A 57671-nucleotide genomic window follows, 5' to 3' on the forward strand; every position below is an offset into this window, starting at 1 on the left:
ATAGCGGACTGTATCAGACCTACAGCGGCGCAAATTCTATCAGTTATAAGTCAATTGTAAATAATTACCTGAACAAGCCAGGATATATCAAATACTTTCATTCTCAGTCACTGGTTCCATGGCTATTTAACGGTTCCACTTTCATCAGCTATGAAGACCCTCAATCCATTACATATAAAACAACTTATATTAACACAAAAAAATTGGGTGGCGCCATGATTTGGGAACTTAGCCAGGACCCAAATGGAGTACTTCTTAATACACTATATAATGGAATAAAATAAATATTGAGAGGAGATTTATCCATGGCACATTCACGCTCTGTAAATCCTGACCCAGGTTACACCATGACTTTAACCGGTCAAGGTCTGATTACAGCACCCCCTGATTTGGCTGTTATTCGTTTAGGAGTTCAGACAACAGGAACCAATGTATCCCAGATACAGTCAGAAAATGCGCAGATTATCCAGAATATTGTTCAGGCACTCAGCCAGTTTGAATCTGCAGAAATGAAAACCATAGAATATTCAATTGATAGACTATATGAATACCAGAATGGTAACCCTATCGATAAAGGTTATCAGGTAAAGCATATACTGGAAATCAAAACCGGTAATATTGATGAAGCAGGAAAAATTATTGATACGGCAGTAGAAATGGGGGCTAATATAGTTGACTCTATATTCTTTGTATTGGCCGACTCTGAACTATTTTACCAGCAGGCATTAAACCTGGCAGTGGATAACGCTATCCAAAAATCCAGGTCAGTTTCTGCAAATATACATATAAAGCTAAACCCTGTACCTATACGTATTATAGAGAACAGCATTTCTCCGGCTGCGATTCCTTTACTTCCCCGTCAAATAGTTTCTACTCCGGTTATCTCCGGTGAATTAACTATTCAGGCATTTATTACAGCGGATTTTGTCTATTCAGAATAACTAATGAAAAAGTGCACTGTCAAAGAGTAGTCTTTCCTCCAGATTTGACAGTGCACTTCATTTATCTATTCTAATTATTTATAATGGTCTATAATTTTTTGCAGCATTCCGTTCTTCTGCATTTCTCTTATTTTGTCATTAAATACCCTGCAGGCCACATCGAGATTTTTAACTGTACCAAACCCTAAATAGGTCTTTTCCGGATTTTTTAAAACAAAGGTATACGGCTCTTTACGAATTAATTGTTCCATATTTAGCTTTTTAATCTGATAATCACCAGGTTCCATTTCCAGAATAACAATATCCAGAATACCCTTCTGTAACTTTTTAAATAAAATCTCCTCTTTATTTCCTTCCTCAAGCTGGACATTTAACTGATAAAGTTCTGGAAAATATGTATATCCGGATATAACCCCAATTCTTTTGCCCTCCAAATCCGAAAGCCCATTTACATGAATCATCTGGCTCTGACAGGTATAAAAACCATATGGACTTTGCAATCGGTAACTGTCACTGAACTTTAAATATTTTTCCCTGCTCCTATCATAGGAGATTGCCGGGAGAATATGAGACAACCCATTCTTTACCATTTTAATGGATGTATCCCACGGAACCATCTTAAATTCAACCTTAAAAGGTGCTCCTTCAAAAGCTTTGTTTATTATATCGTAATCCATGCCTGCAATTTCTTTTGAATCTTCATCATAAATAAAATAAGGCTCATAGGGGGACGTGGCAATGACAATCGTTGAATCATTTCTGGAAATTTCTTTGTTCATAAGCTGAAAGTTAAGCTGCTCCAGTTGCTCTATCCGTTTTTTTATGCTATTGGTGGAAATGGCTTCCTCTTTTATGGCCTGGGATAGTTCTTCTATTTTATCAGATGAGCAATCAACTGAATCCGTCACCTTTTCAATTACTTCCTTTGCTGAATAGATGGAGGCTTCCAAGTCTTTGGAATTATCAGCAATCCATTTGCTCATTTCACTGGAGTCCCTTGATACATGCTCAATCAATGCAAAATCCTCAATGGTATTTTCAATTTCGGCACTTTGGAATCCAATATTCTGCACCACCTGATGCACATCATTTTTGGATTTATCTACAGATTTTATAATTTCTGCAATAATCCCACTAATAACTTTATTTACTTCACTTGTTTCATTGGCCAGGTTTCTTACTTCCTCTGCAATAACTGAAAACCCACGTCCGTGCACTCCTGCCCGAGCAGCTTCAACGGACGCATTTAAAGCAAGTAAATTAGTCTGTGCGGAAATATGCTCAATCCGTTCTACAAGAGCCTTGGCTTTTTTAGTTTTACCTTCTAATTCCATAAAGGACTTTTTAGCAGAATTTAAACTTTCTCCGTTCTCACTAAGACTTTTCGTAATTTCTTCAAATTTCTTTCTCTTACTGACTACATTCTCATAGGTGCTATTGGAAATTTCAGAGGCCTGCGAGGCTTTTTTTCTACTTTCCTGCACAGTCGTATAAATTACATCAATAACATCATTCATTGAAATCATACTGGAAGCCTGTCTTTTAGATTCTGCGGTAAGCCCCTGGATCCTGATTAATATTTCTTTCATTTCAACATCTAGTTCGTCTACAGAAAAAGAAAATCCACTTATTAGTTCTAAATATTTATCGGCCAACTCTTTATTGCTATTTTTTAGAGCATTATCATTATGATCCAGTTCTGATTTCTTAAAAAAACTCATTCCTTCACGCCTCCTTATTTAGATACTTGAGTTAATCATATTATTCCGCACAGCATATGTCAATAAACACCTCCATTATATTAAAAAAGTATTTTATATACCAAAAAAATCCAGAAAAAAGTCCCTCCATATTTTTTATAATCATACATATATTTTCAGTGGTATAGCCAGTAACATACAAAAACTTTAAACATAAAATACTATATGGTTTTATTTTATATGATCAATATTAGAAAGGATAAGAATTATGTTGCCTAAATCAGCCAATGAAGATTGTTTTGATAAAAAAGCAGTACAGACTGCAGAGACCCTGGAGGTGGAAGATGATTGCAATACGTCAGTCTGCGGAAGATGCTCCAGTGCGGATGGCTGTAATACCAGTTCAAGTGGCGAATGCTCCCACGCTGAAGGGTGTGGTTCCAAGGCTTTAGGTGACTGCTCTCATGCGGAAGGATCAAATACCCGTGCTCTTGAAAACAACTCCCACGCTGAAGGATGCAGTACAAGAGCCATTGGTAACTGTTCTCATGCAGAAGGCAGTAATACCATAGCTTACTCAGATTCCTCTCATACGGAAGGTCTTAATACAAAAACCCGGGGCAATTATGCTCATGGTGAAGGAAACGGAAATGAAGCCAATGGTGAAAGTTCACACGCACAGGGTGTAGGTACTAAAGCCGAAGGTTATGCCTCTTCCAGCGAAGGTGGATATACCACCGTAAGAGGAAGTTATGCCCACGCAGAGGGATATAGTACCACAGTTAACGGCTACTATTCTCATGCAGAGGGGGTTTATACTACTGCTACGGGAAATTATTCCCATGCGGAAGGCTATTCATGTCTGACGGAAGGATACGGATCCCACGCTGAGGGATATTATACTTCTGCAAGGGCACCGTTTTCCCATTCCGAAGGTTACTACACGGATACCAAATTAAATACCGGCTCACATATCATGGGCATTTACGGAGAAGCGGATACTCCATATTCCTGGTTCTTAGGGGGTGGAACTTCCAACTTGAAAGCACTAGCAGCAAAAATCCTGTATACAGGGGATGGCTATATAAGGAATGCCTGGCATGCGGGAGGCTCAGGATACGCTGAAGTATATCCTGGTCTTGGAGGCCAGACCATCGAGCCAGGATATTTCGTCACACTGGAAGGGGAATTTATCAGAAAGGCAAAAGACTCGGATAAATTCGTCTTGGGCGTTACCAGCGTTAACCCTGCCTTTGTGGCAAGCAGCAGTGAGTTAAACCTGGGTAGTAATTTTTTGACAAATGCCTGGAACCAGACCTTATATGAAGACAATTTGGTTCCTGAAAAGACAGACACAGAAGGTAATGTCACCGAACCTGCCCATGTAATCAAACAGCCTATGCAAAAGTTGCAGTCTTCTGTGATTGCTCAAGCTGCAGCTTCCTGTCAGGACAGCATCAGCAGCTTAGTTACACTCTTAGGTCAGGTTCTTGTTTTAGATGATGGAACATGTGAACCTAATGGCTACTGCTGGCCAAACAAGGATGGCATTGCAACAACATCTTCTTTTGGTTACAGAGTAATGAAAAGAATAAGTGATAATCAGGTTTTAATTTTCTTCAGAGGTTAATTATAAGTTCTTATGATATCTAAGGTAAACAAAAAGCTGTCTATGACAGCTTTTTGTTTATATTTTATTCCCCTTTTTCTAAATATTTATTTTGTTCCCCTACTTATTCGTTTCATAAACAAATTCGGTTATTTGTCCGTTTTTATCTTTACTATATAGTACTGCAATTTTCCCATGATTGTCTTCCTGCATCCAAAAATTTTTAGAATAACCAGTCTGGTCTTTTTTAAATAGAGCGTCTTCAGTAATATATCCATCTCCAGATCCATTTTTTGTTTCATAGGAGTAATAAATTCTTCCATCCTTATCTGGAGTAACCTTTTTCTCTGAAATAAAGGCCCACTGACTTATTATCTGATTAATATCAACTTTGTTCTTTTCTTTTTTATCACTCATATCAGAATTATTCTTTGAATCCGCACTTTGAGCTGATTCCAGTTTTTTCAGGTATTTATCTGCAGCTTTTTTATCAGCTTTATCTGCTTTTAATGGCAAATCAAATAAGAGACTCATCCCTTTATATTTAGCATTTACAGAAATATCCCCTGTTTTCCCATTAAAATTATAAGCATCTTTATCATAGAAGGTGGTATTACTCACACATAAATATAGATTTCTGTCTGCAAACAGCTCAATATTGTCACATTCTATCATACGATACATAATACCATTTTCGACTATATCAAAATATCCTCCATTCATGGTAACAATGTTATAATCTTTTGGATTTAAACCCTGAATAAGGGGAGATATAAAAAATTTTTCCTTTCCATACTCCTCTTCAGAAGTTTTAGGCATTAAAGTTCCGTCTGTCTTTGAGATAGCCACCACAGCATAGGTTTTGTCTGGACTCACCTGACTGCTTTGGGAACTATCCGTGCCAAAATCACTTAAATCTCCCCCGGAGACTGAACCCAACAAAGTAACTGTATAGTCTCCGTATGTTTTAGATTTATCCATTAGTACAGCATCTTCACTTGAAAAAGCTTTTGCAAGCTGTTTATCCCCATATTCAATCGCAACGTCTTTCGGTGTCAGAAATTTCCACGCTGCAAATGCGCTTACAGAACAACATAATATCAAGCAGCAGACTACTGCTGCAGTAGATAACCTTCTTACTTTTTTTATATTCATATTACCCTCTCTTGATTTTTGTATAATTTTTCTGTTAAGTTCATAACCTGGTTCAAAATCTGTGGGAAGGGCATTCCTTAATATTAGGTCTAATTCTTTATCTTTCATATCCATTAACCTCCAGATATCTTTTAACCTCTTTTCTGGCCTTATGCAGCCGACTTTTAACAGTCCCTTCGGGCCTGTGCAATATTCGTCCGATTTCTTTTACTGACATACCGGCGGCATAATACAGATACATTGGCACTCGATATTCTTCTCTCAGCCTGCTAACCGCTCTTCGTACCATTTCCTGCTCTTCCTTTTTCAGCAGCTCATGCTCAGGGCTGTGTATATCATCAGAAGGCCTTTCATCGTAATCCATATGGTCATCACGACTTTCTATCATTGCAATTCTACTTCTCCAGGCAAATTTCCGTTTCCTGTTTTTCCACAACTTTATTGCAATAGACATCAGATAACTCTTTGGGTTATCTTCTTTATGGATTCTTCCGCATACTTCTACTGCTTTTAAAAATGTGTCCTGATAAAGCTCATCTGCTTCCTCCTGATTCTGGGTCAGCTGTCTGCAAAAATTATATATATCCCTGCCATTTAAGTTAACCAGTTTATCTACTTCTATAATTTCCAAATTAAATTCCTCCACATGTGGTTTTGCCCTTCACCTATATATGGTAATAACTTTCCGGCTGGTTCCCGCAAATTGCAATATTTTTTGTTTTCCTTAATTAATAAACAAATAAAAGGCATTGAGCTTTTTCTCAATACCTTTTATTTATCTATATGAGTACCCATATCTCCATGCGTGTGGTGTCAGCGCTATGACTTGCATAACGCTCTGCCGCAAAAGGCTTTGAAATAAGATTGTGATTAGGGAGCCAGGTTTGAAACAAGTATCTGTGTGCCTTATATATTGCATCCATCACCAGATGTTCAAAATCCTCTGCTTCAAAAGAACAGACAATATACTGCCCTTCTGGCAGTTCCCATATGGAATAACCACCCTTTGCTTCCTTTGAATCAGCCAGGGCTCCTGCAAAATAACGATAATAGCCTTCCCTGGTCCCCGGATAGGTGACCCCAAGTTCATCACCGTCTTTTACTAACCCTCAATGGTTGATTTTTCTTTATGGAAATTATCCCATAGGGTTCCCAACGTATCAATGCCTGTTTCCCCACCGCCTGGCATCTGTTTTATTGGTTCTTCAACGTCAAGACCAATGAAATACTGGCACCGTGACATCTTCTTCCGTGTAATTTCAAGAACAATTCCATCTGAAATCAAAGGCACCTCTTCATCCACCAGGGTGTAATTAAATAATAACTGTGGCTTTATAAAGTGATTGAGACGAACCGGATTAACCCGGTACTCCTCAGGAGTCATTCCAAAAGCTTCTTTAAAAGCCCTGGTAAGTGTCTCATGATAAGAGAACCCACAGTCCAGAGCAATGTCCAGAATGCGTTTATCGCTATCTTTTAAAGCAGCTGAGGCTTCTGCCAGACGCCTTAGTTTTATATATTCATTAACTGGCCGCTTTACCAGCCGACTGAAGAGTCTCTGAAAATAAAACTGAGACAGTGAAGCAAGTTTTGCAAGATCTTCAATTCTGATTTCCTCCGAAAGATGTTCTTCAATATAATCTATGGTTTTCTGTATTTCTTCCCATGCGTGCATATCTAAGCACCTCCTTGGATATAAAATATCACTCTTGCAATATTTCTGCTTGACTGTCAATGCCTTTTTATAAAATTATTTAATTTATTGCTTTAACGGGACGTGCTTCTATATAACCTCTATATCCCATAGGAGCAAGCTGAAATCTTGGTGCAGCATCCGAATCCCACTGATATCCATAAATAGAAGGATCAAACTTTTCAATGTGACTTTGAACTTCTCCTATTGCCTCCATGAAGTCTTCATCATCATAGGGCTCTCCCTGAAATATCATTAAGTTGCATGGTGGCAATTCAATCAAATCATACCCTTCAGGAATATCATTAGTATAACCGGTTGGGACTTCTACGCCTTGCACATATTTTGAGGTTCCATCTTTTATTAGATGTTCTGGAAGCCACATGCCAATGGGTTCATACATTGCCTCTTTTACACTTGAAAGCACCGACCAGATATCGCAGCCCACTTCTTCGCAATAGGCGAAATATTCTGCTGCCTTTATCCCCTTTTAAGCAGAACTTTTCGTTCTGGTCGCTCAATTACCTGCACAAAAATAGTTTTAGCATTATTCTTTTCACTCATGTCTTTCCCTCCTTTATGAAGTGCCTGGTAGGTATCAAAAACTTTCTGAGGCATAAATAATTTTATTGGCGGGGTTCTGTGACTGTATTTACTTGGAGCCATTCCAAACTCTTTTGAAAAAGCTCTGGTAAATCCCTCGTGGGAATCAAAGACAAAATCCATTGCTACATCAATAATTTTTTCATTACTGTCACGGAGTATTAATGCCGCTTTGGTAAGTCTTATGGCCCGAATGTAGTCAAAGGGTGTTTTCCCTGTGATCTCTTTAAATAATCTTGCTGCATGCCAGGGTGAATATCCTGCTGCAACCGCTAACTCTTTTAAGGTCATTTTCCTTAAGATATTTCTGTCAATATACTCCTGCATACGCTGTACCGCCATAATATTTTCAGTCTCAACCATTTTCTCACCTCCTGTTACATAAAGTCTATATCATATAGGATTTAATTTCTTGACTCCTGTTGCTAATAAAATTTCCATGTCTTAGAGGAATTTCATGCGAACACATCTGTACACATATTAACATGAAATTTGTCTTATGTGAACCAACAGTAAAGCTTCCCATATTTGAGTTAATACCTTTTAAAAATTACGCAAAAGGGAGCTCCTCTCACAGGGCTCCCTTTTTTTCATTATTTATTACTTCTCAGTTTTTTTAATTAATTCTGCTATTATTTTTGCTGCTTCAGCTCTGGTAGCAGTATCTTTAGGTGCAAAATTTTTTTCATTCTTGCCATTGATAATGCCAGCTTCCTGCAATTTTATCACAGCATCCTGAGCATAATCTGCAATTAAATTTTCGTCTGTAAATTTCTTTGAGTCTTGCTTATACTGTAATGTTTTGTTTGTTCTTTCCATATAACGAGAAAGAATGACTGCCATATCCTGCCGTGAGATTTTTTCATTTGGATTAAACTTTCCAGCAAATCCAGTTATTATTCCAATATCTTTTGCCCAATTTACATAAGCCTCATAATAACTGTCTCTCTCAACATCTAAAAAATTTGGGTTCTGGTAATTCTCCACATCAGCCTCTGCAAGTCTCCCCAGTGCTGTTACAAACATAGCCCTGGTAACCTGCGTATCTGGAGAAAATGTCTGATTGGATGTACCATTGAAAAGGCCTTTTTCCGTCACTAGTGTAATGGTGTCTTTTGCCCAGTGATTGTCTAAATCCTTAAAGGTATTATCCTTTACGGTACTCTGCTTTTCATCCCGTGTCTTTTTCTCTTTGGTTACTTGCTCTTGCTTTCCTTGATTTCCACTCACATCTGATTTTGCTTTCTGATTGCTCTTCTTTGACCTGTGAGATGGGCCTGATGATTGTGAACTGCTCTCCCCGGGCTTTCCTTTTACGATTATCATATCACTACGTCCAATAATATTTACAGAATAAAGTTTTATGTCGTATTGTTTTTCATTTTTCAGGCCATCAATCTCCAAGCTTTTTTCTCCACCTTCCAAGCGAACAGTCTTTAAAAATGATTTTCCATCATAGATATCCGCAGCAACATAAAGAGTATCCGGGGTATTTTCTTCATCTTGTGAGTCAAACCAGCTCACCTTGATTTTGTTGTTTTCAGGAGTGACTTTTACATTTTTTACGCTTTTAGCTGTTTTTAGCTGTGCCTTTGATAAAGAACCCCAATAGGAATCAGTGCCGGTAACAGTTACTGAAACTCCTGCTAATGCTTCTGCATCCATTCCTTCCAGGGTATCACCAGTACCCCCGTTACTCCACAGATAAGCAAACGTAGCATCCTTAGGCGCTCCCACCACAGAGGCCTTTACTGCATATTTTTCCTGTACTTTTGTGCAAGTTAAAACAACACGTCCCGTTAATTCTTTCTGTCCGGTTAAATCCAGCATGGATTTCTTGAGATCTGCTATGGCTTTTTTAATATCCTTAATATCTGGCTCATGTGTCCTTAATACGCTGTGTGCATTTTCTAATGCTTCTCTGAAAATTACAGCATTTTTTGTATCATACAATTTTATATCCAGCTTTTCGCCTTCTTTAGCCAGCTTTCCCAATTCCAGCAAAGCCACAAAGACCTCATTTTCCTCTCCAATATCCCCAACTAGTTGTCTGAATGTCCAGTTTTTATTGGTATCAGTCACCGCTGCTTTATGTTCAATACGCAAATTCTGGCTCATCATAGCATGTAAGAATGCATCCAGTTTTGATTCACTCAGAGCGTTCATAATGATAAATTCCGTGGTATAATCATCTCCATTATATGCATCCTCTGATTTTCCAAATCCTTCCATTCCTGCAAGATAGCCTATGGTTTCATTTATCTGTGTCTTTTCAATATTTTTTACTTCAATATCCAGATTTTTTAATATAGCACGAATTCTGGAACCTCGTGATGTGTCTTCACCCAATTGGTACAATAATACCAAAGGTTTTTCCTGCTTTTCATTTTCGTCGATTATGGAAACTGGTGCAGACAGATAATCTGCTTCTTCTCCTTCCCACTCTGCATGTGGCAGCCTAAGCTTAGCAATAAGCCTGTATCCTGCTTTTAATGGCTTATTAATGGGAATCTGAATATTCTTACCTGAAACGGGCTTATTTGTACTGCCATTTATGGCTCCCACTGGTTCAGCATATTTTTCCTCATGGTCAAAATCAGTAATATATGCAGGATACTGATACAACGTTACGTTGCAGTAAAATTCATCTAAACTATAATACCCCTCATCATAGGTTACAGTCATAGGTACGCTCACAGCACCCACTTTTATAGAATTTACGTCAAATGCTGCAGTTGGAGTTGCCCAGTTCGGTCGCGGACCTATGGTAAGGACATTAGAATTATATTCCATTTCTTTGTTTTCGTCTGTTGTAACCGTTAACACAACAATTATTTTGTTTCCAGGCTTTAAAGGTGTGTATGAAGTTGAAAAGTTTACAGGGAACTTGCTCCATTTTGAGGCTGTTCCAGAATTCAATACCTTTGTAGATGACGCCTCCTTATCCAAAGTGTTCCCCTCATACTGATATACGGTGTATACTGGGTTTTTTATATTTTTATCATAGGTTATGGAAATCCTCATTTTGTTGTCACCTTCAGTAATCTCTTTTTCATTTATGGTAACTGTTGGTACTACTAACACAGGTGGTGACTGAACCTGCACTGATTCAGAGTATTCAAAGTCCGATGGGGTTGTACTCTCCTTGTCCGTTAAGATAAGAGCTGCTTTTAGTTTCCACCCTTCTTTTAAAGGGAGCTTATCATTAATAAAATTGATTTTCTTACTACTTTCAGATGGCTCTGTTATACCATTGTACAGTATAATGTTATTTGCAGATGACGGAACAAACTGGCTTTCTTTATAGGAGTAAATAATTAAACGACCATTTTTCTTCTTCGAATCAAAATTACTGATAACCCAAATACCAGTATCCCCGACCTTGACATTAGAAGTAGCCATCTGGACTTTTGCAGGAATAATCTCCCCACCATCAGATATTACAGAAACTGGCTCTGAATATTTAACTCTTATACTATCTGTGACTGAATCATATTTATATAGATACGCAATAATTTTATTTCCTGATGTCAATGGCAGATTCTGTTTAAATTCATATGTAAATGTTCCCTGAGTAGTTATATTTCCCTGATACAGCCGTTTTGTATTACTGCTGTCTGGATCAAAGTTGCCTTTAGAAGAAGAGTATTGACAGATGATAATCTGTCCCCCCATAAATTCATCACAGCCATCCACTTGTATGTCCGCAGATACATCATCCTTTGTAAATTGGGTATTTATTATAGAAATATGGGGTTCTGTTTTCTTTTGTTTAATTATAATCTGATTAGTAGTGTGATAAAGATAAACAACATTGGTCCCCGGTTTGCAGTAATAAATTGAAGCCGCCAGTTTTTTGCCAGACTCCAAAGGTTTGTTGAGAAGTACGGTTATCTGCCCAGTAGAATTTTTAGAGAGCGCCACATTAGCTATCTGTTCATCCAAATCAGGGGAGCTGCTTTCTCCCTTATCTTCATGAATCAGCAATCGAGCATCTGCAATAGCGTCATCATAATCCACTTTCAGAGTAACTTCTTTATCCCCTTCGTATACATCCCCTGCAATTTTAAGAACAAAGGGTTTCATATTATCAGAAGAAACAATATCCACAGGCGCAGACTGGGCAATAACTTCTCCCGATTTTATAATTACTGCAATGAGTTTTCTCCCCTCTTTCAAGTTGTCTTTATTTGTAACAGAAATTACCTGGCCTGTTCCAGCTGTTATGTTACTTTTGTTAGCTACAAATAAACCATTTCCTCCAGCTCCAAATTTATAGGTTTCATTTTTGGGATAGCTTTGAAAAATCAATATACTCCCCTCAGGAACTGTTCCTCCAATGTCCGCCCTGATTACATCTGCACCTACTTTAACATCCGAAGTTGCAATGGAAACAGCTGGTATAGCGACTTTTGATTGAATGAGAACAGAATCGTCTGGCTGTCCAAATTCATAATCATTGGATTTTGGTATAAAACTATCATAGTCCTGTGTCCAATATGCAACAGCCCTTACACGGTATCCCGGTTTTAGTGGCTGTAAGAATTTAATCTCTTTACTGTCAAACGCTTCATCCGCTTTTGAACTATATAGTGGAATCATTTTATTGTTTTCAAAATCAAATTTGTCCTCTTTGGGATACTGATATACACAATAATGAATCTCTATATTTTTATTTTTAAATAAACGTTCATCTCCAGTGAGCTTTAAATGTGCAGAGGAATCCCCTTCTTTTAGTTCTTTATCTAAGATAGAAGCATCCGGCCACGTATATTCAGGTGTAGACTCTCCTGATTCATCTACAACAGCTACAGACTTTGACAGGACTTGCCGGTAATTGTCATCACCAACGGGAACATTCAAAGTTGCAATTACTTTCCAGCCTTTCTTCAGGGGCAGCAGGCTTGAATTAAATTCACATCTTACTGTCTGTCCATTTTTCATGTATCCCCCAAAAAGTCTTTTATTGGCCGTACTGTCTGGGTCAAAGGCAACATTTCCAGGATATGCAAAAACAGTCATATAGACTTCCTTGATAGACTGATCCAGGGTAGCTGAGACGGATACTTCTTTGTCTGCTTCTGTAAAACTCCCTTCTTTTTCTAGAGCTACGAAACAATTGTTTAATATATCCCACAGTTTTCCGTTATCATCTGCTGCATACGAAAAAGCAGGAGTAGCTATTAATCCAGGGACCATGGCCATCATCACCATAAAACCAATTGCCCTACTTTTTATTTTTCTCATCTAAAACTTTTTCCTCCTCTTTTATTATTTACTCTGTGTTAGTTATCATAAGCTAACTTCAAATCATAAAATATGGTTAGCATTTGCTAACCTTTGAATAAAAAGAAAGGGAATTAAAACTCCCTCTTATCAAGTTAGTCGATGCTAACCAACGTAAAAAATAATATCATACCTTGTTGCATTTGTCAACGCGTTAAAATTATATAATTTTGCATATCCAGACATTCCTATCCGAAAAAACGTTTAATCTCGATTTCTGCGTTCTCCGGAGAGTCAGAGCCATGTATGACATTTTCTGTAGTTGAGCTGGCATAATCCCCCCGGATTGTGCCTGGCATGGCATTCTCAAATTTTGTGGCTCCCATAAGCATACGAATCCCCTGCACTGCATTTTCTCCTTCTACTACCATTGCCCACACAGGTCCGGACATCATATAGCTCTCCATCTTAGGATAAAAGGGCTGGTCAACAACATGTGCATAGTGTTCCCTTAATATCTCTTTATCCAGGTTCATCACCTTTAAATCTTTAATCTGGTAGCCTTTTGCCTCTATTCTATGGATGATGCGACCTGCCAGCTTCCTGGCGATTGCATCTGGCTTTAGCATTACATAAGTTCTTTCCATTGCCATCCTCCTGTTTATTTTTCTTCTTTTACCGCTAATCTGTTAATCTGAGTGGCTATATATCCTGCCCCATATCCATTGTCAATGTTTACTACTGCTATTCCATTGGCACAGGAATTAATCATGGTTAAAAGGGCAGACAGGCCATGCATACTGGCTCCATACCCTACTGATGTAGGCACTGCAATAACAGGCTTATCCACCAGTCCGCCCATGACACTGGCCAGAGCTCCTTCCATTCCTGCAACTGTAATAACACAGTTAGCACTTTGCACCACATCTAGTTTTGAAAAAAGTCTATGGATACCACTCACACCCACATCATATATTCTTTCTACAAAGGAGCCAAAATACTCCGCCGTCTGCGCAGCTTCTTCTGCTACTGGAATATCTGCAGTCCCCGCTGTGCAAACTGCAATTTTCCCTTGCTTTTTCTTATCAGTTTTCTCTATCTTTATAATCCGTGAAATTTCATCATACTGGGTTTCCGGATATACTTCCCTGATTAATTCATACTGGGACTTTGACGCTCTGGTTCCAAAAACCTCCCCATCCTCTTCATATAATTTCCCAAATATCTGCAGTAAATGATTGTCTGACTTTCCACTGCAGAAAATCACTTCAGCAAAACCAGACCTTGTCTTTCTGTGTGTATCTAATTTTGCATATCCCATATCTTCAAATGGCTTTCTCCGAAAATAATGTTCTGCTTCTTCCACAGAAATATCACCATTTTTTAACTTTACCAATATATCACGCGTTTCCATTAGTGCCTCCGTTTCAGCATTTTTATCTTAAATAAACCTCTGGTCTGAAATTCATCTGTACTCTCACATCTTCCTGGATTATCCGTGGTAGTATCCTGTTCTTGAATTCACTACCACATAAGGTATCTCTGAACCGTCTTTTTCAATATATACCTGGTATAAGTCATCCTGTAAGAGCTCTATTTTGCTCACTTTTTCATCATAGTCCTTAGCAATATCACTTTTCACCATTTCCTGCCAGTTATCAGGGGTAGGCGCGTTCTGTGTTAAATACGCTGCAAAACTTTTGATATCATCCTTTTTACCCCCGTCAGCTATGTATTTTTTGTATATGGCATCAATATCAACCTGATTCAGAAAGGTTTCACTCCATTGTAATTGCCTTGCTTCAGGTATATCCTCCTGCCCTTTCAAAATATATTCTTTGGTCTGTTGTGCAATATTACTTTCAGCCTTATCGGCAACGGTAGCTTTTGTTGTATCATCTGTTAACTGTTCTGATTCCTTGTCAGCTCCGTTATTTGAACAGGCTGCAAACAGCAAACAAGTAAGGACAAGAATTAAGAACAGCTTTAAATGTTTTATCATATTAATATTCCTTTCATCTTTATTAGAATATATATTTACTAAATTTGAAAATTAAAACTACCAATTATAAAATAAAGAATGATGCAGCTAATATGATATATGCCGCAATTAACTGCACTCCTTCAAGCCAGTTTGATTCACCGTCACTGGCAACTCTGTTGGCGATTAATACAGAGAATAACAGGGCAACCAGTTCAAAGGTATTAAAAATAATACTCATAGGTGAAAACATCAGGCTTAAAAAGATAAGCACTGGTGTTACAAAAAGTATAATCTGCAAACTGGAGCCCAAAGCAATTTCAATAGCTACATTCATTTTGTTCTTTAGTGCCATCAAAACCGCAGTGCTATGTTCAGCAGCATTTCCAATAATGGGAACCAGAATAATCCCCACAAAGAATTCACTAAGTCCCATGGCTTTAGTCATAGGCTCAACTGTCCCAACAAAGATTTCTGACTCGATTCCGATAAAAACAGTTGAAATAACTAAAATTATTATAGCAGTTTTTAAAGACCATTTAGGAGCGGCTTCTTCGGCAGTCTCTACTGCATACAAATCTTTATGTGTAAAAAATGAAAACACCAGACTGAGCACATATATTAACAGCATAATAACCGCAACGATTACGCTAAGCCCCTCATACCGGGTATTAAGCAGCTGTGAAGGTACTGTATGAGTAAATACTGCAGGTATAGTTAACCCTATTACTGCAAAAAGAAGCATACTGGCAGTAACATTAATAACCTTCTGATTAAAATGCTGTGTCTTATATTTCAGTCCCCCTGCAAGCATGCTTAAGCCCAGCACCAGTAAAATATTTCCGATGACAGATCCTGCAATGGATGCTTTAACAACGTCAAAAAGACCCGCTTTCATGGCAAAAAAGGCAATAATCAATTCTGTTGCATTGCCGAAAGTTGCATTCAGAAATCCACCAATCCGATTACCCGCAAAATGAGATATAGCTTCTGTTGATTCTCCCATGATGCCTGCAAGAGGTATAATTGCCAATGCAGAGAACACAAAAACCAACGGTTGTGAAAAATGTAGAAATTCTGTTATCAGACTAACAGGAATAAATATGAGCAGATATCTTAATACTCTCAAATGAACCCTCCATTTTATAATTATGTTTATTTTTCTATCTTTTAATAATAAAATCCAGCAGGTTAATTATAATCAAAGATTATGACTAAAACAAGCTTTTTAACTGAATATGCTTTATCTTTCCGTATATAAAATGACTCATGATGACAACCAGCAATCCTATAACCATAGCAGCATAATCAGGCATTCTGTTGGATCCAATAATCAAAATACTCCAGCCAAACAGGATCCATTGAATCACATATATTCCCGTTACATTACTGCTCCAGAAAAAAATGATGTTTAAAAATCTGTCAAATCCTTTTCGGCTCATTTTTTTTACTATATAATCACACATGGATAACCAGAAAAATAGAAAACTGATTATCAGAATATGTACACTGAACCCACTTCTGTAATAATCTCCAATAGGAAAATTTCCTATTGTTATGCACCCAATCAGTGCCAGAAATCCTCCTACTATTATAAATCCTTTTTTTACCTTCCTTTCCATTGTGGGAGTATAAAAATATTTGCTTAAATACATCCCTAATAAAAAATATATACACCATGGAAACAATGGAAAGTCTACAATTTCACTTTTTCCCCATAGTGGCATAAATAGAATCACGCTGTCGTTGATGCCCCATAAATATGGGGATAATAGTAATATGCCCAGAACCAGTACAGGTATTAAGTATTTATTGTCTCCATACTTTTTTAATGCAGAAAAAAAGATAAGGGACAAACCGGCTAATTGAAAAATATCCACTGTAAAGAAAAGATAGATTGCATAATTCATTATTCCATGAGGTTCTCCCGAAATTACTCCAAATAATCCTGGAGAAATCATTTTCCCCCACCCTGCTATGACAAGTGGGATTGTGAATCGAATCAGGTTTAGCCCATAACCCAGAAGAAATAGTTTCACCCCGCGCATCATGTTTTCTTTTAATGATTTATTTGATTTTACCAGAAAGACTCCCATGAAAAAGATAAACACTGGTGCAGCCGGTGCTGTCCCCAATGCAATAAAAATATTGCCAATTATGGTATGACCTTCTCCCCCACTGCTTTCATGCATAATCATTGCATGCTGCATAATCATAAAAAAAACGGCTATGCCTCTGGCTAAATCCAAATATCGGATTCTTCCGTTATTTAATATGGCGCTCGGATTATTTCCCATACTTTCTTATTACTCCATCCTGTTCACTATAAATTTTTTAACAGTATAAACTGTATAGTAACTTGACAGTCAATATATTTTTTTATAAACTTGCCTTAGGCAAAACTATTATTTTATGATGAAAGGTGCATTATGACAAATATAATCAGCTCAGATAATTATTTATCCATAAGTGCTTTTTCCGATTTATCTGGAATAAGCAGGCAAAACCTGATTTATTACGACACCGTTGATGTTCTGAAACCCTTCATAGTTAAGGACAATGGATATCGATACTATTCTTACGAACAATTAGAAGAAGTCAGTATTATTCTGACTTTAAAAGATCTGGACTTTTCCTTAAAAGAAATTAAAACCTATCTAAAGAATATATCTCCTGAAAATCTTCTGCAATTAATCAATAAACAAAAGCAAAAAATATCAGAAGAACTTAATCGTTTAAATCAAATGGATTTTATCATTGAGCAGAGGTCTACCCATGCTGCTATATCAGTTTCTATTGACTGCAGCAAACCAGTTTTGGAGGAATGTGAGGAAGAATTGCTGTTTATGGGCCCTGTTCAGGAATTTGACAATAACAGCATTGAAAAAGATTTTGACTCTTTTCTTGCTTTTTCAAAAAAGAATAAGTTAATATACGGTTATCCGTTAGGTATCTGGGCCTGTTATAAAGACATTATCGCAGGCCAGAATGGTAAATACGGTTATTTCTACAAGATCAGTCCCACCATAAAAGCAGTTAAAACAATTAAACCTGCCGGTTTGTATGTAATTGGGTATGATAACAGTTATTTAGCAGGAGAGCTGGAAATATTCAAACCAATGGATCAGTTTATAAGAGACCATAACCTGTCTCCCTGCGGAAATGTCTATATAGAAAATATTGCAGATGAAATTAACACCAGTAATCCCTGTCAGTATTTATCAAAAATTTCTGTCCAGGTAGAATGCTAAACAACTAGACCCTGTTCTTATATGTAGGGGTGCGCAGCATACCACATTTATCATCTGGGAGGTATTGAAAGTTATACTTATGATATAATAAATCAGCAGGATGATTAGCAATCAGACAGATGTAACTGTCTTCAAAAGTATTTTCTTCAAAATACCTGTCAATTTCTTTCATGATGAGACTTGCATACCCTTTTCGCTGATAGTCTGCATCTACCATAATGTCGCTGACTACATAAGTGATTCCACCATCTCCTACAACCCTTCCGAAGCCAATTAACTTTTCTCCGTCATAGATAGATACAGTAAGAAGAGAGTTTTCTATAGCGGTCTGGCTTCTGTCCAGATCCTTATTTCCCATTCCTGAACGGAGTCTCAGACTGACGTAGTCCTCTGCAGATGGCTTGTCAAATATTATTTCCATTTTTTTCACCTCACTTTTAGTATTTTCATATTTAATTCTACCATTAAGCTATTGAACCGTAAATGCTGTAAAACAGCAATAATAATTAAAAATAAAAGATTTTTATCTGATATAATAGTCTGTGAATTTTAACCAAAAGTATTAAATCAGAAAGGAGATGCCATGAAAAATCTTGAGGCAGTTACAGCTGCAATCCAATATATTGAAAATAATCTGGCCATTGAAAAAATGAATCTGGATATGATTTCCACTGCCTTACATTATTCTAAATATCATCTGCACCGCATCTTCACCAATACAGTAGGGCTGTCCATTCACGATTATGTGCAGCGCAGACAGTTGACAGAAGCTGCCCGGCTGCTGGTTTTTACAAATAGACCAATTCTGGATATCGCTGTTATATCGGGCTATGACAGCCAGCAGGCATTTAGCAATGCATTTAAGGATATGTATAAAATGTCTCCTCTTCAATTCAGAAAAAATAATACCTTTTATCCCCTTCAACTAGAGTACAGTTTTAATATCCAAGGTGAAGCTTGTATTCTTCAGGGAAAAAATAATAACAGAGAAATCCGGATTGTGAATGAAACAGATATCTCCATATGGTTAAATCTGGTTCATCTGGCTATTGACGGTTTTCCTAACTTAAGAGATGAGGAACATTTAACTGCATTAAAGAAGTATATCGCCAGTAAAAGGGCTTTTCTCATAACCGAATCTGACATTGCCATTGGCGGTATGATGTTTAACTCAAATACAGGAAGTATCGATTTTCTTGCGGTACATCCCCTTTATGAAAAACAGGCTGTTTTTCAGACATTTTTAACAGTAGTAGCTGGAAATCTTGAGAAAAATAAAGAAATCAGTATCACTACCTTCAGGGAAGGAGACAAGGCCGATACAGGATACCGCAGGATACTCAAAACACTTGGCTTTAAAGAAGCAGAACTATTAACAGAGTTTGGATATCCCACACAAAGGATGGTTTTAATAAAGGGAGGATTACATGACAGATAAAAATAACACACCTAAAGAAATGTGCATTTTTCCGGATGAAATTGAGCACCTGCACAGGATTTGCGTCATGCTTGATGAGGCTATAAAACAGGCAAGTGATTCGGTGGAACGATTAGACAACGAATATATGGATACCAAGCGTTACATGGTACAGTATGGTGGTGAAATTGACCCCCATGAAATGTTCCAGAATGAACTGGCTTTAAAACAAATTGATAATCGGGGAGTCTTTGCATGTGAAGTTCGCAGTAAACTTATTAAAATGCAGGACTCCCCTTATTTTGCCCGTATGGACTTTCAGCGAACAAATATGAAAACGCCGGATACCATTTACATTGGCAGGTTTTCCTTCAGCCATGAGGATGAGTTGCTTATATCTGACTGGCGGTCACCGGTTGCAAGCATGTTTTATGATTTTGAAGTGGGGCCAGCAGGATACACGGCTCCCTCTGGACGGATTGAAGGGGAACTCCAGCGCAAACGGCAGTTTAAAATAAAAAATGGTAAGATGGAATATGCGTTGGAAAGTTCCATTAATATTCAAGATGACATCTTGCAGCGTGAATTAAGTTCCACTTCAGATGAAAAGATGAAATCAATCATTACAACCATTCAGAGAGAACAAAACCAGGTAATTCGGAATGATAAATCCAAAACCCTTCTGATTCAGGGCGTTGCAGGTTCCGGAAAGACATCCATTGCACTCCATCGGATTGCCTATCTGCTCTACCGGTTTAAGAGCAGGTTAACATCTAAAAATATTGCCATTTTATCGCCAAACAAAGTATTCGGTGATTATATTTCCAGTGTTCTCCCGGAATTGGGTGAAGAACCTGTTTATGAAATAAGTTTTAAAGAGATTGCTGCTTCCATATTGCATGGAATTATTCAGTTTGAACCGGACAAAAACCCTTTAGATACAGAGGACCCCTGTGGGCAGACCGAGTCCGTTTTAAATCTACATTGGATTTTGTCTCCCTGATGGATGATTACCTTACCCATATGGCTGAAAACATCTTTACTCCTTGTGACTACAGTTTTGGAAGATTCTCTGTCACATCTAATTGGATAAAATCCCGCTTTGGTGCTTACCACCGATACCCTGTTAAGAGCCGCCTTCAGATGATTTGCGATGATATCCGCCAGCACTTTAAAACAGATAACTTCATGGACGAACCTCTGCCCAAATCCAGCGATGTCTTAAAAAGCCTGAATAAGATGCTGAAGTTTAAAAATACACTGGCACTTTATAAAGACTTTTACAAAAAATCAGGGATATCTGATAAATTTTTAATGCCCTCAGCCAAAACTCTGGAATGGTGTGATGTTTATCCATTTATGTATTTTCATGCCTCTTTCCATGGTCTGGAAGAAAATAAGGACATACACCACTTAATTGTTGATGAAATGCAGGATTATACCCCAGTGCAATATAAGGTAATCAATATCCTTTATACCTGTCAGAAAACAATTCTTGGTGACTTTGGGCAATTTATCAATCCAAACCATTTCAATACACTGAAAGATTTACGTCAGCTATATGAAGATGCGGAATATGTAGAATTAAATAAAAGTTATCGCTCAACATATGAAATCATAACATTTGCAGGGCGCATTCAAAATATTCCTTCATTGGAACCAACCCCACGACATGGAAAGATGCCCAAACTGATACTTTGCAGTACCAGAGAAGAAGAGCTTAACCAAATATGCAAGGTATTGGATGGATTTTATGAAAGTAAAAATACCACACTTGGAATTATTTTAAAAACAGATAATATAGCTGAAACCTATTATGATGCTCTGTCAAAAGATTATGATTTGCATTTAATTTCCTCGGACAGTTCATCTTTTGTAAACGGCATATCCGTGACTTCCATTCAAATGTCAAAAGGATTAGAGTTTGACCAGGTTATCATCCCACAGGTTAACTGTGAAACCTATTTCACCCAGTGGGACCGCAGTCTGCTTTACATTGCCTGTACTCGTGCCATGCATCAGCTGTCTTTAACCTATACAGGGGAGTTAACCCCACTGATTGATGCTGTCAACTGCTTTGATAGGATAAATTAAGCTTAAACTATACTTATCAATATTTTTTCTTGCATATCTGCAGCTTTACAAGTAATATATAAGCATTACACTCAAGTATCAGATAGAAGGAGAAAAAATGATAAATAAGTTTTTAGATGTTCTGATTGGAAGGCCTCTGGCTAATGAGAAAAGTAGCATAGAAAAGTATAATGTTCCTTTTGGCCTGGCAATTATGGCCAGTGATGCCATATCCTCTGTAGCTTACGGAGCCCAGGAAATACTTTTCGTACTTATTGTTCTTGGGGCATCTGCCTATCAGTGGCTGACATGGACTTCCTTTATGATAATAGGTCTGCTGGCCATATTGACCATTTCATATATACAGATTATCAATGCATACCCACAAGGAGGAGGAGCCTACAAAGTAGCAAAGGAAAATCTGGGTGCAAAGGCCGGCCTCTGTGCCAGTGCAGGATTGATTATAAGCTACATTCTCACGGTTGCAGTTAGTGCCAGCGCAGGTGCTGATGCTATTGTGTCTGCATTTGAATATTTAGGGCCCTATAAAGTGGAAATGGTTGTGGTACTAATTGTTATTCTGACCATACTGAACTTACGAGGTATCAGTGAATCATCCAAAATATTTGCACTGCCTACTTACGTTTTTATTTTCAGTATGATTTTTATGATAGTTTACGGCTTGTTTAAGTACTTTGTACTGAACATCCATCCGGAGCCTATGTATTCTGTTCCTGACAGTACAGTCTCCAGTATATCAATAATCTTGGTATTAAAGGCTTTCTCTTCCGGATGCTCTGCATTAACCGGGGTAGAAGCGGTGAGTAATTCCGTTCCTAATTTTCAGGAACCAAGCCCTAGAAATGCCAAAGTGGTCATGATTTTACTGGCAACTCTCATATTTTTTATATTCGGCGGCACTTCAATACTTGCAATATTCTATACAGCTGTTCCCATTGTTAATGGGCCTACGGTTGTATCACAGATTGCATTTGCTGTATTTCATAAAGGATTCATGTATTACATTATTCAGTTCAGTACCGCTGTTATATTGCTCATGGCATGCAATACAGCATTTACAGGTTTCCCTATGCTCATGTACATTGTGGGGAAAGATGGTTATGCCCCAAAACAGTTTACTCTTAGAGGTAAACGGCTGAGTTTTTCTGTAGGAATAGTTGCCTTATCACTGATTGCATGTATTCTTGTCATTATATTTCAGGCAGATACCCACAGAATCATTCCACTTTATGCCATAGGGGTATTTATCTCCTTCACTTTAGGTCAATTCGGTATGGTAAACCATTGGAGGAAATCCAAAGAAAAGAACTGGAAAATTGGTGTTGTCATAAATGGCATCGGCTCTGTGGTTACTTTACTGACTACCTTAATAGTCTTAGTGGGAAAATTTACAGAAGGAGCATTTATTGTATTAATCATTATTCCAATCATCATCATTGGACAAGTTAAGATTAAAGCCCATTACGAAAAAATTGCCGCTGGATTAAGTGTCAGCAATGTGAGATTAAATAAAGTAGACTTTAAGATAAAGTATGATCATGTCATAGTAGTTCCAATCGCTTCCTTAAATAAGGCAGCCATAGGGGCCCTCCAGTATGCCCAGAGTCTGGGAGGGAAAGTTATTGCCCTGAATGTTTCAACGGATATGGAATCCATGGACAAATTAAAAAGCCGGTGGAATGAATTAAATACGGATATGGTATTGGTTTCAAAATATTCTCCATACAGAGCTGTAGTAACACCATTGTTAGATAATATTTACCAGATAGCAGATGCTGCGGAAGAGGAAGACGAAAAGATTACGGTCATTGTCCCCCAGTTTATGACTCATGGACTTTTGGCTAGTATTTTGCACAATCATACCGGTTTATTTATCAGAGAGAGCCTGCTCAAAAAAGGCAACATCATTGTATCTACTTATCCATACAATCTTGATAATAATGATTACGTTGATTAGGCACAATCGGAGAGTTTACTAGCACATATAATAAAAAAGTGGATTTCCAGTTAAAGAAATCCACTTTTTTATATTTGATTTTATTTCTTAAATATCTTATATAATCCTCCAAGCAATAGAAACCATACTGGTGTTACAAACAGAGCCACACGTGTTTCTTTATTCAGAGCTAATACAACCAGAACAAAAGCAATAAAAGCAAGAATAATATAGTTAGAAACTGGATAAAGTGGCATTTTGAATTTGCTCTTTGCCGCCAGCCTTGGATTGGTTTTGCGGTATCTTAAATGGCACAGTACCATCATGGCCCAAATGAAAATAAAGCAGAATGTGGATATACTTGTTATAAGTACAAATACCCCTTCTGGCATTATGTAGTTCAAAATTACTGAAAGTAAAATGGCAGCAGCTGAAAACAATGTTGCAGTAGAAGGTATATTATTACGATTTAACTTTCTCATAGATGCTGGTGCATTATTTTCTTTTGCAAGAGAGAATGCCATACGGCCTGTGCTGAATATACCACTATTACATGCTGATGCTGCTGAAGTTAAAACTACAAAATTTACAATACCTGCAGCTGAGGCAATTCCCACAGAAGCAAATACCTGTACAAATGGACTTTCTTCCGGGTTTATAGAATTCCATGGATATATACTCATAATGACAAGTAATGCTCCAATATAGAAGATGATGATTCTCACTGGAATATTGTTAATAGCTTTAGGTATAACACGTTCTGGATTTTCAGTTTCCCCAGCTGTCAATCCCACTAGCTCAATTCCTGTAAAAGCAAATACAACCATTTGGAAAGAAAGAATAAAACCACTTACGCCATTTGGGAACCATCCTCCGTGTTTCCACAGATTAGAGAAACTAGAAGCACCTGCATCTGTAGAAAAGCCTTTGAAAATCATAAATGAACCAATTATAATTAAGGATAATATTGCAATAACTTTAATTAAAGCAAACCAAAATTCCATTTCACCAAAATACTTTACCGCGGTAAGATTCATAACCAGTAAAACAACCAGTGCTACCAAACTTGGAACCCACTGAGCTATATGCGGGAACCAGAACTGTACGTACAGTCCAACAGCCGTCAGGTCTGCCATGGCAAGTGAAATCCAGCAGAACCAATAGGTCCACCCAGTGATAAAGGCTGCCCCATTTCCAAAATAGTCCTGAACAAAGTCAACAAAAGAATGATGATGCAGATTAGAAAGTAATACTTCTCCCAAAGCTCGCATAATGAAGTAACAGATGATTCCTGTTATCAAATAAGCTAATAAAATAGAGGGTCCTGCTAAATGAATGGATCTGCCTGATCCAAGAAATAAACCTGTACCAATGGCTCCTCCAATTGCAAGCAATTGTACATGGCGATTTTTTAATCCCCTAGATAACTGTTGATTTTCTGACATAAATATTCCGCCTTTCTGAATGTTACTATTTTTTATTATCATTGTGATTCACCAGAATTAATTCCAGGCGCATGATAATACAGGCTCCCATTTTTTATAAGATTTAAAACGGAACCAAGCTAATTTTTGTATACCCATATATAAGTATGCTTTTATTGGAGATATAATAGGGGAATAGATAAAATCTAAAAAAAAATAAAATCTAGAAAAAACATATAGAAATATATTACTTTTATAAGATATGTTACCTGTACCCTGTCCTTTTACCTGAGAGTTTCGCCATAAATATATGACTTTCCCCTTCGGTGCTCTTTAAAAGAGTCTCTCCAAGGTTTCATCCAATAGCGGTCATCTCTAATCAAATAGGTACCTGAAAGATTTACTTCTTCGGTGAATGGCATTGGCCATTGCTCTCCCGCTATCTTCATCTGAAATATTAAATTTTACTGTTATATATTAATACAGATTAAAAAAAGTTGCAACTACTTTAATTATCCTTTTTTTCTGCCAGTTCTTTCATCTGCTGTTTTACGTCTGAAGACAGGGCATCCATTAGATGTATTTTTTCTTTCCTCTTCAGTTCCTCATATTCCTGCTTCAGCCTTTCATTAGCCTCCTCAATGGCATTCTTCAGTTCTCTTGCAGATAGCAAAGAGCATCCTGCTCCCCTGACAATCAGCTGCTGTAGTCCGTCTGATGTGGCTACGGTGATATTATATTTTTTCTGGTTATCATGGGCAAACCGTTCAATATACTGATCCGCTGTCTGGGCCTCTCTGGTATATACCATATGTATATTCTGATAGTCCATGGCTTCTTCTTTATGTCCCTGAACACGGTAAGCATCAAACACAACAATAATCTGGCAATTTCGTATTCCCTGATAATTGCAGAGACAGTCCAGCAGTTTCATTCTGGCGCCCTCCATATTGTCCTTGGTCAGTTCCTTCAATTCTGGCCATGCATGGATGATGTTATAACCATCTACTAAAAGATATTCTTCTTTAACTTCTCTTTGTATACTGGAATATTCCGCAGTTCCATAATAAGTCTCCTGTGCAGGCTTATGTATTTTAAAGACGGACTTTTTCCCCCGGTTTGCATAAAAGGTTTTATGGAAAATCTCATTAATTTCATCCTGGCTGATCCACTGTTTTTCTTCAGAGGTTGTATAGGTCTGGGTCGCTCTCTCAGACAAATTTTCTTTTAACTGAAGGAAGGCTTCAATATGCATATTGTCTTTGACTTCATCCCAGCTCACAAGATACCCTGCACCATGAGCGCAAAATACCGAACCTGTAGGGTTTTCCATATCCCGTTCTGAATCATAACCAGTACTTTCTATAACCTCTTCCGTATTATGGCAGGACTCATATCCTTTCATACTGCAAAACAGCCTCCCCACACCCTTTGTATAAGAAGAAACTTCCTTCTGATAATTTCTCATGGTAATAACTGGTGCACTCCCCTGCAGAATAGCCATCTCACCGTCTGTCTGTGATATTTCACAAACACCACTCATTTTCTCAATGTCATTCATAGCCCTTCCTATCATTTTTTCAGGTAACTCTAATTCAAAAGCATAATAAGGTTCCAGCAATATAGACTCGGCCTCTTTCAATCCCTGTCTGACTGCACGATAAGTTGCTTCTCTGAAGTCTCCCCCCTCTGTGTGCTTGGTATGAGCTCTTCCTGACACTAAAGTGATTTTCATATCTGTAATGGGTGAGCCGGTTAAAACTCCTTTGTGAGTTTTTTCTTCCAGATGAGTTAAAATCAGTCTCTGCCAATTCTTACCCAGCAAATCCTCACTGCATGCAGTGCTGTATTGCAACCCGCTTCCTGGTTCCCCAGGCTCCAATAACAGATGTACTTCCGCATAATGCCGCAGGGGTTCGAAGTGGCCCACTCCCTCAACCCTATCCGCAATGGTTTCCTTATATAAAATTTTTCCGGTACCAAAGCTTACCTGCACACCAAATCGACTCCATATAATATTCTGTAAAATCTCAATCTGGATTTCACCCATAATCTGAGCCTGAATTTCCTGCAGCTGTTCATCCCAGACCAGATGAAGTTCTGGTTCTTCTTCTTCGATTTGACGTAACTTAGGAATCATTACTTTAGGATCACAGTCTTCTGGCAGTATAAGCTGATAAGACAATACTGGTTCCAGTACAGGCCTGCTTGACATCTCCTCAATGCCCAGCCCCTCTCCCGGTCTGGTACAGCTGAGTCCCGTTACTGCACATACTGTACCTGCCTGAACTTCATTTACCGCTTCAAACTTTTGTCCGGAATAGATCCGGATTTGGTTTATCTTTTCATCTCTGCTGTTCTTGCTCAAGGAATCCTTTACTTTAAGGCTCCCTCCTGTTATCTTCATATGAGTTAACCGGGTTCCCTGCTCATCTCTTGTTATCTTAAATATTTTCGCTCCAAATTCATCGGAATAATCCGGTATAGCTGTATATTTTACAATGCCCTGTATAAATTCTTCAATGCCCTCAATTTTCAATGCAGAACCGAAATAGCAGGGGAATACTCTTCTCTCTCCTATTGCCTTTTTTATCTGGTCTGTTTCAATATATTCCTTTTCCAGATAGACTTCCATTAAGCTCTCACTACACATGGCCAATTGTTCATATAACCCATCCGTACTAATGTGGCCGAATTCAATACAGCAATCATTTAGCTGCTTCTTTATTTCTTTTAACAGCTTATCTTCATCCGTACCCGTCTGATCCATTTTATTAATGAATAAAAATACAGGTATCTGGTACATTTCCAACAGATTCCATAAAGTCCTGGTATGGCCCTGTACTCCGTCTGCACCATTAATCACTAGAACAGCGTAATCCAGCACTTGAAGGGTTCTTTCCATTTCTGCTGAAAAATCCGTATGACCAGGCGTATCCAGTAAAGTAACCTGAATTTCCCCCAGATTAAATACTGCCTGCTTGGAAAAAATAGTAATTCCCCGTGCTCTTTCTAATTCATTGGTATCTAAATAAGCATCCTTATTGTCTACTCTTCCCAATTTACCTATTTTACCGCTCAGGTAAAGCAGACTCTCAGCTAATGTGGTTTTGCCAGCGTCTACATGTGCTAATATTCCAATCACTAATTTCTTCATGCTATATCCTTATTTTTTGTATTTTTAAAAGCAACGTTTACTTTTATTTGTTCACTTTTATATTATACCAATAAGTTTGAAGTCCGTACATCTATATCAGCGTAACCAGGTATAGGAAAATTTTCTAATTCATTAAATCAATGTGGCCCTGGGTGCAAACTGACTGTTATAAAGGGACTCATATAAGCCCTTCCTTTCCAGAAGTTCCTGGTGTGTTCCCTGTTCTGTAATGTTGCCATTTTGCATAACTAAAATTAAATCTGCATCACGGATTGTAGATAATCTATGAGCAATTATAAAACTTGTCCGGCCCTGCATTAAATTCTTCATGGCTTTTTGAATTTCAGCTTCTGTCCTTGTATCAACACTAGATGTTGCTTCATCCAAAATCAGAATTGGAGGATTGGCAATAATAGCCCTTGCTATGGTTAAAAGCTGCTTCTGCCCTTGGGATATGTTGGAACCATCTTCATCCAGAATTGTCTGGTACCCTTTGGGAAAAGTCCTGATAAAATGATCTGCACGGGCTGCCTTTGCGGCAGAAACCACCTCTTCCATACTGGCGTCCAAACGGCCATAAGCAATATTGTCATAGATACTGCCATGAAATATCCAGGTATCCTGCAAAACCATGCCGAAAAGAGTTCGTAAAGAAACCCTGCTCATATCTTTGATATCTACTCCGTCGATGGTGATTTTCCCCCCTGAATCTCATAAAACCGCATAAGCAGATTAACCAGCGTGGTTTTTCCTGCCCCGGTGGGTCCCACGATAGCAATCTTGCTTCCTGATTTTAAATTAAGATTGATATCTTTCATTAGAATTGCATCTTCCCTGTAACCAAATCTTACATGGTCGAACACAACATTTCCTTTAGGGTTTTCAATTATTTTGCACTCCAGATTATCTGGTATTTCCTCCGTTTCATCCAGCAGCTCAAAAAAACGTTCTGCTGATGCAACAGCAGATTGCAGCATATTCATGATATACGAAAGCTGCGTCATTGGTTCAGAGCAAATATCCACATACTGGATAAAGGCCTGAATCTGCCCCAGTGTCATGGTTCCTTTCACTGCAAAACTGCCTCCGGCCACTGCGACAATCACGTATCCCATTTTCCCTATAACACGGATAATTGGTTCGATGGCAAAAATGGCGAATTGTGCTTTTCTGTTTGCGTCACAAAGTTTCTGGTTAACCGCTTGAAAGGATTCTACCGACCTTTCCTCTCCGCTGAAAGCTTTTATCACCAGCTGCCCTGTAAAGGCTTCTTCAACATCACTGTTAAGTTCTCCCAGATATCTTTGATTTTCCCCATAATAGTTCTCTACTCTTTGGGAAATCTGCTTTGTTACCAGCATGGATATAATAATGGTTGCCACTGTAATCAGGGTAAGTGCAGGATTAATAACCATCATGATGATAATCCCAACCACAATAGTAACTGTGGAAAGAATAAACTGCATTAATCCCTGTTGCAGGCTGTCAGCAATTCTCTCCAAGTCGCTGGTGGCACGACTGAGTATTTCCCCTTTCTTGTGAGAATCGTAGTAACTTAAAGGTAAATTATTCAGTTTCTGGCTTAATTCTTTCCGGAGACCTAAAGTCAGCTTCTGGGCTACTCCTGCCATGAAATATTGCTGAAAATAGGTAAACAGAGAAGTAAACCCATAAATGGCCATGAGAATAAGAATTGTCTGCACGATTTCACTGCTGTCTGGGTTAAATTTTTCTCCAGTTGACATTGATAATTTTATACCTTCATATAGCTGGTCAATCACCTTTCCCATTACCAACGGACCTGCAAGGTTGAGAACACAGCCCACGAGTACAGTTAGTAAAATGACCAGAATTTTTAATTTCTGTTTTGCCAAATATTTTAACAGACGTAAGGTGGCCTTTTTGGTATCTTTGGCTTTGTCCATGAAACCATCCATCCCCATATCATATAGTTCAAATTCCTGATTCATATTATCTTTATTCATGATAGCCTCCATATATATTACGCCATTTCATCTTCCCTTAACTGAGAAGCTGCTATTTGCTTATAAACTTCACAAGATTTCATCAGCTCTTTATGTTTTCCTATTCCTGCTATTTTTCCATCTTCCAGTACAATAATCTGGTCTGCATCCATAATGGTATTGATACGCTGTGCCACCATAACCACTGTAGCATTTTTAATCTCATTCCTTAATGCCTGTCTGAGCTTGGCATCTGTTTTAAAGTCAAGAGCGGAAAAGCTGTCATCGAAAATGTAGAATTCTGGTTTACGGATTATTGCACGTGCTATGGCCAGGCGTTGTTTTTGCCCCCCGGACAAGTTGTTTCCCCCTTGTGCCACATAGGACTCATACTGTTGATCCAGTCCCATAATAAAATAATGTGCCTGAGCCACCTGCGCAGCATGTTCAATCTGTGCCTGAGTTGCATCCTCCATTCCATACCGTATATTTTCTGCTACAGTACCGCTGAAAAGGAAATTTTTCTGAGGGACATACCCCACTTTATTACGCAGTACCTTCTGAGGCAGTTTGCGGATGTCCACACCGTCTATCTTAATACACCCTCCCTGAACTTCAAAAAAACGAAGGATGAGATTAGCAATAGTTGATTTACCTGACCCTGTGCCTCCTATAATAGCGGTAATCTCCCCTGCTTTTGACTGGAAGGTTATATCGCTTAAAATTGGTTCTTCTGCATTGGGGTATTGGAACGTAACATGTTCAAATTGAAGGTGGGCATTCTCACCTTTTTCAGGCTCTATCACAGCTCCATCTATAATCTCAGGATTGATTGCAAGAATCTCATCAATTCTCTCTGCACAGGCCTGGGCCCGGGGAATATACATAAATATCATGACACCTATGATAAGAAAAATCAGAATGAGGAAGCAGTATTCTATCATAGCCATAATATCACCAATCTGCATAACACCAGCCCCGGCTCTGATTCCACCAATCCATAAAATACAAATGATGCCCCCATTGATAATGATCATAGCTATTGGTTCCAGTATAGCAATCATCTTATTTATTCTTACGGCATTTTCTGCATAAGCTGAAGATGCGGCATCTACCCGGCTTTTTTCGTATTTTTCACGATTAAAAGCTCTGATAACACGAACTCCTATCACTGTTTCCCGAAATAGCCCATTAATGCTGTCCATCTTTATCTGAACCTGTTTAAATAATGGAATCACTTTCTTCCCCATTAGAAGAGCGATAATTAAAAAGATGATCATGGTGGTTACAATAATCATGGCCAGTACTTTGTCTTTTAGGAAAGCAAGACACAATCCTCCTATTGCCATAATAGGTGCTGGCAGCAGCATGATTATAAACATGATTGTGGTATCTCCTATTAAAGTCACATCGCTGGTGGCTCTTGTTATCATGGAGGCTGTACCAATTTTATTAAAATCGTTGACAGAAAAAAGTTGAACTTTCTCAAAAACTGCCTGGCGAATATCTCTTGATATCCTGGCAGATGCATCAGCCGACATCCGGGTAATCCAGACAGTGATTCCCCCTGTTAATACGGATGTCAATAGCATAATTGCTCCAACTTTTGCAATATAGGATATATTTCCTCTGAGAACGCCATTGTTCACAATTGCAGCTTTCAATGTAGGAATATACAATGTACCCAGTGTCTGCAGAAAAGTAAACAATATTAACGCCGCAAAAGTAGATTTATAGTTTTTTAAAAAATCTTTTACTCGTATCATAAAAATCACCTTGCCCAATTTAGTTTATTACTCAGTTAATAATAAAGTATCAGGTAACTATACAGTCAAGAGAAAATAACAAATAATCTCAAAATTTTGCACATACAAAAAGAAGTCACTTATGACAAATGACTTCTTTAACGTCTGTGTAAAAATACTTACTGTGTAAGCTGCTTTTCCAGATTATTATATTTTTCACTTAAAACAATAATATCAATACGTCTGTTTTTTGTTCTTCCTTCCGGTGTTGAATTATCTGCCACTGGTCTGTACTCCCCATATCCCACAGCTACAAGCTTCTTAGGGGGAACATTGTTACTGATAAATAACCGGACTACACTGGTAGCTCTTGCTGAAGATAATTCCCAGTTAGACGGATACGCTTCTGAATGCATAGGGACATTATCTGTATGCCCCTCAACACGAATAAAATTGTCCAGAGTATTAATTGTGGCTGCTACATCTATCAGGGTTTTTTCATTCTCGGTCTTAATCTGTGCACTTCCTGATTCAAAGAAAACTGCATTATTAAGGCTGATAACCAAACCACGCATATCTATTCGGGTTGTCACAGAAGTAGTCATTCCTTCACTCTTCAGCTTGGAATCTACTTCGGCTTTTAGATCTTCCAGCTGCTTTAGTTCATACTGCCCCATATACTTTTCTACTTCTGCCTGAGATATTGCCGTTCCACTAGTCTTAAAATTTTTATCACTCTTTTGTGTCTGATTTTGCACCTGAGAAGAAGACATCTTTTCAGACATCATGGAATCACGGAATTCCTGAGATATTTGCGCTGCTTTTGCTGCATCTACTTTACTAACAGCAAACAGTACTATAAAAACAGCCAGCAATAAGGTCATCAAGTCGGAATACGGAAGTAACCACGCTTCTCCAGCTTCTTCTTCGTGCTTTGGATGTTTCTTTTTTTTAGCCATACTTTACCTCCTTACTCTGACTTCATCTCCTCAACTACCTGTTCCTGTTTTGACGGCGGCAGAATAGCCAGCAGCCTGTCCTTAAGCATAAACGGAGAATCCCCTCTCTGGATGGATAATAAGCCTTCAACAACCATTTCTTTAAGTGTTACCTCATGCATACTTTTAACCTTTAATTTTTTTGCAAAAGGATTCCATAAAACGTAACCAGTAAATATACCCAGAATAGTGGCTATAAATGCCGCAGCAATTGCCTCTGCCATTTTATCTGTATCGTCAATATGTGACATGGCCGCTATCAGACCAAATACAGCCCCCAGTACTCCCAAGGTAGGAGCATACGTTCCAGCGGAAGTAAAAATACTGGCATTTATCTCATGCCGTTTTTCCATTTCTGAAATTTCAGTTCCCAGAATATCTGAAATAACATCTTCCTCTATACCATCAACAACCATACGAACACCTTTTTTGATAAAGGGGTCTTCAATCTCCTCAACTTTACTTTCTAATGACAAAAGTCCTTCTTTTCTAGCTGTAGTTGATAGATTTACCATCAACTCAATAATTTCCACCTCTGAAATGTCTTTTCGTTTTGTAAAAAGAATTTTAAATAAAGTTCCCAGACTCTTAAGATCTTCTCCCGGATATGAATTTAGAATAGTAGCAACTGTACCTACAATGATTACAAAGAAAGCTGCAGGATTTAATAGAACAGTAAAACTAATATGTTTAAAAATCATAGCCCCGACTACAGCCGTTATACCCACAATAATGCCCAAAAGTGTAGTAAGTTCCATATTTCCTCCTTATATTCGACATACATTTACTATATTCTTTCATAATATCATTTTTTTTTGATTTGCACAATTGTTATTTATTCAATTCAATGACATAAAATACAGGTATTTCTACTAAAACAGTTGAATTTGCAGCATAACACAAAAGCGGATAATTTCACATCATTACATGAAATCATCCGCTTTATACTTTCCCTTAAAGGCATCATTTTAATCAAACAATGGTGTACTGAAATAACGTTCCGCCGTATCTGGCAAAATAGTAGCTACGGTCTTGCCCTTGCCTAACTTTTTTGCCATCACTAAGGCTGCCGCTACATTAGTACCACTGGAAATCCCACACATTATTCCCTCTTTTCTGGCTAAATCTTTAGCTGTACGGATGGCCTCCTCATCAGAAACTATATACAGACTGTCGTAGATACTCTGATTTAGATTTTTAGGTATAATCCCATCACCGATGCCCATCTGCAGATGTGTACCCACTGAGCCCCCCGCTAAAATAGCTGCATTTTCCGGTTCTACAGCCCAAATCTCTATATCCGGATTCTGTGTTTTTAATACTTCTCCAATTCCCGATATCGTTCCGCCAGTACCAACACCTGAACAAAATCCATGAATCGGGCCATTTACCTGTTCTAAAATCTCCATTCCTGTTTTAAGTCTATGGACCATGGGATTATCTGGGTTCTCAAATTGTTGAGGCACAAAAACATTGGAATTTTCTTGTTGCATGTTTAACGCAGTACTCAGACATTCTCCAATACAAGCTCCTATGTCTCCTGCGTCATGGATAAGTATGACTTCTGCTCCGTAATGCTGCACCAGTTTTCTTCGTTCCTCGCTTACAGAATCTGGCATTATAATAATCGTCCGATATCCTTTTACTGCACCAATCAAAGCTAAACCAATGCCCTGATTTCCACTGGTGGGTTCAACTATTATGGTGTCCTGATTAATCTTCCCCTGCTGCTCTGCAGAAAGAATCATATTATATGCGGTTCTGGTTTTGATGGAGCCGCCCACATTTAAGCCCTCAAACTTAACCAGGACTTCAGCTCCATTGGGATCGGGCATATGCTCCAGCCTGATTACAGGCGTATGTCCCATTGCCTGAAGAATGTTATTATATATCATATGTAAACCTCTCTCTCCGTGTCATATAGTTACTATGTTCCTATAGTATTTTATCTGAAAACGGTAAATTGGTTACTTTCTTCTTTAATAACGAATCCTCATTGGATATTACTGTTTTATCTTATTCTCTCATAATATATTTGATTTTTTACCCCTTCATGCCAAAAATTAAACCTGATAAATAAGGAATCAGCCAAATAATCCACACTGTTATACTGAATTTATGAAAGTCAGCCCTGACTTTTTTGTTATCTTTCACTATCACAATGGTAGACCAAATAGCATGAAAAGCCATAAGTAAAATAGCAATCAAGCCTGTTGCGCCATGAAAATTAAACTGAAATCCCCTTGCAGCAATATTACTCATTAGTGTTGTTCCTATAGTATCAAAGATTAATCCTGTCCAAAACACTGCTACATGCCATTTTTTCAGTTGTCCTTGAATTCGCTCACTCCATACTCCTATTGTATAGAAAAGCAGTGCTAAAGAAATAGCCGTTATTGCATAAACCAACATAATAAATCCTCCATTTTGAACTTTTAGAGTACTTAAGATTTTCTTAGGGTTAGTTTATACTCTATTTATAGTCTGATACATAGTTTATGAAATTTTGGCGCCTGCCCTATCAAACTTTACTAATCAATATCAATAGGTTCTTGTTTTTTCTTACTATTTTGCAGGAAAGCCTTCACATAATCCACTATTCCCAATGGGTTCTGTATTCTTATGATAGCAAAAGCCATGGCAGGAGTGAATATCCCAGGATAATACACATAATAATTTGGTTCCCAAGTTGTGGGATTGTATTTCAGTTTCATTTGGTAAAGAGATTTAAAGCCATAAACGCTGTTCATTTTTTCATAAATGGTATTTAGCAGTTTAGCTGCTACCTCTGGCTCGTTCTCCAATCTGGCAAGAGGTGCTTCAGCCATGCTTGCCCATTGAATTCCTTCCTCTTTAAATGACATCATTGCCTCATAAAATATTTTTTCCATAACTCCTCTGGTAGCGTTTACTCTATGCCTTGTTACATCCGTCATATAGCCATTCATTCCGGCAAATGGTACAAAAACAATGAAACCTTCCACTTTATTTTGCTGGTTTATTGCATAAAAATATCTTCGGTCCATGGGATTGTCAAACCCAATCTTACCCATGGTAAATACTAATTCACCGCTTTTTTTCATGGAAAACCATTCATGGGAAACTTCTGTTATTTCTTTTTCCAGTGCCAGGTTTCTTTTGGCATGAGGATCGTATTCTTTAATGACAATCCCTGCTTTTGTTGCATGATTGATATTGAGCCGAACTTTAGAAGCCTTGCCTCCTGCGATAGAGTATTCCGGCAAATAAAATCTTGGTTCTTCTCCGCATTTAACACACCCCAAACCAAGCTTTGCATATTGCTTCAGGAACATACTGGTCGTATTTAAAAAGATTAAGCTGTAAGCATTCTCATTGCAAAAGTCTTTGATCTCCGTCAGAAATGGAATGAAATCCTCCGGAGCACAGATTGGATCTCCCAGAACCACCATGGTATCCTTGACGATACCATAAGCAATAACTCCTTCAACTGATCTGCCAAAAAAGTGATTTTTATCCTCCTCAAGAGCTAAATATGAACTACAATTCTGCCCATATTTTTTCACAAGCTGACGAACTTTCGGCATTTCTCCCTGAAGTTGTGTTTTTGTATGTATATATGGAGTCAGTACAAAAATAAGACCTGCCAGAATACATATCCAGCTAAACCAGAAAATAAAACCGTGATATAAAGAATTCTGCGAATAAATAACCGGGGTTATGTTGTTTAAATCAAACATTATGTTAACCGTTTCTTTAACACATAAAAAAAATGAAGCCATGGTTTTTTCTTTAAAGACGGCGATTACTGCATTAAAGAACACACAGGAAACATATACTGCAAAGATACTGAATCCCTTTTTCAGAGAATATTTGTCTGCTTTTCTGCAGTAATAATTTTTTGACAGTAACAAAAGAAAATAGCACAATAATTCTAAAAGGAATAATGGATTCCATATTCTTTCATGATGAATAATCAGAAATTGAAATATACTGAGGGATAGGGCAATCATAACGATTGACCATGCTGCATTCACTCTTTTATAAAGCTTCCATGAAAGGAGTAAAATAATAACCCCCAGAAATCTTCTGATGGCATGATGGATTTCAAAATAGTGGACCAGATTCATATTTTTACTATAATGAAATATAAACAAGGGTGAGATGATATAAACAATTGATAAAACCAGCAAACAAATAACTGTAATTTTATTTACCAGACTAATAAACTTCGTCAGACTTTTTTTCATTTTAAACCTCTATTCAATCATCTCTTAGGAATAATATCCTCTCACCTGCTATATCCTCAACTACACTCTTTTGAGCAATAAAATTTTAATGCTTCCCCGATAAATTTAGATGCACCAGTTCCATATTTCTTTTCAATAGCCTTTATAAAAATGGAATCCGACAAATAAAGTTCTGCCATATAGCCGAAATAATTTTGCCCTTCATCAATTTGCAGGTCTTCATTCTGTTTTTTTGTCTCATTAACGATTTCTGCCACCATACACTGAATTTCTTTTGCCTGCGGATTTTGACTCAGATCATCTGTGAGCCTCTCATGCAGTGTTTCTAATACAGGCTGCTTACCACCAAGATTAAATTTCAATGCTTCTCCAATAAATTTTGATGCACCAGCTCCATATTTCTCATCAATTACCTTTATCCAGTCAGGGAGCAATAAATAAAGCTGAATCATGGAGTACCAATGGTCATTTCCAGCCTCCAACTTAAAAAGTTCATAATCCCTTTGTACTACATTTTTTATTTTTTCTGCAATCTGTTGAACCTCCACTGAAGAAGGCTCTTTCTTTATATTCGATGCAAGCTCTCCATATAATGTTTTTAATTCAGGATGTCTGTCTTCCAGACAATCCTTTTTAAACTCATCATACTGCTCTGCTAAATCAAAGGCTTTACTGTTATAATTTTTCTTCATGGCCTTTACATATTTTTCAATACTTCCATACTGTTTTATAGCCATTTCACCGATTTCAGTTTCTCTTGACCTGCATTTCTCGATAAATTCATTATACTTCTCCATACTGCCATAAGCCTTCATGATTTTATCTTCATGCTCTTTCTTAAAGTCTTCCAATGCATTAAAATATTCATCCATTTGAAACTCTTTAAAACTCATTACCCCTTCTCCAGTTAATGTTCTGTTGATAAGTGCAACCAAATCATTTAATCGGTTACATTTCAGCATCAAAAGCTTTTTCTGATTCTCCAGTGCCTGAATTTTATTATATTGTGGGCTATATATGATTTTTTTCACTTCTTTTAAGGGTATATCAAGTTCTTTGTAGAATAAAATCTGCTGCAAAGTCATAAGAGCCTCATCATCATAAATTCTGTAACCTGCATGGGTAACTTCACTTGGTTTTAATAACCCTATTTTATCATAGTAATGTAACATACGTATACTTATCCCTGTTAAATCAGAGACTTGCTTTACTGTTCTCAATTCAGTACCTCCAATAATAATTCTGAGTTTAAAATAATTCCTAAACTCTGCCGGCCATGAATTTTGTGAATATCTCAAACTTGGATATTATCTTACACTATGACACAATGCAAGGGTCAACAACTTTATTATAATTACTCTGCCATCCATTTTCTGATGTCCCGATATAAAATATCCGTTTCGGCCAGAGATTTACCATTCATTATAACATATTCCGGATATTTTCCCTTTAGTTTTACCACAACACTTTCTTCAACATTATTGTAAACGTAAAACATGCAGTTTCCGTATCCATTAACAGAAAAATGACCGAAGCTTTTATTTATTCCTCCATATCCATTTATACGGTGTCCTTCTGGAATTTTGTCAAGCTTTGACACATATACAATCTGGTTTTTTTCAATATTCATATCATACATTGCCGCGTCAATTACAAGTTTTGATCCCTGTTCCTTTATGATATAATCCTTTGATCCTCCATAAAGAACAATACCCAGAACTATGACCATCAGAGCAATAAATCCGATTCCTATAGCCTTCCCTGCAGGATTTCCTATATTAATTGTCCAGCCCATACTTGCCATTCTTTTCGGTACAATTATCCTTTTGTCATTTGGGTTATAGTAACATCCCCACTTCCAGGTACATTCCTGTTCAACCATATCATTATCATTTTGTAAGGTTTCATCATAAAAGTACTCTTCTAAGGAACGAATTTTTTTCTGATGCCAATTTGTTATTATGAGTAAACCAGCTATTAAAATTATAACTGGCGAAATAATAAAAGTTCCATTTTCCAAATAAACCATTGAAATATTAAACAGAATCCAAAACACTAACATGATAAAAGCAAAAAGAGTAGCTGCTTTACTATTTACCCGTTCTTCTGTTCTTGCACAGGCCTTATTAACTTCCGTGTCTTCACTTAACACCGGTGCATGCTGGCTTTTCATTTGATAATACAAGTAAACCATGCTTAACTGGCATAAAGGTCCGATAAAACTAAAGCCTATTGGGTAATATTGTCTCGCTTCTGGATTTACAACCAGAAAAATTGAAGGCAGAAAACTCAATATAAAAAACACCCAGTTCCAAACCGGACTGACACTTGATTTCCCTTTTTCTTTGGATACATTCATGTCAACCGTTACAACTTTATTTTTGGGATAAATCCATGCATTTTCTTGCTTTATCCTTTGAAGCTTTTTCTGGTAATGATGAATCACGCACCAATTAGCCAGTAAATTGGTCATAACCAGTATCAGCATGCAAAATTCTGCATATGCCTGAATATCTTTAATCAGCATAAGAAAACTAAATCCTATGAATAAGATCAAAGTCAGATAGCACTTGGTTTTGAACTTTTTAATAAGTTCTTCAACTTCAGGTGCTTTAGCATGCGCCCGGGACAAGGTAACCCCTAAAACCTGATAGTCCCGATAATTTTTATAAAACAATGCATTTACTGTCATTGTTGCAAATACAATCCATGTTAAAATAAGTAATGACTGAAGCATTCTAAAAACCTCCTTATTCGTAAACTCTGTCAATTAAATCTGATATATATTTTTTCAGGTCCTGCTTTGCGGCACCTTTCATACGGGCTTCTGAAACCAAAAGTTCCATGCCATGTTCAAAATTCTGATCAAAAGCGTGTCCAGACATTCCACGATTACTGATTTGAGCCCCATGTCTCCGGTCAATTACGATAATTCCTTCCTCTCTTAAAAGTCCATAGGCTTTATTTACTGTCATGGGGTTTACACCAATATCCTTGGCAAGCTGACGTACAGTAGGCAATGAATCCCCAGACTTAATATCCCCTTTTGCAACTCCAAATACAATTTGATTCCTGATTTGCTGATAAATTGGGATATCACTGGTCATATCTATTCTTAGTATCATAAGTCTTTCCTTTCTTACCGAACTTTGTATTAGTAATAGTAATACAAATAATACTTAATGTCAAGTAACTTTTTCTGGACTGTTATTTAATAAGCTCACCTAAATTCTCATTGACTGACATAAAGCCATTGCCCCTGTAGAACTCCTGTAATAATCAACTGGCTATATTCATATTCTTATAAAAATACATGAAGAAAGAAGGTAAAGATTGGTTGAAAAATATTAAGGTTCATTTACATCCTATTGTCGATCAAATTAATTTACCCACTGTTTTGAAAACCGCTATACTTCCTGGTGATTCCATAGAAAGGTTGTTTATAGCCACTCAGTTAGGTGAAATCTTTTATGTCCGGGATGGAATAGTAGAGACTTTCTTAGATATCCGTTCCAGAATTTTGGAGCTGGGCAGTTCCACTGGAGGATATGATGAACGGGGATTGCTGGGACTAGCGTTTCATCCTGAGTTTCATTATAATGGCCTGTTTTATCTTCATTATTCAGTTGCTGGTACACAGGGACCCGGAGCACTTCCCGGAGTTTTTCATCCGAATCCGTGTGACCCGGAAACCCTGAACTTGAAATGGACAAATAGAGAAACTCAATATAATCATATTGATACCGTAGAAGAATGGATTTTACAACCTAGTGGTCAGCCTCAGAAACTTCGGACATTACTTAATCTGAGAAGACCCTTTCTGAATCATAACGGGGTCAATAGTTTAAACTTTTCCCCTGAAACAGGTAAACTGGTTTTAACAACAGGAGATGGTGGATCCGGTTATGATCCTTTCAATTTAAGCCAGAATAATCTGGAAATCGCTGGGAAAATAATAGAAATTGATGTAGTAAAAAATATATATTCTGATACACCCCCCATAGTTACCCGTTTTGATGAACTTCCTGTACCCATCCAGGAAACCCTTACGGTTTTAGCCAAAGGAGTCCGCAATATACCCGGCATTTCTTTTCAAAAATTTTTTAATCAGTATATCAAATATGTGGGAATTGTAGGACAGGATCTGGCAGAGTCCCTTTATTCTTTTATTTTTTACAAACCAAAGCCGGTTACCCAGCTTATTCAAGATGCTTTGGCGCAATCGGAGCCAGATGATGATGGGTTTATTAACTTTGGCTGGCGGGGATGGGAGGGTTCTTTTCCTACTCCAATTATAAGAGCATGCTCAGCCAATACAAATCTGAATGAGAAAACAATTGCTTATTATGATGAAGCTGTTGAAACTTTAATCCAGCGACTTTTACCTCTGACTAATTATTTTCATGAGGATTCACGACCAGATAAATTTGGAGGCACTGCACTTACAGGTGTCCAGCCCTATATGGGGAATCAGATTGTTGACTTAGCAGGAAGTGTGGTCTTTTCTGATCTGGCTCGGGATGAAGAATCGCCGCCTCCAGTCAGAGGAGTTTTAGCTTATACAAAAATAACTGATGTTTGTAAGCCAAGTGATTTTGGCGTCATTGAAACCGATTATAATTTTGGGACTAAATCAGCTTATTATGTTACTTTGGGAACAAACCTGGACCAGACCAGCCTATACTTAGGGGTTTATGGTTCTACCAATGTAACTGACTATAACCAGGGGACTATTTTTGAAATTGTACCATAAAATAATCAGTAAATAAAAATACCAGCGTACATTCGTGTTTTCACGGTCAAAATTCTACTCAGTTTTAAATTTATAATCGCATTTTTGGCATTGGGAAATAACAGATTGGCTGTTCTCTCTGTGGTATACGCCCGACCATCTGCAAATACTCTGCAATATAGGTATAACAGATTTCCCTTTGTGGGTGAGATGATATTCCACTCTGGGAGGAATTTCATCATAAGACTGTCTTTCAATGATTTGGTCCGCCATCAGTTCCTTTAGTGTGGCTGCCAGAACTGCATCTGTAATATTCACCATTTCCTTACGCAACGAGCTGTAACGAAGGACACCTTTTTCCGCTAAAACGCAAATAATTCGCGACTTCCATTTTCCTCCGAAAATTTGTAAACCGTATTCCAGAGGACAACGAATATCCTTTTCTAATTTAGGTTGATACATTTTTATTCCCTCCTACCTGCATTATAGAATCACTAGTTTACTATTACAAGTTACTATTAAATTTAATAGCAACTTATAAATTTACTAATGTATTTTATATTGGAAGTTTCAGGTCTATACTTTAGTCAAGTTCAAGTAAGAACAATTCAAAGGAGGTCAATTCAAATGAATGAAAATCTTGTAAAGCTTCTCAAAGAGCAGCTGTGGTATCTTGGAACCTATTCTGATGAACCCAACGTTGTGCCCGTAACATTCAAGGATGTCACTGCAGATGGTAAGCTAATTGTCGGTGATGTATTTCTGGAGACTACTCTGTCCAACCTCAAGTGTAACGGAAAGATATCAGTTTCTGCCTGTAATGGTACCACAATGGAAGGATATCAAATCAAGGGAACTGCAAAGTACATGACAGAAGGCTCTATTGTTGACACTTTCAAAAATCTGGTATCCCAGATCTTCAACGGTGCCATAACGGCCAAGGGTGCCCTCATTATCACTCCGGAAAGGGTTATTGTCACTACTCCTGGTGCAGATAATAAAAAAGTTATAGAGCTTTTCTAAAAAACTTCTGGATTTATCCAAAAAACAAAAGCATCAGGTTTAGATATCCTGATGCCTTTGGATTTTTCTATTTTGCTGGTTCCCATTTGCAACGAACCGGAGAAACAATAACATTTTCCTTTTTTAATTCTTTAAATGCACTGTCAATTTCTTTGCGCTCCAAGCCTGATAACTTTTCTACTTCTCCTGCACTTAAGGGCTGTCCTGCAGACTTCATTACTTCTAATACTTTTTCTTTAGCACTCATATTTTATCTCCTTTTGCTTTTCCAAACTTCCTATACTCATAATACTTATATTACCCATATTAGTGATATTGAAACTGTAAAGTTATCCCTGGCTTAAGGCCTTCGGCAGCTTCACATAATCCATTTCAGACCCTTAGCATGCCACGGAAACCTCTGGCAGCATAGTAAGACTCTGCACCATTATGATATACAAATACGGTATCATAGCGCCGATCACAAAAAATGGCACCACCCATTTTTCTGATATTATCCGGTGTTTTTACCCAGCTAGATGTTTTGGCATCAAAATTTCCAAGTTTCTGTAACTCCCGGTACTGCTCTTCTGTTAAAATGTCAATACCTATGGTAGCAGCCATATCCACAGCATTATTGGCCGGTTTATGTTCTTTCCTTGACTCCAGAGCATCACGGTCATAACAGACACTTCTGCGGCCTTTAGGACTTTCTGCTGAACAATCACAAAAAATATATTTATCCGTATTCTTATCATAGCCTACAACATCCGGCTCTCCACCAGTTACTTCCATCTCGTTAAGGGCCCAGAGTTTGTCTTTATTAGTCTCCAGCTTTGCCTGTACTTTATCCCATCTAATATCAATATGATAGCTCATATTTTTCTCAAAACGTTCCTTCAATATTTTGATTAACTCTTTACTTTGCTCTGGGGCCAATTCCTTATTATCACTAATATTATTCAGCTTTGTCATATAAGCCTCTCCCTTATTTTAATTTTGCTCCGCATAACTCTTAAAATTGTCCAATATAGCCTGCCACCCGGATCTTTGCATCTCTAAAGAATTGGTTTTCTCAGCCTCAAAGGTCTCAACCACTTTTACGTACCCATCCAGCTCCGTAAATTGAACAATTACTTTTCTTCCGTCTCCAATGGTGAAAGCAATTTTCTTGAAGGGAATCACTTCGTCATACACACCAGCAAAGTTAAAGCTATTACTGTTATCCCTTGCAGCCATTTTATAATTGAAGATTCCACCTGCTCTTAAATCACTTTCTGCTGACGGCGTATACCAATCTTCTGATGCATTATTCCATTTCATCACATGCTGTGGCAATGTCCATTTTTCCCAAACCTGGTCAATAGGTCTATTTATAATTGTTTCGATAGTGATGCTCTTACTTTCTATATGTGGACTACTGCTTTCAAAATTCAGACGTGCTTTTTCCAAAGCATCTAAGTCAAACTTTTTCATTTTTAAGAAAGCCTCTGTAACCTTTCGGACTTCATCCTTTGACCCTTGGAATAAAACCTCATCCATGTTTTCTGGTACAATCTGCCACGAAACGCCAAATTGATCTTTTACCCATCCACATTGCTCTGCTTCAGGTACGGCTGAAAGCTTGTCCCAGAAGTAATCAATCTCTTTCTGGTCTTTACATTTTATAATAAGTGAAAATGCCTCATTAAAACTGTAATCTACGTTGAATCCATTATCCATTGCAGAGAAATCTATACCCCAAAGTTTGAAAGCTGAATAATTAATTTTTGCTTTGGCAGATTCTGCCTCTCCCTCCCCATACCTGCTAATCATTCCTATTTCTGATGCTTCAAATATATCCGTATAATATTTTACTGCTTCTTCCGCTTTACCACATGATTCATTGGAGAAAAGCAGGTTTGGCGTAATCTTTTGAACGATTTGCCCACTGTCCACAAACATCAACTGCCAGGACAAACCATACCGATCCTGAATCCAGCTGTACCTCTTACTAAAAGGATATTCCCCAAGGGGCATTAATTCACTACCACCTTCTGATAAAGCCTTCCACAGGGTATTCACCTCTTCTACAGAAGAACAGGCTACCATCAGGGAGATTGATGGATTAAACTTAAAGTAAGGACCTGCACTTATTGCATTAAATTGCTGGCCTGCTAATTGAAAGTTTACAATTTCTGCATTTCCTGAAGGTGTGTTTTCTAAAACTGTCACATTTAACAGTTTAGAGTGCTCAAATAAACTGATATAGAACAAAGCAGCTTCTTTAGCTTCTTTGTCATACCATAAATGTGGAACTATTTTTTGCATAAAAACCTCCTTCAATAATTATAAACACTTTGTGTTTACAGTTAACATTCATCATACAGTGAGTAATATCTGTTAAATAAAATATACTCTCTTTATTCCAATTGTCAAAGGGTTCCAGTCTCACTATGCTTTATTCCCTGTAAAACAATCTGCGCCTTTGACAGATTAGTCCACGGTAAACATCCAGTTAACACCAAACTTATCCTGCAAATGTCCATGAAGTTTTGCAAAAAAAGTAGGATTAAGTTCTAAATAAATCTTACCCCCATCTTGCAAGATATCCCATGCATATTTTACCATTTCCTCGTTACTGGAGGTCAAGGTAATATACATATTGTTTCCCCATGTGTGAGTCTGTCCCCCATCTGCACACATAATTTCCGTTCCGTCGATAATAATCCTGGAATGTAAAACAAGGTTTAAATCCTTTTCTGCAATAGGAAAGTCAGGATTTGGAGGCATATCTTTATATTTCTCCATCATAATAACTTTTGTATTAAATGCCTTTTCGTATGCCTTTAATGCTTCTTGGCAGTTTCTATTAAACATAAGATAGTGACCTAACATAATAAATACTCCTTACTATTTTTTATTTACCTGTTGTAACAGCGATTGAAAAAATCCCTTTATTCAGTTTTCCAAATCGAATAGCTTTTATCCCCAGTTTTTCACAGTTGGGCTCTTAATCAAAGAAATATTAGGTATTTATATGGGCACCCTTATGTAAAATCGATATGGCCGCTGCAATAAGAATCATGCCCATGAAAGCAGGTGCTGCATGGCCAAGGTATACGTAAATCTGCCCCCCAATGACAGGTCCAATTATTCTTGCTAAGGATTGAATGGCCTGACTTCCTCCCTGAATCCTTCCTTGTTCACCAGCTTCCACAGACTTAGATACCATCCCATTGAATGAAGGCCCGAAGATGGAGTCACCAAAACCAAATATAAACATTCCAGCAATAAGTAAAGGATAAAATGATAGCAAAGCCGATGCCGCAATCAGACTGTAGCCTGTAATCTCCGAAGCCATGCCTAAAATGGCAATCTGTGGATCTTTAAGTTTCAGTAGAAGCTTTGGCATGATCAGACCTTGTGAAATCATATCCTGAACACCCATAATGGAAAACATCAGTCCAATGATTGCAGGTGCCCAATGAAACGTATCTATTGTAAATTGTGAAAAAACGGCCTGTAAGGATCCGTTTGGCAGCCAAATTAAGAATGCAGACACAAGCAGTCTGTTTAAGCCTTTCATAGAAAGAATGTTTACAAGCTGTGTGAAGGGATTCAGTCTTACAAAGGTAATCTTTTTCAATCGGTTATCCTTGTGAAGGCTCTCTGGCATATATAATATTCCAAAAATAACATTCATCAAAGTTATTGCCGCTCCAAAATACATAGGAGCAGAATAACCAAACCTGGCTATCAGCCCACCCAGGGCTGGGCCAATAGCTGCCCCGGCACCAGCCACCGCACTCACCCAACCAAAGTATTTGGTGCGCCGTTCTTTAGGCGTGATATCTGCAAAATAGGCAAAAATGGTGCTTATGCTACCACCTGTTATACCCTCTATTATTCGCCCAGCAAATAGTATCCATAGAGCTCCCCCCATTCCAAAGATGAAGTAACCTATTGAGGAACCCAGAAGACATATTAAAAGTAACGGACGACGGCCATATCTGTCGCTCAGTGCACCAAGTCCCGGTGCCGCAAATAACACGCAAACTGCATATACAGAGGTCAGGAGGGTAACTACCACAGCCTGCTCTCGCGGATTGCTTACGTAAGGCTGCACCAAAAATGGTACCACAGGCGTTATGATACTGAAACCTATTCCACAAAGAAACACAGACATAAGACCAAATATCAATGCCTTATGATTTGCAGTTTGTTCTGTACTCTGTTTATGGTGGTGTAATCTAAATTTAAACATATAAATCTCCTCTCAAAAGTCAAGTTTTGTTTCCTTGGAAACATACTTACCATACCATCATTTTGTTTCCCTGTCAACAAAATTATTGCAGAAAAATAGCAGCCCACTCTTAACAGAATTGGCTGCCTGCCATGTTACATTATTTAAATTCATTCTGACTTAATGTCAATATCCCCGTTTCTTCATCTCTTCATCCAAATGCCTGTTATACTTTTCTACAAAGTTAAGCATACTGTCAAGCTGTTCCTCGGTTATCTGTTCAAATACTACCTTATCCCTCTCCTGAAACTCCTTGTGCAGTTCCTCATGAATGTTGTACACTTCCTGCCCCTGTTTCGTAAGCCTGAAATAGATTTCTTTCTTGTTATCAGGCTTCTGATAACTTTCTATAGCCCCTTTTTTTATAAGCTTTCTGGTCATTTTGCTTATGGCTCCCCTGGTCATATACAGGGACTCTGCAAGTTTTGTCACGTTAGAATCTGAATTTCTTCCAATATATTCGATATAATGTACTTCAGAAGATTTATAACCCCTAAGACTCTCTTGCATCTTAAACTTATTCAGCCACGCCATTTTGTTTACTAATTCCCTTAAACTCATCATGACCTGCTCTTCTTTGTTCATCGTGTGTCCTCCCACTCATTCAGTGTTTTAATAATATCATATTAGATTTTTGTTTCTTTTTCAACAATATAGAAATAAATTGTCTCTCTAACGAAGTAAAAAGCAGTCTTATACATTGAATTCTGTATAAAACTGCCCACTTACATGTTGTACCATAATACAATTTTACAGGGTTATGGTTACTTCCTCCCCGTCCTTTGATTTAACTTCCACCAATTTCAGTCCCCTATAGCCTCTTAAATATTTTAAACTTCTGGCAAGTTCGCCAAAATCTATGCAATCAATGATATCTCTTTGCTTCTGATTCAGATTCTTCCCAGTTTTTTCTATAGCATAGGAAGCTATCCTGCATCCCAAACTTGCAATGCTTAAAGGTATGGGAATAAAATACTTTTTACCACTTTTCTCTTTTATATAAATTCTCATTGCATCAATTCCCTTTCATATTCCTTATCTGCATAAAAGATTTATAATTGCAGCATACGCTTCCAATGAAGTTATTCAACTACAATCTCCACGTTGTCCCCTTTTTCACTTTTCACATCAACAATTTTACCATCCAGACCATCACTTACAGCCTGAAGAATAGCCTGAATGTCAATATCCTCCATACCTTCTACCCCTTCAACCTTAGGTATTCGCTTAATAGCTCCTCCTATGGTTCTTATAAACTTAACCGGTATGTTTATATTCACGTTGTCTCCGTTTTGTGAATCAACTCGGATTTTTAGCATTTTATCTGAGTTAATAACTGCGGGAACCTCCTTTTTAGAAGAATATAACACTTCTATAAGTTCTTCCGCTTTCTCCGCATCAATTTTACCCTCTTCCAGCATCTTTAATACTTTCATAACCTCTTCATTCATTTAATCCAACTCCCTTTTAAACTATTTTTTTAATAAATTAATTGCTTCTTCTGCTGTAATTTCCCCTTTTTCCAGTTTATCAATCACTTCGGAACTGTTATCAGATTTCTCCCTAATTGGTGCATATCCCAGGGAAGCAATTAAATCTTCTATTTTGCTTCGGACTGTAGGGTAAGAGATTCCAAGTTCCTTTTCAACATCTTTGATATTCCCTCTGCATTTTATGAAAACTTCTGCAAAATTCAGCTGCTCCATAGTGAGGTAAGAAAACTTGGAAAGTTCAAATTCATTTTCAATAACAGTATTACATGTTTTACATTTTAATTTTGTAACTGTAAGTTTGGAATTACATACAGGACATTGAGTTAATATTTTATATGCCATACAAATCACTCTCCATAATTGCATTATACTACTTATTTTAATATAATCAATATTTATTTTAATATTTTTTATATTTTTTTATTTTAATGTTAATTTTATTAATTATTAAATTAATTATCTGTTCTGTTAACATAATATACTCTGTAAGTAAGTTTAATATATATCAACCAATTGTTTTAATCGTTCTATATCAGAGATTATGTACCCTTTTCCCTTATCTTTTTTTAGAATCCCCATATTACCAAATTGCTTTATGACGTATAATACATGCCGGTAGCTGACGTTCACTCATCCGATAACTTCTGGCCAGTAATTTCCGGGAGATGTATGAAGCAAAATAAAACGAGGCTTCTTTTGCGAGTATGCTGATTCAAAAACTCTTATATTGACACATAAGTGCATATAGTGTATAGTGTGTATCATCAAACATCACACCATTACAAGGGAGGTAAAATGAAAATACTAATATCTAACACTTCCGATAAACCTCTTTATCAGCAAATCAAAGATCAGATTAAAGACGCGATTTTAAAAGAGGACTTAGTAGAAGGCAGTCCCCTGCCGTCTATCCGTACATTTGCCAATGAACTAAAAGTAAGTGTCTTGACTATTCGTCGCGTTTACGAGGAATTAGAACAAGAAGGGTTTGTAACAAGCCAGGTTGGTATAGGTACTTTTGTTTCTGCCAGTAATATTGAGTTGCTTAGAGACTCAAAGCGCCGGGTGGTAGAGCAAAAAATGCAGGATATGATACAATCGGCCAAGTCATTACGTATCAGCAAAAAAGAACTTAATGACATGATGGATATTTTGTACGAGGAGGATTGACATGAACAATATTTTAGAAGTATCTGGCTTGAATAAGTCATACAAGGATTTTTCTCTGAGAGATGTATCGTTTTCTTTACCTGAGGGTTGTATCACTGGTTTTATTGGTGTAAACGGTGCAGGAAAAACAACTACTTTGCGGAGTATTTTAGGACTTACCAACAGAGTTTCTGGAGAAGTCCGTTTCTTTGGTATGGATATGTGTTCAAATGAAAAGCAAATAAAAGAACGTATTGGAATTGTGCTTGACGATGGCTGCTTTTACGATGAATTAACTTTAGGAGAAATGAAAAACGTGGTGGCCCTGCTTATAAATCATGGAGCGAAAAAGATTTTAAAAAATATATGGATCAGTTTTCGTTACTTTCGACACAAAAAATCAATACTCTGTCAAAAGGTATGCGAATGAAATATGCATTGGCACTTGCTCTCTCCCATAAGGCAGAGCTTTTGATTATGGACGAACCAACCAGTGGCCTTGACCCTCTCATTCGCAGCCAGCTGCTTAAAATATTAAAGGAATATATGGATAATGGCGGGAAAGGGGTCTTTTTCTCCACACATATTACTTCTGACCTTGATAAAATTGCCGATATGCTCATTATGATTGATAATGGCCATATAGTTTTACAGGAAGAAAAGGATACATTACTGGACAACTATCGAATCATAAAAGGTGATGCAAAATCACTAACAGAAGAGATACGCAAACTGTTTTTAAAGGTATCTGTAACGTCTTTCGGCTTTACCGGAATTACAAACCAAAGCGGAAAAATTCGCAGTTGCATGCCAGACGTTATTATGGAACGTCTAACCATCGAAGATATCATGCTTGCCAGCATTAAGGAGGTGCACTAATAATGCTACTACATTTAATAAAAAAAGACTTTTTACTTGTAAAGAAATATGCATTGATGATGATTGTGCTATGCACTTTTATTCCACTTTTTACCCTTTGGCGTATTCCTACCTTGGCTGGCCCCGTTGGATTCTGTTTGTCTGTCATCTTTGCTATTTTCATGCTCCTGCAATATTTATTATTAAAGGAAACTCAGTTCCCTAAAGCTGCAACCTTACTTTGTTCAACCCCTTATCCAAGAGAACTGCTTGTTTTATCAAAATATAGTTTTTGCCTGATTATTTATGCAGCGTGCTGTGTGATTTTTGGTCTCGAAACTTTGGTATTCCATCAGTTAGGAGGAATTCATTTGGAACTGCCGTCAGTAGTCTTCTTTATACTTTCTGTTTTTTTAGGCATTTACATGCCTGTACTATATAAACTGGGCTATGAAAAGACTAAATTCGTTTTTGTGGTTACCATCATGGGTTCATGTTTTGCATTGCCACAACTAATGGAAATTAGCAGTAAAGTAAATCTTGGCTCTTTAGCTGCAATTTCCCCATCCATTTTTTATGGTGGAGTTATCCTCATTAGCCTTATCATTCTTGCTATATCAGCTTCTCTTTCTATTAAAATATATAGCAAAGCTGATTTAGCTTGAAAAGCAGAAAGGAGAAACTCTAATGACACGTTTACCAGATTGGCTTGTATTAATTTGCGTTATATTTCCAATTGTTTATTTACTATACAACTCCCCAAAAAACAAGGATAAAAAATAATAAAACATGAACCTTTACCTCTTAGCCCTCTGAGGTTATTTTGAAGGTTGGACCAGTTTGGGAAAATCTTTGCATATGATATTCCCCGCCTTTATATTGTCTCTTATTTCATCAAACCCGATTTCAAATTCTGCATAGTTTCCTGATGCATGGGAAACCGCAACTACAATTCCTAAGGAATGATCTGCAATATAGCTGAAATTGCAGGAAGTCACCATGCTATTGCAGCTTATTGAATCAGTTTCCTCAAAATACTGTTGAAGATTTTTGTAGTTTGGCTTGGAATTAATCTGATAGAGGAAATCTAACGATTGGTAAACTTGGTCTGCTATGATTTTATTATTATTCGGGTAAAGAGAATTTTTCGATACAAACTTTCTGGCGATAAATTTATTAATAAAGCTCTGATCAATTTTGACAAAATCCTTTAGCATTAATATTTTTCCCGAATTTAAATCGAGATTAACCGTATTATAATCTCTTTCTGGAGGTTCTCCATCCAGGCAACTATACCCTGAATACGCAACACTTAATAAGTTGGTGCCCTTCCATTTCACTTTATAATCTATGGATGCCTCTATGGTATTTTCAAAGGGCTTTTCCACCGCGGAAGCCCATTCTTTGTAATTATTCAATCGTTTCAACGCATCATTTTTAAGAATATCATTCAAATTTTTTTGCTTTGGATTGTCTCCTAAATTGGTTATTTGGGGATAACGGATTGTAATTTTGTTCTTTGAAAAAGTTTGTTTAACCAGATTATATTTTATACTCTTCTGGCTTTGTTTGTTTGCACCAGACACCTTAACAGATTGTGACTTATCTCCCGATGGCTTACCTTTTAGACTATTTGCCACTCCAGGCACAGTGTTAGCGCCCACTATCAAAAATGCTAACATAAGTGTTAATAAAACCGATACTGTTTTCTTATTATATTTCATATTACCAATGAACCTCACTTTCTTACTATATGACTTTCTAAATTATAATTCGTTACAAATATTTTTTAAAAAAATCAGTTTAAACAGCAAAAAAATTATCTAATCTGGCAGTCATTTTTCAATATGCATTGCACAAAAAAATACATTACTCCATTTGAATAATGTATTTTGCAAATTGTTACTATATAAAATATGCTATTCTTCACAGTCTTACTGAAGCTTAATCGGAATATTTTCTAGATACTCTGTAAGGTTCCTCTGTGTTTCCTATTGCATATTCACCTATTACTGTTTTACCATCATTTAGGTATACTGGTATATATTTTAATTGATTTTTGTTTTTCGCTTGCCATTTTAATGCTTCTGCTGGACTTTTAGCATCAATTTTAGTTAACTCTTCAGTTAAAATATATCCTTTCAACTTGTTTGAACCACTAACCAGAATTAAATCTGGCATAGAATCATTTTCCCATTTTAACTCGCCATAAGTTTGTCCCTGTTTATTAATCGGGTACCCATTTTTATAACCATATATGTCTTTATTGTAATAATTGTACATAAACATGATAATAACGACCAGTAAAATCAAAATATTATAATTAATACTAATTTATTTTTTTATTCACAATAGCATCTTTATTCTTATCTTGCATTTTTTCACCATCCCTACTAATCCCATATCTATAGTATTTCTTTGTTAAATATTGTCAATATATTCTGTATGAAATGTTGTCTCAGCTACATGAAATGTGATATTTAACTACTTTTTTGCAAAATTTTCGAAAATAAAAACATCATAGTACATGAGTTTACTCTCTTAGTACTATGATGTTATCATCAATTATGGAAAAACTTACAGGCAATCTCCAGCCATTCCTCTGGAAGATAGAGAGCAAGATAGCCATGGTTATAGCCTTTTGCTTCATATATTTCACAATTGGGTACAAAGGATTTAAAAAGCTGTGCTGACTTTTTTACACATTTCATCTCCTTTTCCCCATACCAATACATTACCTGTGCCCTGGTATCCTTCAAACTCTCTTTAAGGTTATAATACATGTATGTATGATATACAGAAACCATGGTTTCCCTTGGCAGTAAGGGCATCTCCCTTATATAATAATCTTGAAGCTCTTTTGGGTAAAGCATCTTTTCAGGAAGCATTCTGGGCATTAAAGCAAGCTGCTTTCTGCAAGCCTTTTCACTGAATAAGAATTTATGGGTAAGCTTAAAGGTTGTAACGCAGAATTTCGCCATGTAAGGTGTAGGATAACATATGCTGCCATCAATAATTGCTTTTTCTACTATGTCCGGCTTTCTGGATAAAAGTTCAATGACAATCTGACCTCCAAGAGAAACACCAGAAAGAGCAAAAATCCTTCCGCCACAATTCTCATTAATATAATCCATAAGCTTATCTACGGTTGCCTCCGTAGATACATAAGGAATAGTATGTTCTTCTCCGTGTCCATCCAGTGTGGGAAGAATCACATGATACCGTTCAGATAATATTCTTGCCTGACGAAGATAGTTCCACCATGCATTACCTCCACCATGTATCAGCATTATATGAGGATTTGTTTTATCTCCAAATTCGTGAAATTTCATTTTAAGCTCCTTCTTTAGTTTTATTCTGCTCTGTTGGGAGGCAACACCATGACATCAGTATTTGCAAACTGTAATTTTGTTTCTGCCACCTTCCTTGGAGCAGTACAACGCTTCATCAACCTTATTTACCATCTGCTCTGTACTTAGTTTTGGATTAATTTCTGCCATTCCCACACTAATGGTTACATGATATCGATTATCCGTACTGCCTTTTTTCAATTTATCCATAAGTTGTTGCAGAATCTGCTCAGCCTCCTGGGATTCGACGGCTAATATGCCTAAGAATTCGTCTCCACCCCAACGAGCCCCTATTCCATATTCATTTACTGTTTGCCTCAGTTCTTCTCCTACCATGGCCAGAATGGCATTTCCAAACATATGTCCATATGTGTCGTTAATACATTTGAAATGGTCAATGTCGAACATAAACATCGTATTTCTTTGTTCTCTATGCTTTCTTACAAATGCTGCATACCTCTTAAAAAATAACTTTCTATTGGGCAGTCCGGTCAGCTCATCTATATTCTCCATGGCCACCATACGTTTATTGTAATTGAGAAAAACGGTAGTGGTAACCATAATACAAATCACAAGTGAAATAAGCATAAAGACAATATTGCCCTTAATCCCCTTTTGGAACATACTGCTTATAGAATTGGTATCCTTCTCCAATACTAAATACCATCCCAGAGTGTCATCATATTTGGTTATCACGCATTTCCGTTCATCCCCAGAGGTAAACCACTGCATTTTAGGTTTATCCGAATTGTTCATCTCAATTTTATCTCTAATTCCTGTACGTTTAGTCAGATCCTCTTTTTTTACAAAAATCTCTGTATCTCCAGTAAAAGAGTTCTTGGCACCACCTGCATTGATGATATAGACTGACAAGTCATAGTCATCCTCATAGGCGTGTATGGCTTCTTCTATGGATGCAACCTGAAGACCAACTCCAATTACCCCCAAAAGTCTGCCATCACTGCTCTCTACACGGAAATTAACAAATACGGTAATATTGTTTTTATTGGACTCATTGGTATCAACCTGCAGATCGTACTCACGGCCAGATTTAATAAAATTATAATACCACACATCATGCGGATCACTATTTGAAACGGTCTTGTTCAGGCCATTCTGATAGTAGTAATTATCGGTCTGTGCTGAGATACAGAATACCGTGGTATAATTATACTCTTTCTGATAAGCCTTCAGATATTCATATAATTGTTTTAAGTATGCACTATCTCCAACATTTTCTTTTTCCTGTGAAAGCCATTCCTTCAGGAATTCATCGTTTGCCATTGTCTTTGAAACCATCACCGGTTTAGTCATGGAGTTTTCGATATGCTTTGAAATATCTGTATCCGCAAGGCTTACAATGTTTTCCAGATGGTGTTCTACCAGGTCCTGATATGTTCTGGTGTCTCTGTTTACTATTCCTATAAATCCCGCTACAATAGAAAGAATAATAATTAAATTGCTAATAAGCAGTATATGTTTTTTCACATTAGCTCCTGTCTTTTTTAATGTTTATATAATGTATAATAGCCCCTGTTTAGGGGCTATTAGGAATCTTATTTCTTTTTAGTCTCTGTTACGCCAGTTTTTTTAGTACTTTTTCAATAAACACTCTTACCAGTTTTGAATCAAATTGAGTTCCTGCATTTTTTTCCAATTCTTCTAATGCAACGTTCTCTGGCAAAGCATATCGATAGCTCCTGTCACTGGTCATAGCATCATATGCATCAATTATGGATACAATCCTTGACATCAGCGGTATTTTATCTCCTTTTAGGCCTATAGGGTATCCCCTTCCGTCCCAACGTTCATGATGGTATAATACACATTCTGCAATGTCAGACATTCCATCTGCCGTGCTTAATATTCTGTATCCAATTTCTGAATGACGTTTTATTTCTTTCCATTCATAGTCAGTCAGTTTCTGTGGTTTATGAAGTACACTTTCATCTATTGCTATTTTCCCAATATCATGAAGCAAACCAACTGTTTTAAGCTCCATAATCTGGTCTTCAGACAAATCAAGAGCCATTCCCATTTTTTCGCATACATCTGCCACTCTGCTGCAGTGTAATTCTTCCAGTTTATTGTTTTTATGAAGCGTATCAATAATAGTGTTTATGGTATTTCCCTTCATATTCTGGCTTTCGAAGAGCTTCTTCCTATACATATACCGCTCAGCTTTTTTTATAATCTCATGAATGTTTTCGCTCTCGCTATTCTTAGTTTCATATCCAAAAGAAATGGAAATATCAAACAAGTCCGCTTTTTCATTTAAGGCTTGATTCTTTATTCGTTTAATGATTTTTTCTGTTTCAGACGAATCGGTTTTAGGCAGTAAAATGACAAATTCGTCTCCTCCCAATCTAGCTACAATATCAGTCTTTCTGCAACTTTTTTTAATTACTTCTGCCACCTTTTTAAGAAGCTCATCGCCTGCCGCGTGTCCAAAAGTATCATTAATAAGTTTTAATCCATTTACATCTCCTACTGCAACCGTAATGGGAAGATTTCTGTTTTTGTCAATTTTCTTTAACTCTTCATCGTAAAATCTGCGGTTGTACAGGCCAGTTAGCTGATCATGATAACTTAAATAAAGAATTTTCTCATCCGTTCTTTTACGCTCTGTAATGTTTCTCACAATACCCAGGAAGACTTTTTGATTTTTCCATAAAGTGCCCTGCAGACTTACTTCCACATCAATAGCAGTTCTATCCTTTAAGAAATGAACTGTTTCGTAAATTTTACCGTTTATATATATTAAATTCATTTGTTTAATCGTATTTAAGGAAGAATCCGGATACCTTAAATCAGACATATTCATCAAAGAAAACTCTTCATGAGAATAGCCATAAATTCTTGTGGCTGCAACATTAGTTTCAAGAATATTTCCTTTTTTATCTAAAAAGAACATGGCATCATTAGTATTTTCAGCAAGGAGCTGATATTTTTGCAGTCTTTCCTGCATCTGAACTTCCTTGTGTACTTTTTCTTCCAATACTCTGTTCATTTCTTGCAATTCAGCAGTACGCTTTAAAATCTTATCTTCTAACTCCGAATTTAAAACTTTTATTTTACCCTCAGCAATTTTTCTTTTGGAAATTTCTTCATTTTGTGCAACATTTTTTACTGCCAGCGTTGAAAGTAATTGCGTTATCAAAAAAAGAGATTCACAAATATGGGCAAATTCCTCTTTAGGCATACACTTAACTTTATTTAATTCTTTAATAAATAAATCCCGGTCAGCACCAATTTCATCTGCATATGCTAACATGTGGTCAACGCTGTATTCACTGGTTAATACCTGTCCTATAAACCAATTAGCAACATGTTTATCATTAACAATAATACTTGCTGCACCATCAGTCAAACCACCTGCAAAACATTTTTTTATTTGTGGACCATCTTTTTTAGTCCTTCCTATGATTGACTCACAGAGCTTACAATTTTTTAATCCTTTTTCAGTTTTCCGAATTACATTAAAACACAGACTACAAGAATTGCTTGGTTTTGTCAAAGGTGTACCATCAATATCTGTTATTATTGAAGCTACTCCCATTGCAAAGGAAAAAGCATCTTGTATCTGTTGTATTTCATCCAGATCAAAAAGATTTTTGAAACTATATACTATATCTTCATTTGTTTTCTCTTTAATGCATGAATTTACCGTCATCAACTC

General features: G+C 37.2%; 53 protein-coding genes, 2 pseudogenes and 1 riboswitch (2 of these 56 running past the window's edge). Of the genes and pseudogenes, 14 read left to right on the forward strand and 41 right to left on the reverse strand.

Features of this window, described 5'->3' with window-relative positions:
* On the forward strand, window positions 1–284 hold the final stretch of the coding sequence (locus Ami3637_RS04055; protein WP_243158154.1) for a glycoside hydrolase family 18 protein. The gene continues 706 nt to the left of window position 1, outside the view; only the last 284 of its 990 coding nucleotides appear in the window; its start codon lies beyond the left edge, outside the window; the stop codon is at window positions 282–284.
* A gap of 21 nt (window positions 285–305) precedes the next feature.
* Window positions 306–941: an SIMPL domain-containing protein gene (locus Ami3637_RS04060; protein WP_162361436.1), complete on the forward strand. Its 636-nt coding sequence runs from the start codon at window positions 306–308 to the stop codon at window positions 939–941.
* 74 nt (window positions 942–1015) lie between these two features.
* Here Ami3637_RS04060 and Ami3637_RS04065 read toward each other — a convergent pair whose 3' ends face one another.
* Window positions 1016–2662: a methyl-accepting chemotaxis protein gene (locus Ami3637_RS04065; RefSeq protein WP_162361437.1), complete on the reverse strand. Its 1647-nt coding sequence runs from the start codon at window positions 2660–2662 to the stop codon at window positions 1016–1018.
* A 247-nt stretch (window positions 2663–2909) separates the two neighbouring features.
* On the opposite strand from Ami3637_RS04065, the gene Ami3637_RS17275 reads away from it, so the two are divergent.
* Complete coding sequence (locus Ami3637_RS17275; protein WP_162361438.1) at window positions 2910–4271, forward strand: peptidase G2 autoproteolytic cleavage domain-containing protein; 1362 nt, start codon at window positions 2910–2912, stop codon at window positions 4269–4271.
* A 99-nt stretch (window positions 4272–4370) separates the two neighbouring features.
* Here Ami3637_RS17275 and Ami3637_RS04075 read toward each other — a convergent pair whose 3' ends face one another.
* The 12 genes and pseudogenes from Ami3637_RS04075 to Ami3637_RS04120 all read right to left on the reverse strand — a co-directional run bounded on the left by Ami3637_RS04075 (window position 4371) and on the right by Ami3637_RS04120 (window position 17205).
* Window positions 4371–5513, reverse strand: coding sequence for a hypothetical protein (locus tag Ami3637_RS04075; RefSeq protein ID WP_162361439.1), 1143 nt, complete (start codon window positions 5511–5513; stop codon window positions 4371–4373).
* A complete protein-coding gene (locus Ami3637_RS04080) occupies window positions 5503–6036 on the reverse strand; it encodes an RNA polymerase sigma factor (protein WP_162361440.1) in 534 nt (177 codons plus the stop codon). Before Ami3637_RS04080 ends, Ami3637_RS04075 begins: the two co-directional genes overlap by 11 nt.
* A 148-nt stretch (window positions 6037–6184) precedes the next feature.
* Window positions 6185–6481: pseudogene (locus Ami3637_RS18275) on the reverse strand (GyrI-like domain-containing protein); the annotation flags it as partial.
* Window positions 6482–6507: 26 nt separating this feature from the next.
* Window positions 6508–7080: a helix-turn-helix transcriptional regulator gene (locus Ami3637_RS18280; protein WP_330586812.1), complete on the reverse strand. Its 573-nt coding sequence runs from the start codon at window positions 7078–7080 to the stop codon at window positions 6508–6510.
* Between the two features lie 79 nt (window positions 7081–7159).
* A complete protein-coding gene (locus Ami3637_RS18285) occupies window positions 7160–7546 on the reverse strand; it encodes a hypothetical protein (protein ID WP_330586813.1) in 387 nt (128 codons plus the stop codon).
* Window positions 7547–7578: 32 nt separating this feature from the next.
* Complete coding sequence (locus tag Ami3637_RS18290) at window positions 7579–8064, reverse strand: AraC family transcriptional regulator (RefSeq protein ID WP_330586814.1); 486 nt, start codon at window positions 8062–8064, stop codon at window positions 7579–7581.
* Window positions 8065–8301: 237 nt separating this feature from the next.
* On the reverse strand, window positions 8302–12948 hold the full coding sequence (locus tag Ami3637_RS04095; protein ID WP_162361441.1) for a DUF3783 domain-containing protein: 4647 nt from the start codon (window positions 12946–12948) through the stop codon (window positions 8302–8304).
* 227 nt (window positions 12949–13175) lie between these two features.
* Complete coding sequence (ndk, locus tag Ami3637_RS04100; protein ID WP_202931088.1) at window positions 13176–13574, reverse strand: nucleoside-diphosphate kinase; 399 nt, start codon at window positions 13572–13574, stop codon at window positions 13176–13178.
* 14 nt (window positions 13575–13588) lie between these two features.
* The gene (gene larB, locus Ami3637_RS04105; RefSeq protein WP_162361443.1) at window positions 13589–14341 is read right to left on the reverse strand and encodes a nickel pincer cofactor biosynthesis protein LarB; all 753 of its coding nucleotides are present in this window, start codon (window positions 14339–14341) and stop codon (window positions 13589–13591) included.
* A 78-nt stretch (window positions 14342–14419) separates the two neighbouring features.
* Window positions 14420–14929 (reverse strand): hypothetical protein, encoded by a 510-nt coding sequence (locus Ami3637_RS04110; protein WP_243158101.1) that lies wholly within the window; start codon window positions 14927–14929, stop codon window positions 14420–14422.
* A gap of 64 nt (window positions 14930–14993) precedes the next feature.
* Window positions 14994–16037 (reverse strand): calcium/proton exchanger, encoded by a 1044-nt coding sequence (gene cax / locus Ami3637_RS04115; RefSeq protein ID WP_162361444.1) that lies wholly within the window; start codon window positions 16035–16037, stop codon window positions 14994–14996.
* Window positions 16038–16122: 85 nt separating this feature from the next.
* Window positions 16123–17205 carry an acyltransferase family protein gene (locus Ami3637_RS04120; RefSeq protein ID WP_162361445.1) on the reverse strand — a complete coding sequence of 361 codons (1083 nt, stop codon included), beginning with the start codon at window positions 17203–17205 and terminating at the stop codon, window positions 16123–16125.
* Between the two features lie 132 nt (window positions 17206–17337).
* On the opposite strand from Ami3637_RS04120, the gene Ami3637_RS04125 reads away from it, so the two are divergent.
* Window positions 17338–18159 (forward strand): MerR family transcriptional regulator, encoded by an 822-nt coding sequence (locus tag Ami3637_RS04125; RefSeq protein WP_162361446.1) that lies wholly within the window; start codon window positions 17338–17340, stop codon window positions 18157–18159.
* A 4-nt stretch (window positions 18160–18163) separates the two neighbouring features.
* Here the strand turns inward: Ami3637_RS04125 and Ami3637_RS04130 are convergent, their stop codons facing one another.
* Window positions 18164–18580 carry a GNAT family N-acetyltransferase gene (locus tag Ami3637_RS04130; protein ID WP_162361447.1) on the reverse strand — a complete coding sequence of 139 codons (417 nt, stop codon included), beginning with the start codon at window positions 18578–18580 and terminating at the stop codon, window positions 18164–18166.
* Window positions 18581–18742: 162 nt separating this feature from the next.
* Here Ami3637_RS04130 and Ami3637_RS04135 point away from each other — a divergent pair, with 162 nt between their 5' ends.
* The 4 genes from Ami3637_RS04135 to Ami3637_RS04145 all read left to right on the forward strand — a co-directional run bounded on the left by Ami3637_RS04135 (window position 18743) and on the right by Ami3637_RS04145 (window position 23627).
* Entirely contained in the window at window positions 18743–19597 is an 855-nt protein-coding gene (locus Ami3637_RS04135; RefSeq protein ID WP_162361448.1) for a helix-turn-helix transcriptional regulator, read from the forward strand.
* Entirely contained in the window at window positions 19587–20579 is a 993-nt protein-coding gene (locus Ami3637_RS18295) for a HelD family protein (protein ID WP_330586815.1), read from the forward strand. Before Ami3637_RS04135 ends, Ami3637_RS18295 begins: the two co-directional genes overlap by 11 nt.
* A complete protein-coding gene (locus Ami3637_RS18300) occupies window positions 20579–21670 on the forward strand; it encodes an ATP-binding domain-containing protein (protein WP_330586816.1) in 1092 nt (363 codons plus the stop codon). Before Ami3637_RS18295 ends, Ami3637_RS18300 begins: the two co-directional genes overlap by 1 nt.
* Before the next feature lie 97 nt (window positions 21671–21767).
* Window positions 21768–23627, forward strand: coding sequence for an APC family permease (locus Ami3637_RS04145; protein ID WP_162361449.1), 1860 nt, complete (start codon window positions 21768–21770; stop codon window positions 23625–23627).
* Window positions 23628–23707: 80 nt separating this feature from the next.
* On the opposite strand, the gene Ami3637_RS04150 is transcribed toward Ami3637_RS04145, so the two are convergent.
* From Ami3637_RS04150 to Ami3637_RS04205, 12 genes and pseudogenes are all read right to left on the reverse strand, one after another.
* On the reverse strand, window positions 23708–25051 hold the full coding sequence (locus Ami3637_RS04150; protein ID WP_162361450.1) for an amino acid permease: 1344 nt from the start codon (window positions 25049–25051) through the stop codon (window positions 23708–23710).
* 245 nt (window positions 25052–25296) lie between these two features.
* Window positions 25297–25391: riboswitch (glycine riboswitch) on the reverse strand.
* A 147-nt stretch (window positions 25392–25538) separates the two neighbouring features.
* Window positions 25539–28187, reverse strand: coding sequence for a translation factor GTPase family protein (locus tag Ami3637_RS04155; protein ID WP_162361451.1), 2649 nt, complete (start codon window positions 28185–28187; stop codon window positions 25539–25541).
* Between the two features lie 132 nt (window positions 28188–28319).
* Window positions 28320–30130, reverse strand: a pseudogene (locus Ami3637_RS04160) (ABC transporter ATP-binding protein).
* Window positions 30131–30189: 59 nt separating this feature from the next.
* Entirely contained in the window at window positions 30190–31917 is a 1728-nt protein-coding gene (locus Ami3637_RS04165; RefSeq protein WP_162361452.1) for an ABC transporter ATP-binding protein, read from the reverse strand.
* Between the two features lie 158 nt (window positions 31918–32075).
* Window positions 32076–32855 carry an OmpA/MotB family protein gene (locus Ami3637_RS04170; protein ID WP_162361453.1) on the reverse strand — a complete coding sequence of 260 codons (780 nt, stop codon included), beginning with the start codon at window positions 32853–32855 and terminating at the stop codon, window positions 32076–32078.
* An 11-nt stretch (window positions 32856–32866) separates the two neighbouring features.
* Window positions 32867–33652, reverse strand: coding sequence for a flagellar motor stator protein MotA (motA, locus tag Ami3637_RS04175; RefSeq protein ID WP_162361454.1), 786 nt, complete (start codon window positions 33650–33652; stop codon window positions 32867–32869).
* Window positions 33653–33862: 210 nt separating this feature from the next.
* A complete protein-coding gene (cysK, locus tag Ami3637_RS04180) occupies window positions 33863–34789 on the reverse strand; it encodes a cysteine synthase A (protein ID WP_162361455.1) in 927 nt (308 codons plus the stop codon).
* Between the two features lie 148 nt (window positions 34790–34937).
* Window positions 34938–35306: an HsmA family protein gene (locus tag Ami3637_RS04185; protein WP_162361456.1), complete on the reverse strand. Its 369-nt coding sequence runs from the start codon at window positions 35304–35306 to the stop codon at window positions 34938–34940.
* Between the two features lie 119 nt (window positions 35307–35425).
* A complete protein-coding gene (locus tag Ami3637_RS04190) occupies window positions 35426–37123 on the reverse strand; it encodes a bifunctional lysylphosphatidylglycerol flippase/synthetase MprF (RefSeq protein ID WP_162361457.1) in 1698 nt (565 codons plus the stop codon).
* A gap of 56 nt (window positions 37124–37179) precedes the next feature.
* Entirely contained in the window at window positions 37180–38343 is a 1164-nt protein-coding gene (locus Ami3637_RS04195; RefSeq protein WP_162361458.1) for a MerR family transcriptional regulator, read from the reverse strand.
* 134 nt (window positions 38344–38477) lie between these two features.
* Complete coding sequence (locus Ami3637_RS04200; protein WP_162361459.1) at window positions 38478–39860, reverse strand: DUF5808 domain-containing protein; 1383 nt, start codon at window positions 39858–39860, stop codon at window positions 38478–38480.
* 13 nt (window positions 39861–39873) lie between these two features.
* Window positions 39874–40248 carry a GntR family transcriptional regulator gene (locus Ami3637_RS04205; protein ID WP_162361460.1) on the reverse strand — a complete coding sequence of 125 codons (375 nt, stop codon included), beginning with the start codon at window positions 40246–40248 and terminating at the stop codon, window positions 39874–39876.
* A 212-nt stretch (window positions 40249–40460) separates the two neighbouring features.
* Between Ami3637_RS04205 and Ami3637_RS04210 the strand changes: the two genes are divergently transcribed.
* Window positions 40461–41876, forward strand: coding sequence for a PQQ-dependent sugar dehydrogenase (locus Ami3637_RS04210; protein ID WP_162361461.1), 1416 nt, complete (start codon window positions 40461–40463; stop codon window positions 41874–41876).
* 54 nt (window positions 41877–41930) lie between these two features.
* On the opposite strand, the gene Ami3637_RS04215 is transcribed toward Ami3637_RS04210, so the two are convergent.
* Window positions 41931–42317, reverse strand: coding sequence for a winged helix-turn-helix transcriptional regulator (locus Ami3637_RS04215; protein WP_162361462.1), 387 nt, complete (start codon window positions 42315–42317; stop codon window positions 41931–41933).
* A 165-nt stretch (window positions 42318–42482) separates the two neighbouring features.
* On the opposite strand from Ami3637_RS04215, the gene Ami3637_RS04220 reads away from it, so the two are divergent.
* Window positions 42483–42878 carry a pyridoxamine 5'-phosphate oxidase family protein gene (locus Ami3637_RS04220; protein ID WP_162361463.1) on the forward strand — a complete coding sequence of 132 codons (396 nt, stop codon included), beginning with the start codon at window positions 42483–42485 and terminating at the stop codon, window positions 42876–42878.
* A gap of 67 nt (window positions 42879–42945) precedes the next feature.
* On the opposite strand, the gene Ami3637_RS04225 is transcribed toward Ami3637_RS04220, so the two are convergent.
* From Ami3637_RS04225 to Ami3637_RS04265, 9 genes are all read right to left on the reverse strand, one after another.
* Window positions 42946–43125 carry a transcriptional regulator gene (locus tag Ami3637_RS04225; RefSeq protein WP_162361464.1) on the reverse strand — a complete coding sequence of 60 codons (180 nt, stop codon included), beginning with the start codon at window positions 43123–43125 and terminating at the stop codon, window positions 42946–42948.
* A gap of 125 nt (window positions 43126–43250) precedes the next feature.
* A complete protein-coding gene (locus Ami3637_RS04230) occupies window positions 43251–43832 on the reverse strand; it encodes a DUF4256 domain-containing protein (protein WP_162361465.1) in 582 nt (193 codons plus the stop codon).
* Window positions 43833–43850: 18 nt separating this feature from the next.
* A complete protein-coding gene (locus tag Ami3637_RS04235) occupies window positions 43851–45167 on the reverse strand; it encodes a VOC family protein (RefSeq protein WP_162361466.1) in 1317 nt (438 codons plus the stop codon).
* 165 nt (window positions 45168–45332) lie between these two features.
* Entirely contained in the window at window positions 45333–45734 is a 402-nt protein-coding gene (locus tag Ami3637_RS04240; RefSeq protein WP_162361467.1) for a VOC family protein, read from the reverse strand.
* Window positions 45735–45864: 130 nt separating this feature from the next.
* Window positions 45865–47103: an MFS transporter gene (locus Ami3637_RS04245; RefSeq protein ID WP_162361468.1), complete on the reverse strand. Its 1239-nt coding sequence runs from the start codon at window positions 47101–47103 to the stop codon at window positions 45865–45867.
* Window positions 47104–47268: 165 nt separating this feature from the next.
* A complete protein-coding gene (locus Ami3637_RS04250) occupies window positions 47269–47727 on the reverse strand; it encodes a MarR family transcriptional regulator (RefSeq protein WP_162361469.1) in 459 nt (152 codons plus the stop codon).
* 165 nt (window positions 47728–47892) lie between these two features.
* Entirely contained in the window at window positions 47893–48153 is a 261-nt protein-coding gene (locus Ami3637_RS04255) for a hypothetical protein (RefSeq protein ID WP_162361470.1), read from the reverse strand.
* 71 nt (window positions 48154–48224) lie between these two features.
* The gene (locus Ami3637_RS04260) at window positions 48225–48593 is read right to left on the reverse strand and encodes an SHOCT-like domain-containing protein (protein ID WP_162361471.1); all 369 of its coding nucleotides are present in this window, start codon (window positions 48591–48593) and stop codon (window positions 48225–48227) included.
* A 21-nt stretch (window positions 48594–48614) separates the two neighbouring features.
* Window positions 48615–48977 (reverse strand): DUF2089 domain-containing protein, encoded by a 363-nt coding sequence (locus Ami3637_RS04265; protein ID WP_162361472.1) that lies wholly within the window; start codon window positions 48975–48977, stop codon window positions 48615–48617.
* 453 nt (window positions 48978–49430) lie between these two features.
* Between Ami3637_RS04265 and Ami3637_RS04270 the strand changes: the two genes are divergently transcribed.
* The 4 genes from Ami3637_RS04270 to Ami3637_RS04280 are packed head-to-tail and all read left to right on the forward strand — an operon-like array spanning window position 49431 to window position 51307.
* Window positions 49431–49805 carry a GntR family transcriptional regulator gene (locus Ami3637_RS04270; protein WP_162361473.1) on the forward strand — a complete coding sequence of 125 codons (375 nt, stop codon included), beginning with the start codon at window positions 49431–49433 and terminating at the stop codon, window positions 49803–49805.
* Between the two features lies 1 nt (window position 49806).
* The gene (locus Ami3637_RS18310; protein WP_330586819.1) at window positions 49807–50214 is read left to right on the forward strand and encodes an ATP-binding cassette domain-containing protein; all 408 of its coding nucleotides are present in this window, start codon (window positions 49807–49809) and stop codon (window positions 50212–50214) included.
* Window positions 50151–50663 (forward strand): AAA family ATPase, encoded by a 513-nt coding sequence (locus tag Ami3637_RS18315; RefSeq protein WP_330586820.1) that lies wholly within the window; start codon window positions 50151–50153, stop codon window positions 50661–50663. Before Ami3637_RS18310 ends, Ami3637_RS18315 begins: the two co-directional genes overlap by 64 nt.
* 2 nt (window positions 50664–50665) lie before the next feature.
* Entirely contained in the window at window positions 50666–51307 is a 642-nt protein-coding gene (locus tag Ami3637_RS04280) for an ABC-2 transporter permease (protein ID WP_243158102.1), read from the forward strand.
* 153 nt (window positions 51308–51460) lie between these two features.
* On the opposite strand, the gene Ami3637_RS04285 is transcribed toward Ami3637_RS04280, so the two are convergent.
* The 5 genes from Ami3637_RS04285 to Ami3637_RS04305 form a co-directional block, all read right to left on the reverse strand.
* Window positions 51461–52366 (reverse strand): PdaC/SigV domain-containing protein, encoded by a 906-nt coding sequence (locus tag Ami3637_RS04285; RefSeq protein WP_162361474.1) that lies wholly within the window; start codon window positions 52364–52366, stop codon window positions 51461–51463.
* A 220-nt stretch (window positions 52367–52586) separates the two neighbouring features.
* The gene (locus Ami3637_RS04290) at window positions 52587–52823 is read right to left on the reverse strand and encodes a hypothetical protein (protein WP_162361475.1); all 237 of its coding nucleotides are present in this window, start codon (window positions 52821–52823) and stop codon (window positions 52587–52589) included.
* A gap of 380 nt (window positions 52824–53203) precedes the next feature.
* The gene (locus Ami3637_RS04295; RefSeq protein WP_162361476.1) at window positions 53204–53974 is read right to left on the reverse strand and encodes an alpha/beta fold hydrolase; all 771 of its coding nucleotides are present in this window, start codon (window positions 53972–53974) and stop codon (window positions 53204–53206) included.
* Between the two features lie 54 nt (window positions 53975–54028).
* Complete coding sequence (locus tag Ami3637_RS04300; protein WP_162361477.1) at window positions 54029–55480, reverse strand: sensor domain-containing diguanylate cyclase; 1452 nt, start codon at window positions 55478–55480, stop codon at window positions 54029–54031.
* An 88-nt stretch (window positions 55481–55568) separates the two neighbouring features.
* Window positions 55569–57671 carry the 3' portion of a PocR ligand-binding domain-containing protein gene (locus tag Ami3637_RS04305; RefSeq protein ID WP_162361478.1) on the reverse strand. The gene runs 24 nt beyond the window's last position, so only the last 2103 of its 2127 coding nucleotides appear in the window; its start codon lies off the right edge, out of view; it ends in the stop codon at window positions 55569–55571.

The organism is Aminipila terrae, from assembly GCF_010120715.1.
Classification (GTDB): Bacteria; Bacillota; Clostridia; order Peptostreptococcales; family Anaerovoracaceae; genus Aminipila; species Aminipila terrae.

What these genes read in the sequence shown, in the direction of transcription:
- ndk (WP_202931088.1), bottom strand. Translation starts at nt 13,574, where the DNA reads ATGGAAAGAACTTATGTAATGCTAAAGCCAGATGCAATCGCCAGGAAG.
- Ami3637_RS04060 (WP_162361436.1), top strand. Translation starts at nt 306, where the DNA reads ATGGCACATTCACGCTCTGTAAATCCTGACCCAGGTTACACCATGACT.
- Ami3637_RS04250 (WP_162361469.1), bottom strand. Translation starts at nt 47,727, where the DNA reads ATGAACAAAGAAGAGCAGGTCATGATGAGTTTAAGGGAATTAGTAAAC.
- Ami3637_RS18315 (WP_330586820.1), top strand. Translation starts at nt 50,151, where the DNA reads ATGGATCAGTTTTCGTTACTTTCGACACAAAAAATCAATACTCTGTCA.
- Ami3637_RS04295 (WP_162361476.1), bottom strand. Translation starts at nt 53,974, where the DNA reads ATGAAATTTCACGAATTTGGAGATAAAACAAATCCTCATATAATGCTG.
- Ami3637_RS04145 (WP_162361449.1), top strand. Translation starts at nt 21,768, where the DNA reads ATGATAAATAAGTTTTTAGATGTTCTGATTGGAAGGCCTCTGGCTAAT.
- Ami3637_RS04110 (WP_243158101.1), bottom strand. Translation starts at nt 14,929, where the DNA reads ATGATAAAACATTTAAAGCTGTTCTTAATTCTTGTCCTTACTTGTTTG.
- Ami3637_RS04190 (WP_162361457.1), bottom strand. Translation starts at nt 37,123, where the DNA reads ATGAAAAAAAGTCTGACGAAGTTTATTAGTCTGGTAAATAAAATTACA.
- Ami3637_RS04155 (WP_162361451.1), bottom strand. Translation starts at nt 28,187, where the DNA reads ATGAAGAAATTAGTGATTGGAATATTAGCACATGTAGACGCTGGCAAA.
- Ami3637_RS17275 (WP_162361438.1), top strand. Translation starts at nt 2,910, where the DNA reads ATGTTGCCTAAATCAGCCAATGAAGATTGTTTTGATAAAAAAGCAGTA.
- Ami3637_RS18295 (WP_330586815.1), top strand. Translation starts at nt 19,587, where the DNA reads ATGACAGATAAAAATAACACACCTAAAGAAATGTGCATTTTTCCGGAT.
- cysK (WP_162361455.1), bottom strand. Translation starts at nt 34,789, where the DNA reads ATGATATATAATAACATTCTTCAGGCAATGGGACATACGCCTGTAATC.
- Ami3637_RS04095 (WP_162361441.1), bottom strand. Translation starts at nt 12,948, where the DNA reads ATGAGAAAAATAAAAAGTAGGGCAATTGGTTTTATGGTGATGATGGCC.
- Ami3637_RS04205 (WP_162361460.1), bottom strand. Translation starts at nt 40,248, where the DNA reads ATGATACTAAGAATAGATATGACCAGTGATATCCCAATTTATCAGCAA.
- Ami3637_RS04125 (WP_162361446.1), top strand. Translation starts at nt 17,338, where the DNA reads ATGACAAATATAATCAGCTCAGATAATTATTTATCCATAAGTGCTTTT.
- Ami3637_RS04215 (WP_162361462.1), bottom strand. Translation starts at nt 42,317, where the DNA reads ATGTATCAACCTAAATTAGAAAAGGATATTCGTTGTCCTCTGGAATAC.
- Ami3637_RS04075 (WP_162361439.1), bottom strand. Translation starts at nt 5,513, where the DNA reads ATGAAAGATAAAGAATTAGACCTAATATTAAGGAATGCCCTTCCCACA.
- Ami3637_RS04285 (WP_162361474.1), bottom strand. Translation starts at nt 52,366, where the DNA reads ATGAAATATAATAAGAAAACAGTATCGGTTTTATTAACACTTATGTTA.
- Ami3637_RS18300 (WP_330586816.1), top strand. Translation starts at nt 20,579, where the DNA reads ATGGATGATTACCTTACCCATATGGCTGAAAACATCTTTACTCCTTGT.
- Ami3637_RS18290 (WP_330586814.1), bottom strand. Translation starts at nt 8,064, where the DNA reads ATGGTTGAGACTGAAAATATTATGGCGGTACAGCGTATGCAGGAGTAT.
- Ami3637_RS04135 (WP_162361448.1), top strand. Translation starts at nt 18,743, where the DNA reads ATGAAAAATCTTGAGGCAGTTACAGCTGCAATCCAATATATTGAAAAT.
- Ami3637_RS04150 (WP_162361450.1), bottom strand. Translation starts at nt 25,051, where the DNA reads ATGTCAGAAAATCAACAGTTATCTAGGGGATTAAAAAATCGCCATGTA.
- Ami3637_RS04120 (WP_162361445.1), bottom strand. Translation starts at nt 17,205, where the DNA reads ATGGGAAATAATCCGAGCGCCATATTAAATAACGGAAGAATCCGATAT.
- Ami3637_RS04165 (WP_162361452.1), bottom strand. Translation starts at nt 31,917, where the DNA reads ATGATACGAGTAAAAGATTTTTTAAAAAACTATAAATCTACTTTTGCG.
- Ami3637_RS04245 (WP_162361468.1), bottom strand. Translation starts at nt 47,103, where the DNA reads ATGTTTAAATTTAGATTACACCACCATAAACAGAGTACAGAACAAACT.
- Ami3637_RS04170 (WP_162361453.1), bottom strand. Translation starts at nt 32,855, where the DNA reads ATGGCTAAAAAAAAGAAACATCCAAAGCACGAAGAAGAAGCTGGAGAA.
- Ami3637_RS04240 (WP_162361467.1), bottom strand. Translation starts at nt 45,734, where the DNA reads ATGTTAGGTCACTATCTTATGTTTAATAGAAACTGCCAAGAAGCATTA.
- Ami3637_RS04235 (WP_162361466.1), bottom strand. Translation starts at nt 45,167, where the DNA reads ATGCAAAAAATAGTTCCACATTTATGGTATGACAAAGAAGCTAAAGAA.
- Ami3637_RS04270 (WP_162361473.1), top strand. Translation starts at nt 49,431, where the DNA reads ATGAAAATACTAATATCTAACACTTCCGATAAACCTCTTTATCAGCAA.
- Ami3637_RS04265 (WP_162361472.1), bottom strand. Translation starts at nt 48,977, where the DNA reads ATGGCATATAAAATATTAACTCAATGTCCTGTATGTAATTCCAAACTT.
- Ami3637_RS18280 (WP_330586812.1), bottom strand. Translation starts at nt 7,080, where the DNA reads ATGCACGCATGGGAAGAAATACAGAAAACCATAGATTATATTGAAGAA.
- Ami3637_RS04290 (WP_162361475.1), bottom strand. Translation starts at nt 52,823, where the DNA reads ATGCCAGATTTAATTCTGGTTAGTGGTTCAAACAAGTTGAAAGGATAT.
- Ami3637_RS18310 (WP_330586819.1), top strand. Translation starts at nt 49,807, where the DNA reads ATGAACAATATTTTAGAAGTATCTGGCTTGAATAAGTCATACAAGGAT.
- Ami3637_RS04130 (WP_162361447.1), bottom strand. Translation starts at nt 18,580, where the DNA reads ATGGAAATAATATTTGACAAGCCATCTGCAGAGGACTACGTCAGTCTG.
- Ami3637_RS04185 (WP_162361456.1), bottom strand. Translation starts at nt 35,306, where the DNA reads ATGTTGGTTTATGCAATAACGGCTATTTCTTTAGCACTGCTTTTCTAT.
- Ami3637_RS04225 (WP_162361464.1), bottom strand. Translation starts at nt 43,125, where the DNA reads ATGAGTGCTAAAGAAAAAGTATTAGAAGTAATGAAGTCTGCAGGACAG.
- motA (WP_162361454.1), bottom strand. Translation starts at nt 33,652, where the DNA reads ATGGAACTTACTACACTTTTGGGCATTATTGTGGGTATAACGGCTGTA.
- Ami3637_RS04220 (WP_162361463.1), top strand. Translation starts at nt 42,483, where the DNA reads ATGAATGAAAATCTTGTAAAGCTTCTCAAAGAGCAGCTGTGGTATCTT.
- Ami3637_RS04280 (WP_243158102.1), top strand. Translation starts at nt 50,666, where the DNA reads ATGCTACTACATTTAATAAAAAAAGACTTTTTACTTGTAAAGAAATAT.
- Ami3637_RS04255 (WP_162361470.1), bottom strand. Translation starts at nt 48,153, where the DNA reads ATGAGAATTTATATAAAAGAGAAAAGTGGTAAAAAGTATTTTATTCCC.
- Ami3637_RS04200 (WP_162361459.1), bottom strand. Translation starts at nt 39,860, where the DNA reads ATGCTTCAGTCATTACTTATTTTAACATGGATTGTATTTGCAACAATG.
- Ami3637_RS04065 (WP_162361437.1), bottom strand. Translation starts at nt 2,662, where the DNA reads ATGAGTTTTTTTAAGAAATCAGAACTGGATCATAATGATAATGCTCTA.
- Ami3637_RS04260 (WP_162361471.1), bottom strand. Translation starts at nt 48,593, where the DNA reads ATGAATGAAGAGGTTATGAAAGTATTAAAGATGCTGGAAGAGGGTAAA.
- larB (WP_162361443.1), bottom strand. Translation starts at nt 14,341, where the DNA reads ATGGAAACGCGTGATATATTGGTAAAGTTAAAAAATGGTGATATTTCT.
- Ami3637_RS04230 (WP_162361465.1), bottom strand. Translation starts at nt 43,832, where the DNA reads ATGACAAAGCTGAATAATATTAGTGATAATAAGGAATTGGCCCCAGAG.